A 57,671-nucleotide genomic window follows, 5' to 3' on the forward strand; every position below is an offset into this window, starting at 1 on the left:
CTATAACAAATTATCAATACGTGCAATACCAGGAAAGAGTGAGGGCAAAAGAGAAAAAAATGGATCCTTACCCAATAAATAAAGTTCAGAAAATTAGTTTGAACCCTCAAAACGACTATAATATCATGAATGGGAAAAATAATTCTATAACAATTGAAAAAATAATTACAGGAAAAGGAAGGCATTTCAGCGAATATGTATAACAGCATATTTAGAAAGGAATGTCTTTTTTATGTTAACGAAAATATCAGATTCTTGTTTTTATATAAAAGGTCATGTAAATATTGGATATATTACTAAAAATGAAGAAGGATTATTAATCGATTGTGGATTGGATAAGGGAGCAGCCAAAAAAATCATTAAAATCCTTAAAGAACATAACCTTCCACTGAACTATTGCATTATAACTCATGGCCATGTCGATCATTATGGAGGAGCTGCTCAATTACAAAAGGAATTAGAAATTGAGCTTTATTCTACAAAGCTTGAATCATCATTTGTTACGAATCCAATTCTTGAGCCGATTTATTTATGGAATGGAGCCATGCCAATCAAAGAATTGCGAAACAAATTTTTAGAAGGGGAAGCTGCTTCAATTGCAGGTTTTTTGCATGAGGGAATCCAGAAGATAGGACCATTTTTATTTGAAGTACTGCCATTTCCAGGGCATAGCTATGGACAAATTGGAGTATTGATTGATGAAATATTATTTGCAGCTGATTCTTATTTTGGGATAGATGTGTTAAAGAAACATAAAGTTCCCTTTATTGTAGACGCTAAGGAGACGTTGGAGACGTTAAAAAAAATACTTAATTATAGCTTTCAAGGAGCGTTACCTGGGCATGGCGATTATGAAACAGATATTAGAGAAACAATTTATGCCAATATAGAATGTCATGAAAATATTCTAAAATTCTTGTCTTCAAGTTTTCAGGGCCAAGAGAATGGTATTTCAATGGAGGATTTACAATCACTCTTTTTTAACCAATTTGAATTGTATCCTGCCAATATTGGCTCATGGCTCTTATATAGAACGTCCTTTACCGCGTATATCTCCACTTTAATTGAAAGAGGAAACATTACTATTTCCATTAATGAAAACAAACTATGGCTGCAATGCTCATAAATACAAAAAAGCCTTGGTATGAAGATACCAAGGCTTTTTAGTTACATTTTAATATTTTTCTCCATCGTCTTATGTGGAATTCCAGCATCCATGAATTCATCGGAAACGACACTATAGCCTAATTTCTCATAAAATGGAATTGCGTATGTTTGCGCATTAAGCTTTAGTGTAGCAATTCCAATTTCTTTCGCATAGTTCTCTATTGCAATCATAATGAACTTCCCAGCACCAGTACCGCGGTAGTCCGATAATACACATATGCGCTCTATCTTTCCTTTTCCGTCCAACAATCTAAAACGACCAGCACCAATTGGGGATCCTTCAGAATATAGAATAAAATGATCAGAATGATTTTCAAACTCGTCTATTTCAAGTTCATATGGTACCTTTTGTTCTTCTACAAAAACTGTTTTTCTTATGTTAAATGCTTCTTGAAGCTGAGCTTCTGTATCAACTTTCAAAACTTTCATAATTACTGGTGATCCCTTCCTAAACGAAATGTTTCATATACTGACCAAGAATCATTTTCTAATTGATAGACCAAATGAAAACGGTCTATTATTTCTTCATGCTCGATTCCAAGCATACGTAAAGAGCCGTACACATCTGAATGTTCATCATTCGATAATTTTTGCGCGATAGTTACATGGGGAACAAAAGGATGTGATGGTTCCCCCCCTGGAAGTTGCTTGTAGCAATCGTGATGCAGACTTGTTAATGTATCATTATTTTCTGCCTTAAAGTAAATAGTGTTCGTAATAGGCTGAAAGGAGCTTACTTTATGGATTTTTAAATTAAATGGTTCATAGTTTTGAGAAATCTCTTCAAGTTTATCTGTCAAATTATCGGCATCCAAATCTGTATTAAATGCCTCTTTTAATGTTAAATGCGGAGGGATCAAGGCATAGTGAGGATCATACCGCTTCCGATAGGAGTTTGCCAGATCTTGTAACTTTTTAGATGGAAAAATAACGATGCCGTATTTCATTTTCTTTTCCTCCTTCACTGAGTGTCATGTTTTGCCAATTATAACATTCAATACCACTATATCAAACATTTAAATAACTTAACATAGGAACGATGGAGGTAATTTTTTGAAAAAGATGAATTAACCAAACATTACCTCCAATGCTCTTTTTACATCGGGTTGCCAATATTTCCATGAATGACCTCCATCAAACTCATCATAGAAAGTTTGGAATCCTTTTTCTTTAAAAAGTTGATGAAGCTTCCTATTTGGTGTCAGGAAATCTCGATTATTTGATATTTCTACAACTTTCTCCTCTTTTCCAATAACTTGGTAAACGTCAAGAAGAGAAGGATTTTGATGATTATTAACAGCATCAAGAACTGCGTCATTTACAAATGGAGAATGTAGAATTACTCGGCCAAATATATTTGGGTATTTTAAAGCAGACATTAATGAGACCGTTCCGGCTAGACTATCACCCATTAGTGTCCTACCTTTACCCATTCCTGTAGTTGGATATTCCTGATCAATCCAGGGCACAAGCTCGTGAGCCAGAAAACGAATATACGCTGGATTTTGTTCACCAGAAGGATGGTATTTATTTCTTCTATCCATTACATTTTTGTAATGCGAACCAACTATGATAATGTTTTCTATTTTCTTTTGATCAATTAGTTCATCAGAGTACCGTGCTAAACGCCCCATTTGAAAATAGTCTTTTCCATCTTGAACAATCAATAAAGAATATTTATAAAGTGGAGAAAATGAGGCAGGCAAATATACTAACAGGGACAATGTTTCACTAAGCTCTTTACTCTTAAAATCAATTTCAGTAATAGTTCCTTGCGGGAATGGCATTGTCATTCCTCCTAATAACTTGTTGATGAATATTTTACCACAGAAATCTTCACTCTTAGGAAAATAATGCATGGTTGTTCTTCATATAGGTCCAAAGTCTTGAAAAATCCTTTTATTGTTCATTTAAAAGAAATATATGATAAAATTGTGGACATAATTATCTAAAGGAGGAGAATACGTGAAAAGAAAAAGTCTTTTTTTAGGTGCAGCGCTTATTATCCTGCTGTCCATCTTCTTAACCGCTTGTGGCGGTAGTCAAAAGGAAGGCGAAAATAATTCGGGTAGTAACAAAGGGACTGAAAAAGCTGAAGGTGGAAAAAAGGATTATGGAATTAAATTCCTAAGTATCGCTACTGGAGGTACAGGAGGAACGTATTACCCGCTTGGTGGTAATTTTGCCAGTATCATTCAAGATGCAACTGGAATAGATTCAAATGCGGTTACTTCTAATGCATCTGCGGAAAATATGGCACTAATTAAGAAGGAAGAAGTAGAAGTTGCTTTTACGCAAACAGATATCGCCACGTATGCAAGTGAAGGTACGATGATGTTCAATGGTGAAAAAGTTGAAAATGTAAGAGGTCTTGGCACTTTATATCCAGAAACAATCCAAATCGTTACGACTGCAAAGTCAGGAATTAAATCTGTTGAAGATTTAAAAGGTAAATCCGTTTCTGTTGGAGAAGCTGGATCTGGAACGAGAGCTAACGCTGAACAAATATTAGAGATGTATGGTTTGACTGTTGATGATCTGAAAGCTCGTAATCTATCTTTCGATGATTCGACTACAGGGATTCAAGATGGAACAATAGATGCTGCTTTCATTACAGCTGGAACTCCTACTGGGGCTGTTGAAGGTTTAGCTGCAACGGAAGATGTAGTTATTGTTCCAATTGATTCTGATAAGATAGATTCGTTGATTGAAAAGTATCCGTATTATGCAAAGGAAACTATTGGAGCTGGAACGTATCCATCTATAAAGGATGATGTTGAGACTGTAGCGGTCCAAGCTATGCTTGTTGTACGCAGCGATTTGACAGATGATCTTGTCTACGATATCACTAAAGCTATTTTCGAAAATACTGATAAAATAGGTCATGCAAAAGGAAAGTTAATTAAAACAGAAAATGCTTTAAACGGAATGGGAATAGAAATTCATCCAGGAGCAAAAAAATATTTTGATGAAAAAGGCGTTTCAGCAAAATAATAAGGTGGAATACAGGAATAGACCGTTACAATACCCGGTCTATTCTTTCTACTTTAAAATTTTCGAACAATCACACATGTTAAGTAGAAATGTCGGAGACTAGATTGTGAAATATTTAAAAAACGTTTTAATAGTGTTTTTTTTATTTGGCATTTTTTGTATACCCTTCCAAAAATCTTTTGTAATTGAAAAAGAAAATACTGGAAAAATCCTCGCCTATTTTCCAATACAACAAACAAACAAAACCTTTCACATCCTTTATACTCATTCCATACATAAATCTGACGTGAAAGAGACATATAACATTTTAAATAACGGTACTATTCGCCTTATTGAAATCACTTATGAGGATACATCAATTGGAATGCCTTCTAATGCAGAGGAAGGTGAGATATTTGAAATGATTGATGGAAAATATGTGATTAGTAATATGAAAAGAGATTTTCAGTCAATAAGTATGCGGGTCGCTCAAGTAGTAGGTGACCACACTATAATCGTGAACGGGCACCAGATGCATTTTTCTCAGGTAGTGGCGCCGGGTTCATTAGTAAAGTTAAAAGTAAAACGTTTATCATTGTGGCAGTTATGGAGAGGAGTGAATATTGTTGGTAAATCAACATGAAACATTATCAGCGGAAAAACAGCAGGAAATTTTAGAGAAATATGATCCAGAATCGGCTACTAGAAAGTTGAAAGGGTCTATGAAGGTTGTAGTTTTTATTGGCTTGCTAGCTTTTTCTATTTTTCAACTTTACGCATCTATTTCTCAAACGGTACCAAGACAAATATTATTGTCAATTCACTTAGGTTTCGCTCTATCATTAATTTTTATATTATTTCCAGCTAATAGGAAAACGAGAAAAAAAGATTCAGTGGCTTGGTATGATTATATATTGGCACTGCTTGCAATCGGGGTAGGAGCATATTGGCCAATCATGTTGGACACGATTGTAAATAGGGTAGGCGTTTTGACGCCTTTAGATTTAACCGTTGGAACAATTGGAATTTTATTAACGTTAGAGGCGACAAGAAGAGCTGTCGGTCTCCCAATAACGATTATTGCTACATTATTTATCGCCTATGCTTATTTTGGCCAATCCATGCCTGGATTCTTGGCACATCGTGGATTGAATTTTGAAGGGCTTGTAAACACATTATTTTTTACGTCACAAGGAATTTTAGGGACGCCATTATACGTATCTGCTACGTTTATTTTCCTATTTTTACTATTTGGGGCCTTCCTTGTAAAAACAGGTGTTGGTCAATATTTTAACGATTTAGCATTAGCTATTGCTGGACGAAGAATTGGTGGTCCAGCAAAAGTAGCCATTTTTTCAAGTGCACTGCAAGGAACCATTAGCGGTAGTTCTGTTGCTAACGTAGTAACATCTGGCTCTTTCACGATTCCTATGATGAAAAGACTGGGATATCGTAAGGAATTTGCCGGTGCTGTTGAAGCAGCTGCATCGACTGGTGGACAGATCATGCCGCCAGTTATGGGAGCAGCGGCATTTTTAATGGTAGAATTTATCGGTGGAATTAGTTATTGGGATATAGCAAAAGCAGCGGCTATTCCTGCAGTTCTTTATTTTACAGGTATTTGGATAATGACTCACTTCGAAGCAAAGAGGGTCGGACTTAAAGGTCTAACAAAAGAGCAAATGCCAAATCGTAAAGAGGTTTTATCGAAAATTTATTTGCTTATTCCGATTTTAATGGTTATTGTCCTTCTTATGAGTGGAGTAAGTGTCATGCGTGCAGCTCTATGGTCAATCATAGGTACTATTCTAGTTAGTGCGATTCGTAAAGACACACGAATTGGTTTCAAGAAAATCATTGAAGCGCTAGTCGATGGAGCACGAACAGCATTATCCGTTGCTGCTGCGACTGCGGCGGCTGGAATTATTGTAGGGGTCGTAACGAAAACAGGTCTGGGCTTAAAATTAGCAAACGGACTCGTTGGACTTGCGAACGAACAATTGTTGTTAACATTATTTTTTACAATGATCACTTCCTTAGTTCTGGGAATGGGATCTCCAACAACAGCAAATTATGTTATTACTTCCACGATTGCAGCACCTGCTATTATTCTTTTAGGAGTACCGGCACTTTCAGCACATCTTTTCGTGTTCTATTTTGGTATTGTTGCCGACATCACTCCTCCGGTAGCTTTAGCTGCTTTTGCCGCAGCAGGAGTAGCAGGAGGAGAACCGATAAGAACAGGAGTGAATGCTTCGAAACTCGCCATTGCCGCGTTCGTCATACCGTATATGTTTGTCTTGTCGCCTGAATTATTAATGATTGACACGACTATATGGTACTTAATTTGGGTTATATTTACGGCATTTACAGGTATGATCGGGATTGGTGCAGGGATTATCGGATTCTGGTATAGAAAATTGTATTGGTTTGAAAGAATCCTAGCAGTAATTGCAGGACTAATGCTTATGTACCCGGAAGGAATTTCGGATACAATTGGTCTGATTTTATTCGCAGCCTTACTAGCAAGCCAGATAATGACAAAAAATAAGGGAAAGTATAAATTGGCTTAAATTTGAGTTCTTTTCCTTGTAGGAGATCTGTTCACGGTCACAATGTGCCTAACATTGTGGCCGTGTAGTATTTTTAAAAAACGAGAAATCCGGAAAAAAGCGTTGACTGTTAGCCAAGTTCATTGTATATTATTAATTGTCCAGTTTAATACATATGATCCGATAGTTCAGTGGGAGAATACATCCTTGACAGGGATGGGGTCGGGGGTTCGAATCCCTCTCGGATCATCAATGAAAAAAGCGTCAATCCTTTATATATAAAGGGGTTGGCGCTTTTTTCTTTTTTGAGAAATCCTTGTCATTTTTCCTAGAGTAATTATTTATAGTACTACAAATATACAAACCTGTTTTCGGCTGCTCTCATGTATTATTTTTATATACCATCTTATAAATTCATTAGGTTCAAAATTACTTATCAAATCTGGCAACAGTATTTCTCTTTAGTTGTATTAAGGAATTATAGTCATTTCATATCCCATTAAAGAGGAAATATGAATCCTGTAAATGATGATGAGAAGGTAGTTAATTAAATAAATAAGAAAAAAGAACAGGAATCATTAATATAAGAATTACACCTACAATAGTCACGGATATAACTTTATTTAAATCCTTTTTTACTTCCTTATTCAAAAAGCACCACCCTTAACATGTGTCTTTATTTTCAAAATAAGTAAAATCTATTAGGAAGATATTATTACATTTTTAACAATATTCCCATTTGGAGTGATCGTTGAAAATATTATCGGACAATTTTTGAATAATACTTCTAGTTTGTATTTCCTTATACACTTTGGAAATTTTCAATTTCATTCCCATCATATTTTTAATGTCGACTGCTTAAAATTTGTACGGATTTTCTAGCAACAATGTAAATAACAGAATGAATTTGCATAAATAATTATTTGAACCTTGATTTAAAGAGCTTAGTAGAAGCAAGTTATCCAGAGTGAAATAATTAAAAATTAAGTGTACACAGTACATCTTTCGTAACAGATGCAGGTGAAAATGTTGTGATAGAGTTTTTCTTTGCATATATGAATCAGGTGATACATTTTCTAAGAATGCTGATAAGGTAGAAGAGGTATTATAGTACACTACTGAAAAAATATTAATCCACCCAAATTCCCCTATTATTTATACGGAAGTATAAAAAAAATTCGCTACAATTGTTTATTCATTCGTTATAATAACTCTAAAACAATACACATAATAATGGAGTAGATAATATTGAAGAAAATCTATGTTATTAGGCATTGTGAGGCGCAAGGACAGCCACCGGAAGCACAACTTACAGATAGAGGTCTTGAGCAAGCGTTAGATTTATCTGAGTTTTTTTCCAATATTCAAATCGATCGTATTATTTCAAGTCCATATAAACGTGCCGTTGAATCTATAAGACCACTTTCAAAGAGATTAAATATTGAGGTGGAAATTGATGAAAAATTAACAGATCGTATACTGAGTACCAAAAATCTTTCTGATTGGTATGAAAAATTAAGAACAACCTTTGATGATATTGAACAGAAATTTGAAGGCGGAGAGTCTAGCAAAGATGCAATGAAACGAATAGTTCAAGTTGTAGAAGATGTTTTTAGCAGTAAAAATAAAAATACAATCATTGTTACTCATGGAAATTTAATGTCGTTACTATTAAAACATTTTAACAATGAGTTTGGGTTCGATAACTGGAAAAATTTAAGTAATCCTGACGTGTTTCTCCTAAAAAGTGAAAATAATAATGTAACTTTTGAACGATTATGGAAATAAAAAAGATATATATAGTTAGTTTGTGAAGTCTGTAAAAAACTAAACCCTGTTATTAGAATCTCTCTTTTCGGCTTATAAAAAGGTACTTTCCGTTTTGGGAAGTGCCTTTTTCATTTATTAAATACGATAGCAAAGTTTTTCTTTACAGGAAAAAATCTATATGTAAATATTTATATATAAATATTTACATATTAGAAACAATAAGCTACACTTTTGGTAACAAATTTAAGTTAAGAGGGATTGGTGAAATTGTTACTTAAAGAAAATAGCGCATTTAGAAATTTATTCATTGGAAGGATTTTATGTATCTTTGCTGATTCGGTTTTATTTTTTTCTTTATTGAAATGGTTGGAGGTCCAATCAACATCCGGTAATGACTTTACACTGTTTTATATTGCTTTTTATCTTCCTGTATTTCTTTTTGCCCTGCCTATTGGTGCTTGGATCAATAATAAAACATTACAAAAAGTAATGATGTATTCAAATCTTGTGCAAGTTTTCATGATTAGCCTTTTTTTATTATTTATTCCCTACATGCTATATCAATGGGCTTATCTTTTGTTAATTTTTATAAGTATTTTAGGACTGTTTTTCGTACCCGCTAACCAATCGCTTTTACCACATATTGTTGGAAATGATGATCGTCCAAAGGCCAATAGTTTATTACAATTAGGATATACAGCTGTAAAAATAATTGGACAAGTATTTACTGCAACTATGATTAAAGTGTCTTTTACACCAGCAACATTAATAACCATCTCTATTGTTTTATTAATTGTTTCAATATTTTTTATTAATAACATAAAACCTTTCGTAAAGAGGGATCAAACTATAAAACATAGTCAATGGAAATTAATAATAGAAGGAGTTAGTTATATCACAAAACACCCAAAATTAAAGGCTTTATTTCTATTCTTAGCATTGGCTATGTTATTTGCGACATCGGTTGATTTAATCTTAATTTCTTATTTGAGTGATATACTGCATGTAGGGGTCGAAAATTTAAGTTTTATAGGAACTGCATCGGTTTGTGGGATAGCCATTGGGGCGACAATCGTTCCTAAATACTATAAAAAAATAGAGAAAAAGTGGTTCATGATACCACCATTATTTGCATTGAGCATTAGTATAGGAAGCCTTTTTTTCATCACAAATTGGGTTCTCATTTTACCGTTTTTCCTTATTCAAGGAATTGCGTTAGGTTGCTTTAATGTAACGTTTGTCACCTATTTGCAAGATGTTGTTTCGAGCGAAAATTATACAAGAACGTTTAGCTTGTACAACATGATATTTAGTTCAATGGCTTTGTCAGGAATAATGATGACGGGATTATTTATAAATAAAATAGGTGTACTTAATACTATCCTTGTTATTTCTTTTATTTTATTTGTAATCGGAATAGTAGGAATCTATTTTACTCCTAAATTAGGGCATGGGCAGTTAAAAGAGGACAATCTTAATGAAGCATTGTGAGATTAGAAAGAAATTGAAAGGATGAAGGTAATGTCTTTGCGATTTGGAATACTTGGATTGTTAAGTGAATGGGAGGCCAGTGGATATGATATAAAAAAAGAATTCGATGATCTCATGAGTATATTCTGGCATTCTCATTTATCGCAAATATACCCGGAATTAAATAAACTTGAAAAAGAAAATTTAATTAGAAGTAAATTAATTCCTCAAGAAGGAAAACCAGATAAAATAATATATACAATTACAGAAAGTGGTAAAAAAGAGTTGATAAAATGGTTACTTGCTCCAACTGAAACTCCGAAACTTAAAGATGTTTTCCTGATGCAAACATTCTTTATGGATAATATTTCTGTTGAAGAGGTCCTTTTTAAACTCAATGCGTATAAAAAAGAGCGTACTCAAAGGGTAGTGAAGATGAAGCAAATTATGAGTGAAAGACTGAAAAGTATAAAAGAAAGAGATGTAATGAAAGCAAGGATTTTAATGAGTTCAGTAGTATTAAAACGTGGATATGAACAAGAATTACAATATATTAAATGGTGTGAGGATACTATCCAATTGGTTGAGTCATGTAAGTTTCTTTGGGAAAAGTCAGAAGGGAACAGAGCTCCAATCGTACCTTTTTCAGCGGTTGAAGAATTGTTTATGAATTACTTTTCGGATATTTTAGAGGAAGAAGAAAAGGAGATAAATTAATTTGGCATTACATTGTGATAAAGGTGGGAGTGAGGGTTCGAATTCCTGATACATAATTATTAAAAAGGTGCATTTTATAGAATGTACCTTTTTAATATTGTGAAGGATAATTACCTATATACATGTAATAAAAATGTATTCACATACAACATTAAGAAAGTTAAATATGAAGAAATAGGGGGAGAATATATAGTGTCAAATACATGAATACTTTTGATTGTTATCTAAAAAAAAGTGAGAATACACTTCTTGGTAACACGATTATAAAGATGCTGTGAATCGAATATTGCAAATCAACTAGAAGATGTATTAAAAAGTAATAGTGGCGGAAATTTTTATCAACTATCAATTCTTCTTAGGGGGCATAAAGATGCTAGTAAGTTTGAAACGTGCTAAAGAACTTTACCAAGCTTTTAAATGGAAAAGGATTAACCCTGCACAAACATTAGCTTTAGGATTCTTAGTACTTATCTTAATTGGTACGTTTCTTCTAATGCTCCCATTTGCAACAAAAGATCGTCACCATCTTGAATTTATTGATGCTTTATTTGAGGCCACATCAGCGATTTGTGTGACGGGCTTGATAGTAGTTGATACTGAAACTACTTTTACTTTATTTGGGCAAATCGTATTAATGAGTTTAATTCAAATCGGTGGTCTTGGATTTATGAGTTTTGGGATTCTTATCGCGTTGTTTCTTGGGAAAAATATAGGGTTAAAACGAAGGCTTTTAATTCAAGAATCGTGGAATCTCCTTTCAATCGGAGGAATTATTAAAGTCGTAAAATTTGTTTTTCGTTTCACTATTATTATTGAAGGAATAGGAGCCATTATACTCGCAATTCGCTGGGCGGATGAATATGGATTTCCTAGGTCGATTTACTACGGAGTATTTCATTCAATTTCCGCTTTTAATAATGCTGGGTTTGACCTGATGGGACATTTTCAAAGCGTCACTAAATATGCTGGAGATTTCACTATTATATTGACGCTTAGTTCGTTGTTGATAATTGGAGGAATAGGCTATACGGTTTTTTTGGATGTCGTGAAGAAGAAATCAATTAAAAAACTCTCATTACATTCAAAAATTGTTCTTTTAACAACACTCATTCTTAACGTTCTGGGTACTTTGTTTATATTTGCTTTGGAATATTATAACTCCGGGACAATAGGTGATTTTTCTTTAAAAGATAAAATTCTATCTTCTTATTTTCAAGCAGTAGTTCCAAGGACAGCTGGTTTTAATGCAGTGAACATGTCTGAACTAACATTAAGCTCTCAATTCATTACGATTATCCTTATGTTCATTGGTGGCGGCTCAGGTGGAACAGCAGGCGGTATAAAAGTAACTACATTTGCGCTTATCCTTCTTGCTGTTTGGAACCATATTAGGGGACATTCAGAAGTGAATATTATGGAACGACGTATTCCTAAAGAATTAATATACAGAGCATTTACGATTACAATCTATTCTGTATTAATTGTTCTGTTGATATTGTTTATATTAACCTTAACGGAAAAGGCACCAATGAATGTCTTGCTGTTTGAAGTTGTTTCCGCTTTTGGGACTGTAGGAATTTCGTTAGGATTGACACCAGAATTAAGTGATGTTGGTAAAGTGGTTATATCGATATTAATGTTTATGGGTAGAGTTGGGCCTCTTACAATAGCTTTTGCTCTAGCTAAAGCTAATAATACGCAACCTTATAAATATCCTGAAGAAAGAATTATGCTAGGATAAATGATTGTGAAAAATGGTTTTTAATAAATTCTATAGGGAAACAATGGAGTAATAATGAAAATGAAATATTATCCACTTTTTCTTCTCATTCTTCATTATTAAAGAATAAGGCAGCATGAAAAGTGCTGCCTTGAATTATTACAAAAAAAAGAACTCAAAGAAACCAAAACCAACAAAAGGTACAAAGATTGGAGGCCTGAAAAATGGGCCACCGAAAAATCCAAATCCATATCCACCATAGGAATTTGAATCGAGCTCGGATATTTCTAGGCCGTCATCTCTAACTTTAACAACTTTCCCTATTCTCCAATCTCCGTTTTCAGATCGAAAGCGTATCATTTGACCTTCAAAATGATGGCGCTTTTTATGATGGTTTTCCATTATGGAAACCCTCCTCTCTTAAGAGACCTACTATAGGGTATGAAAGGTATGAATAGCTTGAAAGGGCAAGTAACTAATTCTTGTCCTATTTTAAATGTAATTCAATCGTATTTTTTTAAGTGCTTTATTTTGATAAGGAAAAGATACATCAACTCAATATTGTCACGATAATAATTTTAGGAATTTAATGAAATGCAGATTAGCATCTTTTTATAAAAGATAATTTTTGCTAACCCAGTTCATACATTTTAGTCGAACATCAATAAATGATAAAATGAGTATTGCAATCTTACAACAGTGTTTTAAGCATGAGGAAAGAGGGGAACTAATGCGTAAATTATCTTCATTAACAACAATGTTTGCTTCCTTACAATGGTTATTTTTTATCTTTGCCAATATCGTTGTCGTACCTGTATCTATAGGTTTTGCCTTCGAACTATCGTCGGCGGACATCGCTTCTATTTTAAGAACATCGTTAATTGTGACAGGTATAGCATGTATGTTACAGGGACTATGGGGACATAGATATCCTTTGATGGAAGGGCCATCAGGGGTTATTTGGGGAATGCTTTTGAATCTTAGTTTATCTGCTCCAGTTCTTGGATTAAGTATAACGGAAGTTGGGGGAGGCATTGCTACTGGGATGTTGCTTGCTGGTGCGGTAACCCTTCTTATTGTTGCTTTTAATCTAATTCCATTTATACAAAAGATATTCAGTCCAATGGTGTTGAGTGTTTATTTATTCCTCCTTACCTTTCAACTTGTATTCGTATTTTTCAAAGGTATGTTAAAGGTGAATCATGATGGGACGTTGAATTTGCCAATAACTTTATTTTCATTTTGTATTGCAATTATTGTAGGGGTTATAAAGGTAAAGGGAAATAAGATTATCGGGAATTTTTCCATTTTAATTGGTATGATTGGTGGTTGGATTCTGTACAGTTTATTTTTTCCGACTGAACAACAGTTAAGTTCAGGGTCTGTCGGTCTATTTAACTTATTTCCTCTTGGGAAGCCAAATTTAGAAGTTGGAATTATTGCGATTACATTTTTAGGGTGTCTTATTAATTTGATTAATACTATTACATCAATCCAAGCTGCATCTAAACTAATGAATGAAAAAGCGGAGATGAGTCAATATCGTAATTCGTATATATTAACGGGTATATATACATTTGCAGCTTCTTTGTTTGGACTCGTATCGTACGCACCATTTGCCTCATCAATCGGATTTTTGGAAAGTACACAGATTTATAAGAAAAAACCTTTTATTATTGGTGGTGCACTCATTTCTTTACTTGGAATTATTCCTTATTTTTCATTACTACTTGCCACATTGCCAATTAATGTCGGAAATGCTGTCCTTTTTGTAGCATATCTTCAGTTGTTCGGAACTTCTTTAAAAAGTTTAGGGGGATATTCATTTAATTCTATTACTATTCATCGAATTGCTGCGCCAGTTCTCGTTGGAGTTTGTTTAATGACAGTGGGAACCGAACTATTCAGTAATTTTCCAGCTGTGATTCAGCCCCTTATCAGCAATGGTTTTATAATGGGAGTATTAATATCTATTTTTCTGGAAGCAGTAGTGAATTGGGATACATTAGGATTAGAGAATAAATCGGCGGAATAGATAATAGGAGGTCGTACATATGCATGTATATTTTGTTACAGGTGCTTCTAAAGGTATAGGTTTAGCAATTAGTAAGGAATTGTTGCAGGAAAATAATATCATTGTTTGTGTAGCTAGAACGAAAAATGAGGAATTATTAAAATGTACAGAAGAAAAGAAAGGTAAATTGATATTCCTAGAATATGATTTAGCTGAGAGTAGTGGCTTGCATGCATTAATGAAAGAAATGCTTAGTTTTATGCCGGAAAATCCACAATCCGTTACTTTGATTAATAATGCAGGGGTCATTGACCCGATAGGACGAGCAGAAAATAACGACCATAAGGCAATCATTAAAAGTATAGCCGTGAATCTAACAGCTCCGATGGTACTGACATCGACATTTATCAAGCAACTTGAATCACAAAATGTTCCCAAAAAAGTCATTAATATTTCATCTGGAGCCGGTCGACATCCATATTCAGGCTGGAGCAGTTATTGTGCTGGTAAAGCAGGGCTTGACCATTATACGAGAGTTGTATCCGAGGAACAAAAACATGTCCCAAATGGCGTGAAAGTTATTTCAGTTGCTCCAGGAATTATTGATACAGGTATGCAAGAAAGAATCCGTGAAAGTGATAGGGAAGATTTTGAATTACTCGATCGGTTTGTTGAATATAAAGAGCAAGGTAAGCTTAGTTTACCTGAACAGACAGCAAAAAAGCTTATCCAAATCATTCAAAGTGAGACCTTTGACGACCTTGAGGCTGTTATAGATATAAGAGATTTTCATATATAAAAATTGGATGTAACTATTTATATTTTTGTCTTTTATTAGATATATGCACAATCACGATTATCTAATTACATATTTTGTAGGGTGCATGTGTCGAAAGTGAAAGGAAACTCAAGGTGGAAAAACGAGAAGGTAAAGATGTATTTGACATTAATCGTAGTGGTGTTCATTTAACTTATAATCGAGGGTACTACATTTGTAGGCGGTGCAGGTGGAGGGACCCAGCAGTAATGGGTTCTTTCCATTCTTTCTGTTCTTCTGGTGGAAGTTTTTTGCGTGCATGCATTATGCTAGAATCAAGCTGTAAGGCAATTTCCTTTTGGGGGAGTTGCCTATTTTTAATATTGAATTATAATTTTTAGAACATCATATAATTTTTTGTTGTATTCGTTTGCGAGTTTCTGTCTCATGTGTTTGAATTCTATTGTTCGAAGAGGCATCGCTTAGGCTATAATCCTTGAAATTAGATCAATAAGTGATTATTAAAAAGAGACGAGGGATTGGGGAGAGCGTTTTTACCATGTTCATATAAAAAGGTCTGTCATCATTGATGGTAAGATTTGATGATCCGCCAGCTGGCTTAGATCAACGGATTGGAAAACTTTTATGGCTATTCTTTATGCCAAAGGTTACGATGGCGTGCTTAGCATTGAACCTCACTCCCATAATTGGGAAGGAGAACTTGGAGAAAGAGGAATTGACTACACTGTAGAATTTATGAAAGCTTTGGTCATATAATTTTATAGGGCATTCTATCAATATAACAAATACGATGATAACATGACATTCGGTATTTTATGTAACAGTAAATGGCTTACAGCAGAAGATTTTACAATCACTTCTAGTAAAGTTGTTGAACATGGAAATGGAAGCCGCGAAGAAGTAATGATTTTTATTGGAACGGAATTCAACGTTAATTATCATATAAAATCTTTCAATATTGTAGAAGAACGTTGGTTAGTAATTGAAAATACTTCTAAAAAGAACTTGACTATTGAAAGAATAGATACAATTAACGATAAAGTCTCACTTAGCTCTAAAAACATTAAGTATTTTAAAAGTGGATGGGGAAATGAGTATCAGCCATTTAGCGCCGAATTAACAGAAACACTCATTTTAGAATCAAGAGCTGGTCGTTCTTCCGAAGCTATTCACCCTTATGTCTTGGTAGAAGATGAGAAAGAATTATCTTTATATACGGTAGCGTGGTCTGGGAACTGGATATTGCGATTTGAACCTGAAGAAGATACTGTAACTATTAGCGGAGGTATCTCTAATTGGGAGTTTACAAAGACACTAGGGGTTCAAGAGAAAATGGAGAGTATTCATATAATAATTGCTAAAACTGCTTCAAAAGATATGAATATATTATCAAACGAAATATCTCGTTTTGGAAAAAAGTTCATTTACCCTAAAAATGACTCATTAAAAGAGCCTCTTGTAGAATGGAATCATTGGTGGTCGTATGAGGACGTCGATATTAATGAGGATGTATTTAAAGCCAATGTTGATGTAGGTAAGGACATAGGTGTTGACGTATGTACATTAGATGCTGGGTGGTTCGGTCCAAGTGATCAGGATAGTCATTGGTACGATTGGCGTGGGGATTGGGAATTAGTCAATACGGCAAGATTTCCTTCGGGGATCAAACATCTAGCCGATTATGTTCATAATAATGGAATGAAATTTGGATTTTGGTGTGAAATCGAAGGGTTAGGGAGATTGGCCAAAATTAGAGAGGCACATCCATTGTTTCCTGCAAAACGGGACGACGAGGATTTAGGATATATTTGCTTCGGTAATCCAGATGCGCAGAATTGGGCGTTCACTATGCTCGACGAGATCATCACAAATTATGGTTGTGATTGGATCAAATTGGATTTTAACTTAAATCCTGGCGCTGGGTGTAATCGTTGTGATCATGGATATGATTGTGGTGACGGATTACTAGAACATTATAATGGATATTATCAAGTCCTGAGCAGAATTCGTGAAAAGCATCCAAACATCATTCTTGAAAACTGCCCATCAGGTGGTTTACGGACAGATTTAGGTATAATGAAACAAACTCATTTAAATTTTTTAAGTGATCCAGATTATTCTATGCATAAGTTTCAATTGTTTTGGGGTTCATCGATTTTATTGCCACCGTCTCATATTTTACACTGGATGTGGTCAAAAACTAGGAAAAACAGTGAAGGAACTTACCCATTTCCACCTCTTGACTTGGAATTATGTACGGAAAAACAATTAAATTTTCATTTGCGATTAGGAATGGTTCATCGTTTTGGATTTTCTCATCCTTTATCTACATATAAAATAGAAGTAATCAAAAAGCTAAAGAAGGCAATTAAATTTTACAAGGCAGTCGTTTTTCCATTTATTTCAAATGCTGACTTATTTAGATTAACAGGACAAGCTTTGAATAATGGAGTAGATGGAGATTTATGGAATGCCTACCAATATGTAATGCCAAAAGAAGGAAAAAGCATTGTTTTCATTTTTTGTATGGATGATGAAAATAAAAAGCGAACCTTTAAGCTATTTGGGCTTGATAAAGAAGTTCAATATTGTTTAAAAAACGCTGATGGCAATAGAATAGAGCAATTTTCCGGTGAAGCTTTAATGACTAACGGGATTACGATCGAGGCAGATGAAAAGTGGGAATCTCACGTAATATTGATAGATTCGGTCGAATAATAAAACCAGCAAGTAGGAATAAGTTTATCTTCACTTGCTGGTTTTGCTTTTAAAAATAATTAACGGATATTGAATTTCACAATGGATCGTTTACTGTGTCCTTCAGCGATTAAAAATGAATCGAAATGCAGGTAACAATGAAACTTTCATCATCTAAAAATTTTAAAATCAATAAACATCAATACTTACTATCATAATTAGCCAAAGCCAATAACGGAAAAATATATCGATAGCCATGATAATGAATGTAAAATGCTCCGCCCATCCCTTGGCCGACAGGGTAATCGCTGGTCCAGTCGTCCTTATAAATAGCTTCTATTAAATAAGCAATTCCTGCTTGTATTTCTGGAGTTGGTTTATCATGAGCTGCAATTAAGGCATCAACAGCCCATGCGGTTTGGGTTATATTGCTAGCACCTAAAGGTGTGTACTCACGGTTTTTATCACTTTTGCACGATTCTCCCCAGCCACCATCTTTATTTTGGATGTCCCTCAACCACTTTATAGCTTTTTGAATTTTAGCGTCTGTCGGATCCCCCCCAGAAGCCATAAGTCCTGTAATCGCTGCCCAAGTCCCGTAAATATAACAAATTCCCCAACGACCGTACCAAGAGCCATCTTTTTCTTGATGGTTCATTAACCATTCTTTTCCTTTTTCTATCATATTTGTATTTTTGGACAGGTTTGTATAGAAACCAAGAAATTCAAGGGTTCTGCCTGTTAAATCAGCGCTACTCGGGTCTGTTAGTAAAAATCTTGCTCCTTCAATTGGTAGCAAATTTAAGATTTTCTTATCTACGTTTCTTTCAAATGCTGGCCAGCCACCATCTGAATTTTGCATAGAGGTTACCCAATATACACCTTTATCCCACGATTGTTGATATTGTTTATCTTGTTGAACAAGTGAAGAAATGGCTCTTAATGATGCTGTTGTATCATCAACGTCTGGGTCCATTGTATTCATATCAGAAAAACCCCATCCTCCGGGTGGAATCCCAGGATTCCGAATTGCCCAATCTCCATACTTATTTTGTTGTCTGCTAAGTAAATATTCATTTGCTTTTGTAATCACTGGATCTCTTGCTGAAACCCCGGCCTTTTGAAGTGTAAAGCTTATTAAGGAAGTATTCCATACATTAGCGGTTGTATATTGTATATGCTCATGGCCGTTAATTTTCCACTTCATTGCTTTCAATCCTTTGACTGCCTTCACGATGATAGGATCTTTGCGTGAATGCCCTAGAGACAATAAAGCAAATATCATTAAAAATGTAGCACTGAAATAATTAGATAGAGTCCCATCTGGTTCTATACGATCAAGCATATATTGCTTTGCCCGTTGAATGGCGAGTGAGTGTATATGCTGTGGCAAGCCGATAATGCTCTTAATCCCTTGCTCAATGGATGATATTATACTTCTGGATTCACGAGTTTCCGTCCAATTGAAAAAATCATCAGATCTTGAGGTATATAAATCAGATAAATCAGGGCTTCTTTTTGTTTTTTTACTAAACTTATTAGCCCCCAAAATCATTAACGGTGCTAAATTCGCCCTTCCAAACGAAGTGATATCAAAAAAATTAATTGGAAAGGAGGTTGGTAAAAGAATGAATTCAACTGGTATCGGGAGGTTGGTTTGCGGAGTTTGTCCGGTTAATGCAAGCATAAATTTTGTAAACATATGCACTTTTTCAATGCCGCCATGAGCAAGAATATATTCTCTAGCTTTACGAAGCTGCTCATCTTTTTTTGTATAATAGCCTGAATAAAGAAGAGCATAATAGGATTCCACTGTTGGAGTCACATTCCCTACATCTTCATCGTAAAATAACTTCCATGACCCGTTTTTTTCTTGCTTGCTTAAAATCCTCTCCGTTAATTCAATTATTAACTCTTCATCATTTATTCCTAATGTTCTTAATAATATAATCATGTAAGCGTCAGTCGATATGCCAGTATCAAATGGGTAACCCCAAGAACCATCATCTAATTGGTTATTTTGTAGTGTATGGATCAAACTTTTTATATGTTCTTTTACATGATGCTTTTCCAAGATAACAACTCTCCCTTATAGGTGTATATCCATATACATATTCCGCAATAAAATAAAGGATTCTCTATGGGGGTGATCTATCATCTTTTTTAATAAAAAATTAATGGAAAAGAAAAAACTCCAAGAAAAATTAGTATATATTAAGTCGGAATTACTAAAAAAGCAAGAGAAGATTCCTGTAAACGAAATGTTTTTGACGTTGGAAGAAAAGCGAATCCTTCAAAATATTCGATCACAGACTGCACGGTGGAATTTAAATAATGTGACGAGGACAAAAGCATATCTTGATTTTTTTTGCGGACATCCTGATATTCATTGGGCATTCCTAGGACATATGGTTTCAAGAAATGGTGGTTGGAATATGACTGATTTAAAGGGGGATATTGTTTCCAAACTAATGAATGACGAAACAAAAAATATATTTTTTTCTTTTTTAGAGCGTGGAAACTGGCTGATTTTCCAAGACGCTTTTCCACAATTTTTGTTGTATTCAGAGAGCGAACGAAGAAATAAAAATTTATTTTATCTGCTTCCATATTTGAATGTGTCAGTATTTATGCAAGTCATATGGGAGTATTATTGGCAGTTCCGAGATCGCTATGTTCTGGCCATTGCTCAAGTTATTAATGAACAAAGCTATTTAGAACACCGGATCATCCATAATCCAAAATATAAAGATAAAGTATTGAATTCTTTTCAATTTGTTTTACAGGATTTTTTATCGGTTAATCATATTTTATTTCCTTTTTTTAATGAGAATAAAATAACGCTTTTAGGGCAAACACTCCATCAATTTGATTCATTGCATGAACGAATCATGCTTGGAAAAAGATTGTATCGAATCCTTTTTCATGATAATGAACAATACGATAAATTTTTTCATTGGGCTATCTCTAATCCTCATACAGGTTCGCGCAAAGATTATTGGAAAAACATTTTTAATGATATTAATGAAGGTGTGCCGGGAAAATATTCTCGTCGTCTAAAAGAGTGTAGTGTAAAAAATGGCCAGCCGAAACTTTATAGCCCAATTCTTAGAAATGCTTGGAAAAATGTAAAGCACCCTGAGGCTGAGCTTGTAGATTGGTATACGCATTGGGAAGTAATACGATATTTACAAGATGATGACCAGGAAATTAACAGTGATATTGAAGGTGACTACTGTGAAGCATTGGAGAAACTCGAACTCGCCACTATGGCAAAAAACATTATTTTTAAATAGACATTTTGCGTATATCGTAATAATAGTTTTTGCGGCACTATTTGGAAGTGGTTTAGATTTATTTTTTGTGAAATATGGCTTTTACGAATTTCCTTTTCGTCCATTTCCTCACCTCTTCTCAATTAATATCGCTTTTACATTATGTGTTCTCCCATTTATAACATTTTTATATTTAGTCCTTATGAAGAAAATGAATAGACTAGAAAGATGGATTGTTATATTAATTATAAGCTTTCTAGCTCCTCTGGGTGAAATTATTTCGGAGGCATGGGGGCTATTTATCCATAGTGAAAAATGGAGCCACTATTATTCAGTTATAGGATACTTCCTCTATCTCGTATTCGTTTCGAAAATATTCTTCTGGCTAAGTGAAAAAACTCTTCGGAATTAATTGCTAATACGAAATGAAATAATATTATTTTTATATTAATAGTAAATAGTTTTTTCTTGAAGTGAGTATAAATGAAGGCAGTAGATTTTATCGGCAGCTTGTAATATGAATTGTATTTTAAAACATGCTTTATCGAAGTTATTAGTGAGATTGTTAATTTATTTAATACTTGTAATGTTTCTAAACGAGTGAATTCAACTTAAGAAAAATAAAGAATAAAATGTATGCTTCATTTTAAAAAACAATCGTCCGATTTGCTAATCCATACATAGCTGAAGAAGTAATTCGAGTGGGATGCTCTCCGATAAGTAAGAATAAGCACAGTCAACCCCGCAATATATGGAATTGGTTGGAAAGTATTTAAAGGATTAGCAGCTGCCCATCGTTTTGAAAATGCAGAATGATTCAGAAGCCATAATATGATTCGAATCGAAAGATACTCACAAATAAAAAGGTGAATAGCATATCTAAGCGAAATAATAATCTCCTACTTAATAGTAAAATTATATAATAGTAAAATATAACTATGAATAAATATACAAGAAATATAAATAAAAATATAAAAAGAGGTTGTAAAATGATTCAATACAAGCTATTATACTTATATTGAATACATTACAAGGGGTTGGCAGAATGAAAGTCTCATTCAAAAAATCATTATTTGCTCTTGTTGCCAGTTCTGCATTATTATTAGCTGCCTGTGGCACAGCGCAAAAAGATAATAATAAAAATGGTAGTAACGGAAATGAGAAAAAAGTATTACATGTAGGAACAGAAGCAACATTCCCTCCTTTTGAATTCGTTGATAAAGGTGAACTTACAGGATTTGATGTCGAGTTATTGAATGCTCTTGGTGAAGAAGCAGGTTATAAAATCGATATGAAAAATACAGGTTGGGACTCAATGCTTGCAGGTCTAGATAGCAAGGATTTAGACATCGGCATGTCTGGCATCACGATTAAAAAAGATCGCTTAAAATCATATGATTTTTCGGATCCGTACTATGAATCCGAAGGCTTTTTAATTTTATTTAAAGATAATGTAGAAATTAAAAATGCTGAAGATTTAAAAAATCTTAAAGTTGGTGTTCAGAACGGAACAACTGGTGCTGAAGCAGCTGAATCTGTAGTAGGTCAAAACTCCAAAAACATTTCCAAATACGAATCATCTGGTTTAATGTTCCAAGCGTTGCTTAGTGGAAGTGTTGACGCTGCGGTAACAGATAAGCCTGTTGCTGAAGAGTATATTAAACAAAATCCAGATAGCAACATCAAATCGGTGGAAGATAAAGAACGCTTCAAACCGGAATATTACGGAATTGCTTTCCAAAAAGGAAGTCCTTATAAAGAAGATTTCGATAAAGCATTAAGCACATTGATTGAAAATGGAAAGTACACGGAAATTTACAAGAAGTGGTTTGATGAAGAACCGAAACTTGATTCTTTAAAAGATGCAAAAACATATATCGATTCTTTAAGAGAAGAAAAATAATAGTAGCAATTGATTAAACAGATAATAAATTTTATTATGTAATTAGTGGCTGTCCAGGCTCTTTGCCAAGTTGACAGCCCCTTTTAATGAGAAGATATGAAGCTAATAAAATATGTTAATTGGAAATATTAGCAGAAGGGAGGAACAACAGTTATGGGTAATATTCGGTTTGATATCATTATTGATTATTTGCCATTATTTATAAAAGGTACATTACTTACTCTTGGATTTACAATTGCCGGAATTTCATTAGGACTTATTTTAGGGTTGGGTATCGGTTTAGGGAAAATGTCCAACAAATCATTTATTCGTATCCCTTTCGTATGGTATATAAACTTTTTTAGAGGGACACCATTCCTCGTTCAAATACTTTTAATGCATTTTGCCATTGTGCCGCTATTTATGTCCCCGGCTAACCCAATTGTTTCAGCCATTATCGCTTTGGCATTAAATTCAGCAGCGTATATTTCTGAAATATTTCGCGCTGGTATTCAGTCAATTGACAGAGGGCAAACGGAAGCGGCTCGTTCTCTTGGGATGACTCATACTCAAGCAATGAGGCACGTCATTTTACCGCAGGCAATTAAACGAATGATTCCACCGCTTGGCAATGAATTTATTACATTATTAAAAGAAACTTCACTTGCAGCAATTATTGCGGCACCTGAATTAATGTATTGGGGACGAGTGGCTGGCTCACAATATATGAGGGTGTGGGAGCCTTATATTTTTGTTTCACTTATTTACTTAGTCCTCACATTATCACTTACTTATCTAATGGATAAAATTGAAAGGAGACTGAAGACCGAATGATCTCCGTTAAACATTTAAAGAAATCTTTTGGAAATAATGAAGTTTTGAAAGATATTTCGCTTGAAGTTAAACCGCAAGAAGTACTCGTTGTTATTGGTCCTTCAGGATCTGGGAAATCTACCCTTATCCGTTGCTTAAATTTGCTCGAGTCTGTTTCTGGTGGACAAGTTGTTGTAACAGGAAAAGACTTAACCGATAAAAAGACAGATATCAATGAAATTAGAAAGAATGTTGGTATGGTATTCCAACATTTTAACTTATTTCCTCATAAAACAATCCTTCAAAACATTACTCTTGCTCCAATTAATGTAAAAGGGGTATCAAAAGAAGAAGCGGAAAAAAAAGCAAAAGAACTTTTAGCGAAAGTAGGCTTATCCGATAAAGCGGATGCCTATCCCGATTCACTTTCTGGTGGACAGAAACAACGTGTGGCGATCGCTAGAGCCCTAGCAATGGAGCCTAAAATTATGTTGTTTGATGAACCAACTTCTGCACTGGATCCTGAGATGGTAGGGGAAGTATTAGAAGTTATGAAGCAGCTAGCAAGAGAGGGAATGACTATGGTTGTCGTTACTCATGAAATGGGCTTTGCTCGTGAAGTAGGAGATCGTGTCATATTCATGGATAATGGATATATTGTGGAAGAAAATGTTCCAAATGAGCTATTCTCCAATCCACAACACGAACGGACAAAATCTTTTTTAAGTAAAGTTCTGTGACAATTTGAAGGCGCCTTTATTATAGGCGTCTTTTTGTCATAAACTTTTAGCAGGATTATTGTTTAAAATGTCGAAATGGACATAGAATACATTTTAATTTGAAAGAAGAAACGCATAATTTCTATATTACATCAGGAAAGAAAGAAGTGATAAATGTGAAAAAGCCTCTGAAAGAAATACTTGCGGGAATGACTACTTCCGAAAAAGTAAAATATATTTGGGAGTATTATAAATTTTTTATTATCGGTGGGATCATACTCGTTGTTTTAATTTTCTCCATGGTCAATAGCATTGTGAATAAAAAAGAAGTGGTGTTAAATGTAGTCGTAATGACTGGATTGTATGATCCCGAGTATATTGATCAATTAAAGAATAAGTTGTATGAAGAATTCTTGACTGAAGAGGAACGTGACAAATCAAATATTGTAATCCAAACAATCAATTCTTCAAGTGATCAATTAGATATGAAGATGGGGGCAGACATGCAAAAAATGGCTGCAGAACTTTCCGCAGGTTATATAGATTTCTTTATTGTTGACAAAGAATTTTTTGATAATATGAATGATCAAAATCAATTGATGTCTTTTCAAAAAACAAGTGGAATAAATGATTGGCCGATTCCGAGTGATCATCTACATTTTTCTAAGGAAAATAGTGAAGATATTACGGGAATTGATATTTCTACACTAAACTTATTTAAAGGCATGGTTAAGGACGAAGACAAAATAATTTGTGTACCAGCTAACGCAAAGAATACTAAATATATTACTCGTTTTCTTCAATATTTACATAAAAATATCTAGAGAGGGCGGATACTTAAGATGAAGATTTTAGTGACTGGGGCAAACAGGGGGCTTGGATATGCACTTTCCAAGGCAGCTGTTCTAAGAGGGCATACTGTTTTGGCATGTGCACGGAATGAGGATCAACTAAAGGATCTTATAGAGCAATATCCTAATCAAGTACATCCTCTGGAACTTGACGTTACTGATGAAAAATCAGTAGCAGTGGCTGCTGCGAAAGCAAGTGAAAAATGGGAATCCATTGATGTTATTATTAATAATGCAGGTGCTTTGTACGAACGTGATGCGAAGATTGAAGACTTGGATTTTTCTTTGTTAGAACGGACCATGAATGTAAATCTATATGGCCCGATGCGTGTTGTCAAACATTTTTTACCTTTGCTTTTTAAGGGCACAGACCAAACAATCATCAACATTTCATCCGACGCAGGAAGTATTACGACAGCGTATGGGGGAGACTATCCGTATGCTATTTCCAAAACAGCTCTTAACATGTTTACAAAACAGATTAAGCATTATGTATCCAACAAAAATATAAATGTTTATGCAATCCATCCAGGCTGGATCAAAACGGATATGGGTGGAGAGAGAGCACCAGGTTCTCCAGATGATACAGCAAATAATCTAATCGATATTGTAGAGAAGAAAAAAATAATAGACGAAGATTTGTTTTTTATTAAGCATGATGGAGAGTCTATGAAAATATAAGATAAATGAAAAAATCTATCCTACTATTCATGAAGTAGGATAGATTTTTTCTAATGATCTCTTAAGAAAATGTTCGACTGAAAAAGCTGCCACTCCTAAAGCTGTTGCTGGAAAAGAAGGATCAGAAAATTGGACTTTAACTTCATTTTGATGTGAGGTCATTGCTCTATTTTTTACATATTTTTGGACTATTTGTTCCATCCATGGTTTAGCTCCTGCTAAACGATTGCCTACAATGATTTTTTGTGGATTAAGAGCATGAACAATATTTACAATTCCCATACCAAGGTGTATGGCAGTTTCTTTTAAAAGTTCAATCGCTGTATCATTTTCATGTTCTGCAAGTTCTATGATTTGATCAATATTAGCATTTTCGTCTGAAACCAATTGAAGCTTTAACGCTTTTTGAATAACGTATTGTTCAGAAGCGTATAGCTCCCAGCAACCCTTATTACCACAGCGGCATGTTTCTCCGTTCATATTAATCGTCATATGGCCAAATTCACCAGAAAAACCGGATGATCCTCTATACAGCTTCTCATTCATGATAATTCCTGTACCAATACCTATCCCAGTACTTATATAGACGAGATTATCTATGCTTTTACCAAGTCCAAACATTTTTTCACCGTAAGCACCTGCATTTGCTTCATTTTCTATGATGACAGGTATTTGAAATGCTTCTTCGATTCCTTCCTTTAGGAACGAGTTTTTCCATCCTAAATTGGGTGCTAGAACTACAGAACTGTTATTGTCGACAATACCAGGAGCGCCTACCCCAATACCTACTATTCCATACGGTGTTTTTGGAGCTTTAGATATTAATTCTTGAACATCCTCATGTATTTGCTTCATTGTGTGCTCAAATGAAGTTGGGTTGAAAGAATGCCTCTTTTTTTCGATAATATTACCTTGAAGGTCAGTTAAAATCCCTAAAATATAATTCACTCCAAGGTCAATGCCTATGGTACTTCCTGCGTTTTCGTTAAACACTAGCATAACGGGTCTTCTTCCTCCGCTAGAGACCCCAGGCCCTGTTTCAATGATTAATTGTTCTTCTATCAACTCTGCTACAAGAGTTGATACAGTGCCTTTATTTAAGCCAGACTTAAGGGCAATGTCAGCACGGGAAATGGGAGCATTTTGCATAATTAACTGAAGCACTATTGTTTTATTTTCTTTTTTTATTAATTGTTGATTCCAAGTCGGATTCATAAAAGTTCTCCTTAAGTAACATTAAAACTAAAATATATATTATCATAAAAACTTTGTTTAATGAATAGACAAAGGGAAAAAGAAGATGTATACTATTGGCAAGAAGTGGTGGAAAAAAATACATAAATGTAATTGTAAACGCCATCATTGATATTTTATTTGGAGGGAAGAAATATGGCTTACTTTGACGAAATCAACAAAATTCAGTATGAAGGCTCAACATCTAAGAATCCTTTCGCTTTTAAGTATTATAATCCTGAAGAAACAGTTAATGGAAAGACGATGGAAGAAATTCTCCGCTTTTCGGTAGCTTATTGGCATACATTCACAGCTGATGGAACGGATCCATTTGGAGTTGGGACAGCGATTCGTCCTTGGGATCAGTATAAAGGATTAGATCTTGCCAAAGCACGTGTTGAGGCTGCTTTTGAACTATTTGATAAACTGAATGTACCTTTCTTCTGTTTTCATGATTCTGATATTGCACCCGAGGCAGACACATTAAAAGAAACATATGAACATCTGGATGTCATTACTGCAATGATCAAAGATTATATGAAAGATAGTAAAGTAAAATTACTTTGGAATACTGCGAACATGTTCACACATCCAAGATATGTACATGGTGCAGCAACTTCCAGCAATGCAGATGTTTTTGCTTTTGCTGCGGCGAAAGTAAAGAAGGGCTTAGAAGTTGGGAAAGAGCTTGGTGCAGAAAACTATGTATTCTGGGGGGGTCGTGAAGGCTACGAGACACTTTTAAATACAGATATGAAGCTAGAGCTTGATAACTTAGCTCGTTTCTTCCATATGGCAGTTGATTATGCTAAAGAAATAGGTTTTGATGGACAATTCTTAATTGAGCCAAAGCCAAAAGAGCCTACAAAACATCAATATGATTTTGATGTAGCCACTGGGCATGCTTTCTTGCAAAACTATGGTTTGGAGAAATACTTTAAATTTAATATCGAAGCAAACCATGCTACGTTAGCTGGACATACATTCGAACACGAATTGCGAGTTGCACGTATTAATGGCATGCTAGGTTCAGTTGACGCTAACCAAGGTGATACATTAATCGGATGGGATACAGACGAATTCCCAACAGACTTGTATTCTACAACTCTAGCAATGTATGAAATTTTACTAAATGGCGGATTAGGAAAAGGTGGACTTAACTTCGATGCAAAAGTACGCAGAGGTTCATTTGAGCCAGAAGACCTATTCCACGCACATATTGCTGGTATGGATAGCTTTGCAATTGGATTAAAAGTTGCAGCAAAACTTTTAGAAGATCGTGTGTTGGAAGATTTCGTTGCTGATCGATATAGCAGCTATACAGAAGGAATTGGTTTAGATATTGTAGAAGGAAGAGCAGACTTCCACAAACTTGAAGAGTACGCACTTCAATTAGGCAATATTCAAAACCGTTCTGGAAGACAAGAAAGATTGAAAGCTATTGTGAATCAATACTTGCTTGAAACACTTGCTGGAAAATAAGTGATTACACGTGCTGGAGTTGAAAAATTCCAGCACTTTCTCTACAAGGGGTGAGATTTGTGAAGTATGTGATTGGTGTAGACTTAGGAACAAGTGCGGTAAAAATTTTGCTTATGAATCAAGATGGGGAAGTATGCCAAGAAGTGTCAAAGTCTTATCCACTGATTCAAGAAAAATCAGGCTATAGCGAGCAAGACCCTGAACAATGGGTGGAAAAAACAATAGATGGTTTAAATGAATTAGTTAAGAATTTTAATGGAAACGTTCAAGATATTGAAGGGTTAAGCTTTTCAGGGCAAATGCACGGACTTGTGTTATTGGATCAAGAACACAATGTTCTAAGAAACGCAATTCTATGGAATGACACAAGAACAACAGAACAATGTAGAAAGATTGAGGATTTAGTAGGTAAAGAAAGACTACTTGCCATAACAAAAAATCCCGCACTTGAGGGTTTTACGTTGCCAAAAATTTTATGGGTGAAAGATCACGAAGCGGCAATTTTTGAAAAGGCTGCTGTTTTCCTACTTCCGAAAGATTATTTGCGCTTTCGACTAACTGGTCTTTTACATAGTGAATATTCGGATGCAGCTGGAACATTACTGTTGGATGTCGCAGAGAAAAAGTGGAGTGAAGAAATTTGTGAGCGTTTAGGGATAAATACTTCTTTATGTCCTCCACTAGTAGCATCACATGAACAAACTGGTACAATTATAAGTGAAGTAGCCGAAAAAACAGGCTTATCCACTAACGTCAAAGTATTTGCTGGAGGAGCAGATAATGCATGTGGAGCTATCGGATCTGGTATTTTATCAGATGGAAAAACGCTTTGCAGCATCGGGACTTCTGGAGTTGTTCTATCGTATGAACAAAAAAGTGATCTCGATTTTGGCGGAAAAGTTCATTATTTTAATCATGGAGAAGAAAATGCCTATTACACAATGGGAGTAACACTTGCCGCAGGATATAGCTTAAGCTGGTTTAAAGATGTTTTCGCTAGCGAAGTTGATTTTGAAGAACTCTTATCCTGTATAGACGAGGTTCCAATTGGCGCAAATGGATTATTGTTTACACCATATATAGCCGGAGAAAGAACACCGCATGCAGATTCAGTGATCAGAGGAAGCTTCATCGGAATGGATGCATCCCATGAAAGAAGGGATTTTGTCAGAGCAGTCCTTGAAGGAATTACTTTTTCTCTAAATGAATCAATTGAAATTTTTAGAGAGAATGGTAAACAGATTGATACTGTGATTTCAATTGGTGGGGGAGCTAAAAATAAAACTTGGCTACAAATGCAGGCTGATATTTTTAATGTAAATATTATGAAACTAGTGAGTGAACAAGGTCCAGGGATGGGAGCTGCTATGCTTGCTGCTTTTGGATGTGCCTGGTTTTCATCCCTTAAAGAGTGTGCCGATAAATTTGTGCAAGTAAGCGAATCATTTACACCTAAAGTAGAAAATGTGGAAGCGTATAAGAAATTGTTTAACCTTTATAAAGATGTTTACAAGAGTACAAAAGCATTAAATGAAGGATTAATTGAATTTAGAAAATAATCAAAATGACCGTCAAAAATTGGCGGTCATTTAATATCAGCTTCAAGTTTAATTTCCACGTTTCCTTTTAATGCTCTTGAAATCATACAGCTTTTTTCCGCTTTTTCTGCAAGTTTTTGAGCTAATTCTACATGCACCTTTTCTTCTAAAATTACAGTAGGACGGTGGATGATCGTCTTATATGTAATGACTCCTTTTTCTATTTCAACAATTCCTTCAGAATCCATTGAAAGCTTAGAAACCGAAATGGTAGCACGCTCAAGCATTGCAGCTAAAGTAATAATATAGCACGTAGCTGCAGCCCCTAAAAGCATTTCATCTGGGTTAGTACCAACTCCTGGTCCATCCATCTCTGGTGGAATGGATATTTCTGTTTTAAGATTACCAGCATCAATCGTACCGATACTATTGCGTCCACCCGGCCAATCCGCTTTTAATAAGAATGAATGTAGAGCCACAATAAATTCCTCCATTTCATGAAACTCGTGTTATGATTATACCATCTTACTACATAAAGGAGCATGTAATATGAGTGAATTTCCTCAAGTGAAAGATACTATCCAATTGATAAAGGAATTAGTTTCAATTCCTAGCCCATCAGGTAATACACGAAGAGTAATCGATTTTTGTGAACAATATTTTTCAGGGTTGAATCTTGAAATGAAAAGAAATCGAAAAGGCGGCTTACTTATTACAATTCCAGGTGAAAATGCGGACAAACACCGGATGTTGACAGCACATGTTGATACCCTTGGAGCGATGGTAAAAGAAATTAAATCAAACGGAAGATTAAAACTTACGATGATTGGTGGATTTCGCTGGAATTCTGTCGAAGGTGAATATTGCAAAATTGAAACAGATTCAGGTAGAACGTATACAGGAACGATATTAATGAAGCAAACCTCTGTCCATGTATACAAAGACGCAGGGGAAGCCAAAAGAAATGAACAAAATATTGAAGTGAGAATTGATGAAATAACTAATAGTGAAGAGGAAACGAGAAAACTTGGAATTAATGTTGGTGATTTCGTTTCATTTGATCCGCGAGTAGAAATTACAACGAGCGGATTTATTAAATCACGACATCTAGATGATAAGGCAAGTACAGCTATTTTATTACAATTAATCAAACATATTCATTCCAAAAAGATTAAGCTGCCATACACCACACATTTCTTAATTTCAAACAACGAAGAAATTGGTTACGGTGGAAATGCTAATGTTTCACCAGAGACAGTCGAATATTTAGCAGTTGATATGGGAGCACTTGGAGAAGGACAAGCTTCCGATGAATACACTGTTTCCATTTGTGCTAAGGATTCCAGTGGACCATACCATTACGGTTTAAGGAAACATCTTGTTCAATTGGCAAAGGACAATAATATTGATTATAAAGTTGATATTTATCCATATTACGGATCGGATGCATCTGCTGCAATAAAAGCTGGTCATGATATTGTTCATGGTTTAGTCGGCCCTGGGATCGAATCGTCTCATGCATTTGAAAGAACCCATGAATCTTCACTTATTAATACACAAAAGCTTTTATTAGCTTATGTGCTGTCGCCGATAACTGAAATATGATTGTATTCTTGTAAACGTCCGGACACTTGAAATATACAAAAACGTCCTGGCGTTTACGCATTAAAGGAGTCGAATCCCATTAAAACCAATTTCTCAGAAGATGAATTGAAGGAACTTTTTTCAAATTATACTTTAGGTAACTATATATCCTCCAAGCCCTTTACTAATGGAACCGTTCAAACAAATATTAAAGTTCAAACTACAGAAGGTCATTTTGTTTTTAGATACTATGAAAATCGTTCAATTCAGTCCGTTTTATTTGAAACGAACTTCCTTAACTACTTAAAGAATCATAATTTTCCCTGTCCAAAACCATTTTTAGATAGGGATGGAAGCTTCGTTGGAAAATATAAACAGAAGCCTTATGTTGTTTTCGAATATATGGAAGGCGAACATCTTAAAGCTCCTAATGAACATCAACAAGCTCAACTCATTAAATTAGCAGCAGAATTACATAATATTAGTAAAAGTTATCAGCCTTTATATAGAGAAGCTAGATTAAATTATAACATTGAAACATGTCGTAATCTTGGGCATCAACAATCAGAACGATTAAATACAAAAAATGCAGAACAAAAGTGTTTATGGCTAGAAAATGAGTTGAAACAACTAATTTTTCCGGAAGAATTACCTAAAGGAATCTGCCATTCAGACTTTCATTTTACAAATATCCTTTATAAAGATGATAAGTGCAGTGCACTATTAGACTTTGATGATGCAAATTATACATACTTATTATTTGATCTAGTTGTATTAGTTGAATATTGGGCATGGCGGCACGATGTTGAACAATACCTTAATTTTATTGAAGCAAAAAAAATAATTTCTGAGTATACGAAGTATAGACCTTTAGACACTATTGAAAAAAGACATTTTTTTGATGTATATAAATTGAGTATTTTAATGGATTGTATTTGGTATTTCGATAGAGGTAATGTTAAGGATTTTTATGAAAAAAGAAAAATTGACTATCTGAATCAAATAGGAAGAAAGAATTTTTATGAAAAACTTTTCGAGTGAGTGTTTAGCTTTTTTAAAGTTACCGTTGAAATTCATTCTTGCAAGGAATAAGATAGAAAAAGACTGAACAACGGAAGGAATTATGTGTATGGCAAAAACATTAAAAGCAGAAGTGGAATCACGTAGAACTTTTGCAATCATTTCTCACCCTGATGCTGGAAAAACAACGATGACTGAGAAGCTTCTCTACTTTGGTGGAGCGATTCGCGATGCTGGAACGGTCAAAGGTAAAAAAACCGGAAAATATGCAACGTCCGACTGGATGGAGATCGAGAAACAAAGAGGAATCTCTGTAACCTCATCTGTTATGCAGTTTGATTATCATGGTTTTCGTATAAATATTTTAGATACTCCTGGACACCAAGACTTCAGTGAAGATACGTATAGAACACTGATGGCAGTAGATAGTGCGGTCATGATTATTGACTCTGCAAAAGGGATAGAGGAACAAACATTAAAATTATTTAAAGTATGTAGAATGCGGGGAATCCCAATTTTTACTTTTATTAATAAGTTAGACCGACAAGGAAGAACACCTCTTGAGTTGCTTGCTGAGTTGGAGGAAGTTCTAGGAATCGAATCCTACCCAATGAATTGGCCAATTGGTATGGGAAAAGAATTTTACGGTATTTATGATCGATTTAATAAAAGAATCGAACAATTCCGAGTTGATGATGATCAAAGATTTTTGGAATTGGATGAAGAAGGCGAAATTCTAGGGGATTATCCTTTAAAGGAATCGGATTTATACACTCAAGCTTTAGAGGAAATTATGTTATTAGACGAAGCAGGAAATGAATTTTCAGTAGAAAAAATAAATAATGGTACATTATCTCCTGTATTTTTCGGTAGTGCATTAACTAATTTTGGCGTCCAAACATTTCTAGAAACATATTTGAAATTTGCCCCGTCTCCTCAACCAAGGATGACAAATGAGGGAGAAATTGATCCAGCTTCTGAAGGTTTTTCGGGTTTTATTTTTAAAATCCAAGCGAACATGAATCCTGCGCATCGTGACAGAATAGCTTTTGTAAGGATTTGCTCTGGCCAATTTGAGCGTGGCATGAATGTAACTCTCTCACGAACTGGCAAACAAATTAAACTTTCCCAATCGACACAGTTTCTTGCAGATGACAGAAGCACGGTAAACGCAGCTGTAAGCGGTGATATTATTGGATTATATGATACCGGAACATATCAAATCGGTGATACTATTTATGATGGTAAGCAAAAGATTCAATACGAAAAATTACCTCAATTTACACCAGAATTATTTGTTAGAGTTCATGCTAAAAATGTAATGAAACAAAAAAGCTTTCATAAAGGTGTGGAGCAGCTCGTTCAAGAAGGAGCAATTCAGCTTTATAAAACATACAGAATGGAAGATTATATTCTCGGGGCTGTTGGTCAACTTCAATTCGAGGTTTTTGAACACAGGATGAAAAATGAATATAACTCCGACGTCATCATGGAATCCATTGGTTCAAAAATTGCAAGATGGATTGAAAATGACAAAATTGATGAATCTCTTTCAAGTACAAGAAGTCTCCTTGTAAAAGATCGATTTGATAAGCCACTATTCCTTTTTGAAAATGATTTTGCTCTACGTTGGTTTCAGGATAAAAATCCCGATATTAAATTATACAATCCTATGGATGAGCATGATTAAGGTGATCACTAGCCCTTATCTAAGCTGCGATTGGTGTTCTATTTCTACGATATTTTATTGGTGAAGGTCACCAATCACTCCAAGTTCCATGTATTTTACAATAAAAGCCCTCAACCCAGTAATTTACTAGTTGATGTGGCTTTTTCAATTTTCCGGACATACTATCCTTAAGGGAGGTATGTTTAATGGCGAGAAGAAATAGGACTCTCGTTCCTGGGGCTAGACCTGCTTTAGATGACTTTAAAGCGAAAGTAATGTCTGAAAAAGGATATCGAGTTAATCCAAGCAACCCAAATGAAGTAAAATATGAAATTGCGAAAGAACAAGGAATTCCATTGAAAAAAGGATATAATGGTCATCTGTCATCTGAAGAAGCGGGAAAGGTTGGAGGGCCAATCGGAGGCAATATGGTCAAAGAGATGGTTCGTCTAGCACAAGAACAATTAAGTAAAAATCCAAAAGGGTAATGCCGATTCGTCGGCATTTTTTTCCTGCGTTAAAAAAGAATAACTATCATTTCAATATAATTCCATTCGGGAAATTGCTATAATATAAAGCGTTAAGGGAGTGCGAAAGGGGTATCCATAGTGAATTTGAGTAAATTTTCAATAAAAAGGCCCGTTTTTACAATAGTAACAATGTTTCTAGTCATTATTCTAGGTATTGTATCTCTTTTAAAAATACCTCTGAAATTAATACCAGACATTAATCCTCCTGTAGCGGTGGTCGTTACAACTTACCAAGGAGCAAGTCCTGTTGAAGTTGTAGAGAAAATAACGAAACCATTAGAAGCAAGTCTTGCAACGCTACCAGGGATTAAAAATATTCAATCCATTTCAAGAGAAGGTTCAAATTTAATCCTATTAGAATTCTCGTGGTCCACTTCAATTGACGATATCCAAAATGACGTTCTTCAACGTATTGATCAGACCCCAATCCCTTCAGATGCTGGGAAACCAAGATTTTTGAAATTTGATCCATCTCAATTCCCTGTTATCCAGCTATCTCTTAAAACTGATAAAGATGAAAAAAATCTTAAAAATTTAACTGATAAGTTAACGACAGAACTAACCAAAGTAAAGGGAGTTGCAAGTATAAATGTTACGGGAAAATTAATGGAAGAAATTAACGTAACAGTCCACCAAGATAAGCTGAAAAAATTTTCTTTAGCACAATCAGATATTGTAAATGTTATTCAATCAAATAATATTTCAACTCCAGGGGATACCGTTCTTACTCAAGGAAAAGAACTCACAACTCGTATTATGAGTATGGTTCATTCAGCAGATGATATTGCAAATCTTGTTATTACGATAAATCCATTAAATGGTGAAAAAATTAGAATCAAAGATATAGCAACTGTTAAACAGCAAGAGCAAGCTTCGGATAGTATTACTAGAACAAATGAAAAGCCATCTGTATTACTAAGTGTGCTACAAGAGTCAGATGCCAATACAGCCGAAGTTTCTAAGGATTTTCAAAAAGAAATAAAAAAAGTTTTAAAAAAAGATCAATATAAAGGAATTGAATCAGATATTCTTTTTGACCAAGGTGATTATGTAAAAATTGCAATTGGGAATATTGCCAATTCCTTAATTATTGGTGGAGCATTAGCAATGCTCGTATTATTTTTCTTTTTAAGAAACATCAAGAGTCCTCTCATTATTGGCATCGCTATTCCTTATTCCGTCATCGTGACATTTGTATTAATGTTTTTTGCTGATTTCGCTTTAAATATTATGACACTAGGGGGACTTGCACTAGGTATAGGGATGCTTGTCGATAATGCCATTGTTGTTATCGAAAATATTTATCGACATCTATCTATGGGGAAAGAGCCGAAACAAGCGGCATTGGAAGGGGCAAAAGAAGTAGCTGGAGCTATCACTGCTTCGACTCTCACTACCGTTGCCGTATTCTTGCCTGTTGTTTTCATTAGTGGTCTTCTAGGTCAATTATTCAAGGAATTTGCATTTACCATTTCTTTTAGCTTATTTGCTTCATTATTTGTTGCTTTGACAGTTATTCCAATGCTCGCAAGCAGGTTTTTAAAAAAACCACATGGTGATTACGAAGCAATTAGACGTAGATCCAAACCTATCAATTTGCTTGATCGATCCATCCGCTGGTCATTACGTCATAGATTTCTCGTACTCTTTATAGCGATCGTATTATTCGTAGGTGGGTTATTCGGAATAACAACAGTTGGCATGCAATTTCTTCCGCCAACAGATGAAGGATTTTTCAGTATAAATGTTAAGCTCCAAAATGGTGCAGCACTTTCAGAAACTGAAAAAGTAATAAGCGTAATGGAAAACGAGTTAAAGAAAGAAAAAGATGTTGATGTGTATGTTAGCTTAATCGGAACAACGCAAGAGTCTACTTTCCAAGGTGGAGGTAGAGCAAATACTGCAGAAGTATATGTTAAATTAAAACCTCTGACAAATAGGGACAAATCATTATTTGAAATAGTTGATTATTTAAAGCCTAAAATAGAAAAAGAAGTAGTAAATGTTAATACCGAAGCTAAAATCCGTTTCAATGTACAGGCGGCTTCAGGAATGGCTCCACAAACAATGACATTTAATATAACAGACACGAGCAAAAAGAGATTGGAAGATAGTACATATAAAATTGTTAATTCATTAAAAGATTTAGAGGATGTAACAGATTTATCAACAACAACTGCTAATAAAGTTGAAGAAGTGCATATAACGATAGACCGTGATAAGGCCTTCGAAGCAGGGTTAGCTCCTGCACAAATAGCGATGATCTTTAATGACGTTACTCGGGGAGTACAGGCTTCGCAAATCATTACGGGTGATAATGACGTTTATGGTGTATATGTGAAGTATGACGAAGGTATTACGAGAGACATTGATAAAATAAAATCCTTATTAATAAAAAAACCTGATGGATCTTTCACACAGTTAGGTGACTTGGCTAATATTGAAATAGGCACAGGACCAGTTGAAATTCAACGTATTAATCAGTTAGATTCAGTTGAATTTACGCTAAAATATAGTACAGAAACCAACTTAGGAACAATGTCAAAAGCAGTTGAGTCAAAGATTGCCTCATTACATCTTCCTAGTGAGACTGAAATTAAGTTTAGCGGTGAAAAGGAATTACTGGAAGATTCAATCGATGATATGGTTATGGCATTTATTTTAGCCATTATCCTTATTTATATTGTTATGGCAGCACAGTTTGAATCATTCAAATATCCTTTTGTCATTATGTTTACAGTGCCACTCATGGTGATTGGTGTTGCAATTGCCCTTGTTGCGAGCCAAATGCCTATAAGTGTACCTGCTTTTATCGGAATTATTATATTAGCTGGAATTGTCGTGAATAATGCCATTGTTATTGTTGATTATATTAATCAGCGAAAACAGGCGGGATTATCTAGCTATGACGCACTCGTGGAATCTGTAAAAGACCGTGCACGTCCAATTTTTATGACCGCTTTAACAACAATTCTTGGTTTAGTTCCACTTGCATTAGGTATTGGAGAAGGAACCGAAATGAATCAGCCAATGGGCGTGACGGTTATTGGCGGATTAATAAGCAGCACCTTTTTGACCTTATTTGTCATCCCGGTCGTTTATAGTTTTTTTGATCCTGAAACTAGGAGAATGAATAGGAAAAGGAAAAGATGGAAGATGGAAAACTAGGATAGATAACAAAATAATATATATGAATATTGCCTTACTAGATTCCATACATTATAATAATAGTAAATAAATACATTTGACGTTAAGTCAAAGGGGAGTAGCGTTAGGTGAACGAATGTGATTCACCTAAAACAAAGTCGTCATTTCGTGAAGCAATTCACCGGCTTTGTTGGCATAAAATGTCCAGCAAGACCTTTGCCCATATGGCAGAGGTCTTTTTGTTTTCATTGAAATCAAAATTTCCTGCCTGAGGGGATGTAAAAAATAAGGGAGGAAATTTGATGGAACTATCAATGATTTTAGAGTATGGATGGGTATTTTTAGTACTAGTAGGATTGGAAGGAATTCTTGCAGCAGATAATGCAGTTGTTATGGCTGTAATGGTTAAACATTTACCTGAAAAACTGCAGAAAAAAGCTTTGTTCTATGGATTACTAGGAGCGTTTATTTTCCGTTTTGCAGCTTTGTTTGCAATAACATTTCTTGTAAATGTATGGCAAATTCAAGCTATTGGAGCTGCATATTTAATATACCTATCAATTCATCATATAATTAAAAATAAAAATAAAGAAAAGGCAAAAAAGACCGTGAAAAATGGTAATGGTCAATCGTTTTGGATGACTGTTCTAAAAGTAGAAATTGCAGATATCGCATTTGCAATTGATTCAATGTTAGCAGCTGTTGCTTTAGCTGTAACATTAAGACCGACTGGATGGTTTCAAGTCGGGGGAATAGACGGGGGACAATTTACAATTATGCTTTTAGGAGGCCTCGTCGGTGTTGTCATTATGCGTTTTGCAGCTACGACATTTGTAAAACTATTAGCAAAATATCCTACGCTTGAAACAGCTGCATTCTTAATCGTTGGCTGGGTTGGTGTGAAATTATCGATTTTCACTTTATCTCACCCAAATGTATCTATACTAGACGAACATTTTCCAGAGTCTACTGCTTGGAAATTGATATTTTGGATCGTATTAATTGGGATTGCTCTAGGGGGATATTTGATATCTAAGAAAAAAGCTGTTCACAATAGTCAATCTGCAAATTTATTCAATTAATCGAGAGAGGAAGCTGAATTCCATTATCAGCTTCCTCTTTATGTTTTAATGCTGTTTGCCACTCAATTGTGCTTGAGCTTGCTGCACTAATCTTTTTGTTATTTCTCCACCGACTGATCCATTAGCTCTTGAAACTGTATCTGAACCAAGTGTTACTCCGAATTCTTGGGCGATTTCATATTTAACTTGATCTAAATATTGTTCTATTCCAGGAACAAGCAATTTATTACTGCTTTGATTAGCCATTTGAATTCTCTCCTTTTAAATTAATTTACATCGTGCTTATAGTATGAACTTAATTATAAAAAGCATAACTGGTAAATCCATCTCTAAAAACTGAAAAATGGTATGATGGTAAAGCATGATAGGATGGATAAAATGTATGTTTTTCTTTTCAATATAGTATTTTTTCTTTAATATAGAAGAATGATGTTACGTTGGGGGATAATAAAAGGCATGAAGCACTTAAAGAAACATTCGCTGACTAGGCTAACGCCATTCCGGATCCTGGTTACATATTACATTTTAACGGTTGCTTTTTCGGCAATTCTTTTAAGCCTTCCGTTTGCACGAAAACCTGGTGCAGAATGGTCATTTATGGATGCTGTATTTACTGCGGCAAGCTCTATTAGTGTAACGGGGTTATCAACTGTAAACATCTCTGAGACTTTTACAACCCCTGGTATTTTTCTTTTGATGTTTGTCTTGCAAATTGGTGGAATTGGCATTATGACCATCAGTACATTTTTTTGGCTATTATTAGGGAAAAAAGTTGGACTGATGCATAGGCAATTAATTAGAACTGATCAAAATCAGATTAATCTTTCAGGTCTCGTTGCGCTATTAAAACAAATTATTTATATCATTTTAATTATTGAACTTTTTGGTGCATTAGTGCTTGGGACGTACTATATGAAATATTTTTCTACATGGCAGGAAGCACTATTACAAGGACTATTTGCTTCCATCAGTGCTACAACAAATGCCGGATTTGATATTACAGGGCAATCACTTATCCCATTTGCCCGAGATTATTTCGTTCAATTTGTGACAATGATATTAATTGTATTAGGAGCAATTGGTTTTCCAGTATGGATTGAAGTGAAAAGATTTTTACTTCATAAGGATGAAAAGATTCGATTTCGTTTTAGCCTTTTTACTAAAATTACGACTACCACATATTTTTTACTTTTAATCATTGGAACAGTCGTTATTGTTGCAATTGAATTTAATCATTTTTTTGTTGGAAAGTCGTGGCATGAATCATTTTTCTACGCTTTATTCCAATCTACGACGATGAGAAGTGCGGGATTGCTTACGCTAGATGTAAATCAATTAAGTGTTTCAACAATTCTCTTTTTATCATTTCTAATGTTTATTGGAGCATCTCCAAGTTCTGTAGGTGGCGGAATTCGAACAACAACATTTGCTCTGAATATTCTGTTCCTCTTTCACTTTGCAAGAGGGCGTTCATCAATTAAAGTGTTTCAACGAGAGATTCACCAAAATGATGTTATCAAATCTTTAGTTGTTTTAATGCTTGCAGTGATATTAACCGGGTTGTCCATTTTATTATTATCCATAACTGAAGATGCTAGCCTTATCTCCATTATATTTGAAGTTGCATCTGCATTCGGTACTTGTGGAGCTTCGATGGGCATCACTCCTTACTTAACTGATTTTGGTAAAACAATATTAATATTGCTTATGTTTATTGGAAGAATTGGCATTTTATCCTTTTTATTCATCATGTCAAGTAATGAGAAAGAGCCGGGCTTCCATTATCCAACAGAAAGAGTCATTATTGGGTAAGTTATACTATGATTTTTCTTTAAATAGATTTATCATGTTTTTATAAAGACAACAGGAGGGTTTATTATGGGAAACAAAATTAGAATTGGGATTACTGGTTATGGAAACTTAGGCAGAGGAGTAGAAGCATCAATAAAGCAAAATCCTGATATGGAACTTGTAGCTGTGTTTTCCAGGCGTGACCCAGCAAGTGTAACTGTTGCAGATCAAAATGTTAAAGTACTTCCAATCACTTCGGCAGAGGATTATAAAAACGATATCGATGTAATGATATTGTGTGGTGGATCTGCTACAGATCTACCTGAACAAGGTCCGGAATTTGCAGCACACTTTAATACAATTGATAGTTTTGACACACACGCCAAAATTCCTGAGTACTTTGATTCAATGGACAAAGTTGCGAAATCTTCTGGAAAAGTTAGTATTATTTCAGTCGGGTGGGACCCAGGGATGTTTTCAATTAATCGTCTTCTCGGAGAAGCAATTTTACCAGAAGGAGAAACATATACCTTTTGGGGAAAAGGCCTAAGTCAAGGACATTCAGATGCTGTAAGAAGGGTAAATGGGGTAAAAGCCGCAGTTCAGTATACTATCCCAATTGAAGAAGCTGTGAATCGAGTAAGAAGTGGCGAAAACCCTGTCTTGTCAACTAAAGAAAAACACTTAAGAGAGTGCTTTGTTGTTGCTGAAGAAGGCGCGGATCTATCTGAAATCGAAAAAACAATTAAGGAAATGCCACATTATTTTTCTGATTATAATACAATTGTAAACTTTATTAATGAAGAAGAATTTCGTGTAAATCATTCAAAAATGATGCACGGTGGATTTGTTATAAGAAGTGGGGAAACGGGTGAGGGCAATAAAGAAATCATGGAATTTTCTTTAAAGCTTGATAGCAATCCAGAATATACTGCAAGTGTTCTAACGGCTTATGCTAGAGCTGCATATAAGCTTAGTACAGAGGGACAGGCGGGAGCTAAAACGGTATTTGACGTTCCACCTGCAATGCTTTCTCCAAAATCACCTGAACAATTAAGGAAAGAGCTTTTGTAATTTGGAATTGAAATTCTTTTGTTTTTACAGATATTATTAAAACAAGCGCAATATCCAAAAACGGATATTGCGCTTGTTTTGTTAAAAATCATGGATGATTTTCTTCTTTAACTGACAGTTTTTTTCTGAACGATAATTGTATCCAATGGATAAATGGTTGGACTTCCATCTGCTGGTTCGAAATAAATTATTCCGAAAGAGGTTTGAGGAATAATGTTTCCAGTTTGCTGATACGTTTTTATGCAGAAAGGAAAAACCTCAATCTGAGTATGCTTATAAAGCTCTCGTTCATTTAAATTCAAATCGTTCATGAATTTTCCTTCTTTAATAAGCTCTTCGTAAAGTTCAGCACGAGTTTTGCGCTCAACTATATCATCCCACCATGCTTTTCTAGGTTTATATCGTCTATTTATTAAATAGTCATATTTCATTAGTCCCTCTGCCAAGTCAGAATCCTTTATGTTCTTTTCAGAAAGAAATTGTTTTAGTCGAGTGAACAAATCTTCTAATTGGTGTCCTATTCGCGACCAATTTTGTTTTTCCCAATACGTTCCAAATTCTTGGAAGAAATCAAACGGAGTATCAAAGCTCTGGGAAGTAAGAAATTTAACTGTTCGATCCATCCTATGATCGTTCCAATATTTTTCTAATACATCTTCAACTTGCTTGATTCTAATAATATCATCAAAATCAATAACATTATTACCTAAAATTTCATAAGGTGCGTGATCCATATACGTGTAGCCAAAGTGTTTTGCAGAAATTCTTAATCCAGTTCCACGAAGCATTTTCAAAAATCCAAGCTGTAATTCCTCTGGCTCTAGCTCAAACACATCATTGAATGTTTTCCGGAAGGAATCATAATTTTCTTCAGGAAGGCCAGCAATTAAATCCAGATGCTGTATGATTTTTCCGCCTTCTTTGACCATCCGTACAGTCCTCGTTAATTTTTCAAAGTTTTGTCTTCTTTTAACTAATTCATTTGTCAAATCATTGGTCGATTGTACACCAATTTCGAAGCGGAAAAGTCCTGCAGGTGCTTCCTTATTTAAAAAGTCGATGACTTCCGGTCTCATTATATCTCCTGTAATTTCAAATTGGAAAACAGCCCCAGGTCTTCGCTCATCAATTAAAAATTGAAACATTTCCATCGCATAGCTTCTACTGATATTGAAAGTTCTGTCGACAAATTTAATTGTTTTCGCACCGTTATCCAATAAGTACCTAATATCTTCCTTAATTTTTTCGCGATTAAAATATCTTACTCCAACTTCTATAGAAGAAAGACAAAATTGGCAGCTGAAAGGGCAACCCCGACTTGTTTCAATGTAAATAACTCGTTTCGACAAATGAGGAATGTCTTCTTCAAATCTGAAGGGAGATGGCATTTCACGTAAATCAACTTTGTTACGAACTGGATTAATTACCGGTTTTCCATCCTTCAAGTATCCAATTCCAAGTACTTTATCCAATTCCATATTTCCGTTTAACTCATCCAGCAGTTGTTTAAACGTTTCTTCGCCTTCACCTATAACGATATAGTTAATTTCAGGCAATCTGTTGAGCCAGTGAATGACGTCATAAGAAACTTCGGGTCCACCAAGGACAATTTTTACATCTGGCATGATTTTACGTATGATTTCAATGACTTTGATCGTCTCTTCAATATTCCATATATAACAGCTAAAGCCAATCAAATCAGGTTTTTTATTGTATAAATCTGTCACAATATTTAATGTTGGGTCTTTAATCGTATATTCCGCAAGCTCCACGTCATAATCTGGTGCTGCGTATGCTTTTAAATAGCGAATAGCTAAATTCGTGTGAATATATTTCGCATTTAAAGTACTTGCGATGATTTTCATTTATTTTGTTGCTCCTTTTATCAGTATCAATCTTTCTTATTTTACAAGACTTATTATAAAACCTCAATGACCGGAGATAGAACAAAAGCGCTATCCCCTGTTTAGCGACCTACAAACCTAAAGGATGTAGCGGTTTAGTAAACGTTTATTTTTAGGGTTCTGACGAAATAAAAAAAACATGGTGACCCATGAAAAGAGAAAGGCACTTGAAAGATGAAGAAAAGCTAAAAACGCAACGTCCTGATGCGGGTTAATACTTCCTGCTCCTAGACGCTAGGCGAGCCGATATTGACTTGGTGAAGGAAGAAACCAAAAGTTATGGAAGTCGCTAGGTGCCCCGGATCTAAAAGCATAGTTATTTCTTATGAAATGAAAAAGCGGGCAGATTTATTCGCTCTGCCCGCGAGGTTCACCAATATTTTCTTTAAACTTGCCAAATGTCCTTTTCCAACGAGACCATTTTAATTCGATGATTGGTTGTGTTGCTGTTGTGACAATTTTACTAGATAAGAGAAACGTTAGTAATAAGGAAACGATTAATAAAATAATGATTGTTTTCGAATCGTATAAATATGACTCAATTGTGCTTCCTCTAAAAGCGCGGACTATAAATCCATGAAGTAAATAAACATAAAGTGTATTTCTTCCCAATTTTGTAAAAAAGAATTTTCTTCTTGGAACAAAGGCGAAGAAACTAGCAACCATGAGGAAATTAATTGTATAAATACCAATTCGTTTGATGAATCCAATAGTTGAAAAAGTTTCTAAATAACTATACGGTTTTGAACCTAATAGCCATTTCTCATCTAGTTCCGGAAAAATGATAATTACCAAAGTAACTATTAAAATAGCCCCTGCCATTAAAACTTTTGTTTTAGATTCCGATAATAAATGGAAATGCTCCTTTTTGATAAAGTAGCCTACGATGAAAAAGGGGAAAAATACAAATGTTCTTGAAAGGCTAAGGTAATTCGAAATCCAATCTACATATCCGACTATCAGTCCGATAAACAATGCTAAACTGACAGCATATACAGGTTTCATTTTATTAAATCCAATCAGCATTATATTCCAGCAAAATAAACTTATTAAGAACCAAAGGGACCAGTGTGGATTTAAAAAATCAATGGTCAACATTGATTTGCTATATATTACATAATAAAAAACAGAGTAAATTACTTGGAAAATGAGATATGGAATGATTAACTTTTTTGTGATTTTCATAATATAGCCTTTTTCATAAATTCCTTTTGCAAAGTATCCTGATATAAGAATAAAGGCTGGCATATGGAAGGTATAAAGTAATTTATAGAGAGTAGAGAAGAAAGTATTGGAATCTATATACGATTGGATAAGATGACCGAAAACAACCAAAAAAATCAATAAAAACTTCGCATTATCAAAATAGTAATCTCTTTTCGCCATAACTATCACCAGTTTCATAGTTGTTGGCGTTATTTTACCCTGAAAATACGAAAAGTAACATTACGTTTTATTATCGATTGTATGACAATGACAAATTTTTTAGTCAATTGTTAAGAAATGGTGACATCTTTCAAAAAGAATGTCTAATTTTGCGAATCCATTTACAATTGAGAATAATGTTGAGATAATGACATAGTTGAGTTTTAAGGTCAATATATGGGGGAGAACAGGAAATGTATGGGAGAAATAAAGAAAAAGCACTATTTTTAATAAGAATTCAAGAAAAACGTGAAAAAATGTGTCTATTCGGTAAAGTTTATGGATTAAATTCAGCTAAGACAATTCAATGCAGTCAAGAGCTAGATTCTCTGCTAAACGAATATTATCGACTTTTTCAATCTAACAACAAGAGAAAATCGGTTACTGCACCGCGAATGACTGTTGCTAATACTTATGTCAGACACCATTCACTTCCATATGCAAAATAAAAAGGATTAATGCACGCGTAAGTCGAATAGTATTATGAAAGAAAAATAAAGTAGGAGAGGAATGAATTTATGGGTAAAGCAGCATTACAATTATACTCCGTAAGAGAAGCCGCTCAGAAAGATTTTCTTGGTACAGTACAAAAAGTTGCTGATATGGGGTACGATGCAATTCAATTTGCCGGATATTTTGATACCCCTGCTCAAGAATTAAAGCGTGTTCTTGATGACAAAGGGATCACTGTTGCAGGAAGCCATATTATGTTTGATGCTTTTAAAAGCGGGCAAATTATTGAAACGTTTAAATATAACCGAGAAATTGGCAATGATTTATTAATTGTCCCAGCTATTGGACCTGATTATCGTGATAGTGAAGATGCATGGAAAAGAACAGCTGAAGAATTTAATAAAATTGGACAAGCCTGTAAAGAAGAGGGCTTTACTTTTGCCTATCACAACCATAATTTTGAATTTGAAAAATTTGGTGATACTACTGGATTTGATCTTCTATTCGGAAATACTGATCCTGACTTAGTAAAAATAGAGCTTGATTGCTATTGGGCAACCTTTGCAGACTTAGACCCACTTGACCTTATTAACCAGTACGGCAATCGAATTGTATCACTTCATCTTAAAGATATGACTGTAGAGAACGGTAAGAAGAGAAGTATTGAAATCGGTTCAGGAAGCTTGGATATTGAAAGTTTAATTAATATCGGTACAAGAAATGACGTAAGATGGTTCATCATTGAACAAGAGCAGTTTGATGGTGATCCTATGGAAAGTTCAAAAATAAATATTGAGAACTTAAAAAAATTAATGAACAAATAAGCATATCACTTGAACTCCGATTATTTTTTAGTCGGAGCTTTTTCATAATAATACATTTTATAAAGTCACTAAATTTGATTCGGGGTTTCATTTATAGTTCTTGGGATCATCGGCGCTAGGTTAAAAAATCTGAGTCGCTAAAATTCTAATAATAAGCTTTTGGAGCCTCGGATCATTTGATTGAAGAAGTTAGCGGTAGTCTGCACTTTTCTTACGTAATAATATATTATGGAGGTTATTGAATAATGAGCTATGAAGTTGAGTTAATCCTTGATGTCAAAGCTGAACTTGGAGAAGGACCTTCTTGGGAAGCTGATTCTAACGTTTTATACTGGGTAGATATTCTAGGAAAATGCATTTATACATATGAACCTGCAACAGGCAAAACTGGAAAAATTCAATTAGAAGAGCATGTTGGAGCAGTTGTGCCTAAAAAGGGTGGAGGTCTTGCAGTTGTTCTACAAAGTGGATTTTATGAAATCGATTTACCTTCAGAGAAATTGACAGCGATTGCAGATCCAGAGGAGCATTTACCAAATAATCGATTTAATGATGGAAAATGTGATCCTAAAGGAAGGTTCTGGGCTGGAACAATGCCTTATGATGGCGAGAAAGGGAGAGGGAATTTTTATGTTCTTGAACCAAATGGTCAAGTTAAGAAGGTATTGGATAATATAACTTGCTCCAATGGAATAGCTTGGAATCCCGACTTTACAAGTATGTATTATATTGATACCCCAACTATGCAAGTGGCTGCATTTGATTATGATCTTGAAACAGGGGAGATATCAAATAGAAGAGTGGCAGTGCAAATCCCAGGAGGAATGGGTGCTCCAGATGGAATGACATCTGACGTCGAAGGAAATCTTTGGGTAGCACATTGGGGAGGTTACCGGGTTACAATATGGAATCCAAATACAGGAGAAATGTTGGACTCTATTCCAGTACCTGCACCACAAGTAACTTCTTGTGTGTTTGGTGGTGAAAATATGGATGAGTTATATATAACAACAGCCAGAACGGGTTTGAGTAGAGAGATACTGGAGAAATATCCTCATGCAGGAAGCCTATTTAGAGTAAAAACGAATACTAAGGGATCTTCCACATATAAGTTTGGAAATTAAGAGACTAGAATGGTCATAAATGGGTAAACTGTCCAAAGAAAATCGAAGGAGGTTTACCATATGGAAGATCATATTATGTCCTTAAAGAATAAAGTAGCCATTGTAACAGGAGCTGCGTCAGGTATTGGTGCTGCATCAGCAATCAGACTTGCAAAATCAGGTGCATCCGTAGGACTGCTAGACCTTAAAGAAAAGAAAGCGGAAAAGGTAAAACTAGAAATAGAGCAGTTTGGTGGTAAAGCAATTATTATGGATGTTGATTTATCCGATCCAGAGCGGGTAGAAAACTCAGTTAATCAGGTAGTATCAGAATTTGGACGTCTTGATATTGTATTTGCAAACGCTGGAATAAACGGGGTTGTTACTCCTATTGAAGACTTTGCCCCAGACGATTGGGATCAAACCATCTCTACTAATTTAAAAAGTACATTTTTAACTGTAAAATATTCTATCCCTCATTTAAAGAAAGATGGAGGGAGTATTATTATTACAAGTTCAATCAATGGAAATCGAAAATTTTCTGGAATAGGAATGTCTGCATATAGTAGTTCAAAGGCTGGTCAAATGGCATTTGGAAAGATGGCCGCACTTGAACTAGCAAAATATAAAATCCGAGTGAATATTATTTGCCCTGGAGCAATTGAAACAAATATCGGAGAAAATACCCATCCAAATGAAGAAAAGCTAAAAAAAGTGCAAATCCCTGTAGAATATCCTGAAGGAAGTCACCCTCTAGAGGATCGACCTGGTCAACCCGAACAAGTTGCCAATCTAATTCACTTTTTAGCATCAGATGCATCCAATCATATATCAGGTTCAGAAATTTACATTGATGGAGCGGAAACGTTGTTATAAACAAAAAAACTGTCCAAAACCATTTAAACTGCCCCGTAAAAGTTAGACACTGATCTAATTTTTACGGGGGGTTTTTTATGGCAAAATTATCAGTTGAACAAAAAATCCAAGTGGTTAAAAGGTATGTAAATGGACCTGAACCCATGAATGAAATTGCTTCACATATAGGTGTTTCAAAAAGGTCATCAGTGAAGGGGTCGTATTTATCAAGAAAATGGCATAGAGGCATTCTTATATAATGCAGTCATAGAAAATTTCTTTTGCTTATTAAAGTCTAAGCCACTTTATCTATAAGAATTTGAGAGCATGGAGCATTTCGAGAAGGAACTGGAAGAATATATTTACTATTATAATAACAAACATATGTAGGCAAAATAAAAAAGACCTAAGCCCGGTGGAATACCGAACTCAGGTCCTTCAAGCAGCCTACATACATATGTCTAACTTTCTTGGGTCAGATCATTACGGTTGGACAGTTTTTTCAATTATTCAGCGGTAACTAATGATATTTCATTCTCAGTTAATACAGCTTTCAAATTCTTTTCCTCAGGATGATCGAGAATATAGTCGGCAATTTTATCTTCCAATTGTTCCTGAATAATTCTACGAAGGGCCCGAGCACCAAAGTTTGGATGATAGCCAAGTTCTACTAATTTTTCTTTTACCTCATCTGTAACATCAAGTCTCATTTCTTGTTCAGTTAAATTATGTTCAAGTTCATTTAGTAGAAGTTGAATAATCGACAATAAATGGCTTTTTTCAAGCTTATTAAATTCAATAATGTTGTCGAAGCGGTTCAAAAATTCTGGTTTGAAAAAGGAACCAAGTGAGTCAAGAATATTTGATTCTTTCACAATATCGCTTTTACCAAAACCAACTTGTATTTGTTTTCCACTGCTTGTACCAGCATTGCTTGTCATGATGATGACTGTATCCTTGAAGCTTACTGTTCTTCCTTGACTATCAGTAAGGCGTCCGTCCTCAAGAATTTGCAGGAACATATGCTGTACATCTGGATGAGCTTTTTCGATTTCATCCAAAAGAATAATGCTATATGGATTCCTGCGAACTCTTTCAGTTAATTGTCCAGCTTCTTCATGGCCTACATAGCCAGGAGGGGAGCCAATTAATTTTGAGACACTATGTTTTTCCATATATTCACTCATATCGAGACGGATTAAAGCATCCTTTGTTCCAAATAGTTCTTCGGCCAAACTCTTTGTTAATTCTGTTTTACCAACACCAGTAGGACCAACAAAAAGGAAGGAGCCAATTGGACGATTTTTTGCTTTTAATCCTGCTCGGCTACGACGAATTGCTTTAGAAACTTTATTTACAGCCTCATCTTGACCAATTACTTTTTTTGCAAGGTTTTCTTCAAGATGTTTCATTTTTAACTGCTCATCGCTTTGAAGTTTTCCGACGGGAATCCCTGTTTTGAATTCAATAATTTCTTGAATATGATTTACTTCAACGATAGGCATTTCATTAATGGTTTGATCATTTAATGATTTTTCCAGACGTAACTCTTCGTCTCGAAGCTTTGCAGCAAGTTCATAGTTTTCTTCAGATAGCGCTGCTTGTTTTTCTTGATCAATTTCTGCAATACGTTGCTGAACATCTTCATATTTAGGCGATTTCATTGTTAAGTTTAATTTGGATCCAGCTTCATCCATTAAATCAATCGCTTTATCTGGCAAATAACGATCTTGAATGTATCTGCTTGAAAGTTCCACACTAGCCTTAATGGCAGCATCACTGTACTTAACTTGGTGATAGTTTTCGTATTTTTCTTTTAAGCCTTGTAGAATTTCTATCGACTTTTCAATTGAAGGTTCACCAACTTGCACAGGTTGGAAACGTCTTTCAAGAGCCGCATCTTTTTCGATCTGTCTATATTCCTTTAAAGTAGTAGCACCGATTACTTGAAGTTCACCTCTAGCAAGAGCTGGTTTTAGAATATTGCCCGCATCCATTGATCCTTCAGCAGATCCAGCACCAACAATGAGATGGATTTCATCAATAAATAATAAGATGTTCTTTCGTTCCTGCAGCTCTGTAATAAGCTGCTTCATTCTTTCTTCGAATTGACCGCGAATACCAGTGTTCGCTACAAGGGAAGCAACATCAAGCAAGTATATTTCTTTATTTTTTAGCTTAGCAGGAACGTCTTTTTCAATTATTTTTAAAGCAAGACCTTCCGCAATAGCAGTTTTACCAACACCAGGCTCACCAATCAATACCGGATTGTTTTTATTTCGGCGGTTAATTATTTCGATGACTCTTTCGATTTCCTTTTCACGGCCAATAACGGGATCAATTAATCCTGATTTTGCTGCATCATTAAGATTGCGGCCAAATTGATCAAGAAATCCATTATTTTTATTATTAGTTTTTGTTTTTACTTTGTTATTTATATGATTTTCGTGATTAGAGAAACCTTTGAAAAAATCTTCAAATCCACTTGGACCTTGCATTTGTGCATTTATTTTTTCTTTTTCCATTGCATAGCATTCAGAACATAAAGGTAATGTCTGTTTATGACCATTAATATTTAAGTGGAGTTGAATGTTTGCATGATTGGTTTGACATTTACTGCATAACATGAATATCAATCCTCCAATTTGATTTTGACTAACTTTGACCAATGAATTAAAAATAAGAGGTTTAAATAGGATAATTGATTGACCTATTTTGACCTTATATTGCTATTATACACTGACCTTTATTGACTTTCAACTATTTTATTTATATTTTTTGGATTTTTTTTAGTTTGATTACATATGGTGTAAAAGGGTTAAAAAAGCGGAAGAGGGGCCAATGTATTGAAAAAATGGACAGGCGCATTGCAAGTGGCTGCAGTATATGTGGGTACTGTTATTGGTGCCGGATTTGCGACAGGAAGGGAAATTGTTGAGTTTTTTACTCAATATCGTTTTTGGGGTTTTATCTCTATCTTAATTGCTGGCTATTTATTTATTTTATTAGGGACAAAAATAATGTTAAAGGCCATTGATATCCAAGCTACTTCGTTTGAACAGTTCAATGAATATTTATTTGGAAATATACTATCAAAAATCATGAACGCATTTACTATGATTATGTTATTAGGTGTTTGCGCAGTTATGCTGTCTGGAGCTGAAGCTCTTTTTACAGAACAGCTGGGATTTTCTAATACAGTAGGCTCGATTGTCACCATTTTTCTAGCTTTATTTGTCATGGCAGTTGGTGTAAAAGGACTATTTGCAGTTAATACATTTGTTGTTCCAATGTTAATTTTATTTAATTTCATTCTTTTGTTTAAGTCGATTGAAAGTTACGAATTAGTAACTTCATTATTTAATATACCAGAAGGGAATATTAGTATAAAAGCAATCATAGCCGCGTTTTCTTATGCTGCGTTTAACCTTGCACTTGCTCAAGCTGTCCTTGTACCAATTGCTGTGGAAATTAATATGAAAGCAATTGTGAAGCTTGGTGGATGGATAGGTGGAGCGATCCTCACCATCATTTTAATTTCGAGTCATATAATTTTGACATCACTTCCTAATCCAAGTCTTTTTGATATTCCGATGGCAGTTATAGTAAAAGGTGCTGCAAGTAGCATTTATTTTATCTATTTACTAATTATTTTTGGAGAAATCTTCACATCATTGATAGGAAATATGTACGGTTTGGAACGTCAAATAAATCGCTATGTTTCTTTGGGGAGTCTTTGGATACACGCGGGCATTATTGTTTTAGTTTTTATTATAAGTAGAGTAAATTACGGCGAATTACTTGGAATCTTATATCCCTTTTTTGGATATGTGAGTTTGATTTTTTTGTTTATTCTATGGATGAAGCCTATTTCAGGCAATGAAAAAAGCGGCTAATTAGATAGCCGCTACAGACTCGATGAATCTATAAAAATTCAAACTTCTATTTCTTTTCAATTGTTTCTGCCATTTTTAAGAAGGGATCTAAATAATTTTGCTCTTTTGTAGTAAAGACCGTTAACTTTAGGATAAGGTTATCCTTTTCCAATAAATAAGCAGTAACGAGTTCAACATCCTTCTCTGCTTGATATATATGTGCATTTTCCAACCAAGGAGAGTTCTTTACTTCTAATTGCGTTACTTCGGAATTAACAGCTGTTAACTGTTCTTTGATTGTCGAAACAGCATCATCCATATTTGTTTCGGATGGAAGAATTTCAATTCTCATAAAATGACGGTCATTTTCTTTTAAATAGAGTACATCTTTATTAGGTTCCTCAGCAGTCAATTCAAATTCCGGCAAAATATATAGTGAATAGTCCTGTTGATCGCTAGAGCGTAAAAAAGCAGTATCTTCCTTTTTTTCCTTATTCACTTCATACGTTAAATTCATTTCAAATAATCTTATTTTATCTGATGTATCCTCTTGCTCATCTTCTTTCACTTCTTCGTTAATCACTTCAGTGTTATCTTTATCTGTCTCCTCAACTATTTTTTCCTCTTTGGCAGGGGAACTTTTTTCTTCCTGATTTCCTCCTGCGCCACTACCATTTGTTAGATTAGCCTCCCTACCGGTAGTTCCGCATGCAGCTAGTAATAGTATTGCTAAAAAACAAGTAGCTACGATTTTTATTGATTTCAACATCTTAACTTCCTCCTTAAGTAATATTCCTTTGTCTTGTTAGACGATAGTGTAAAAAAAAACGTTACACCGTATTAAAGTACATATACATTATTATTGTAACGAAAATTAAATTTTCTTTGTTATGAAGTTAACTAAGAGAGAGGGAAGAAAACTAGAAGGAGTATATCAAAAACCAAATGAGAAACAATTAATAAAGGCATACTTCGTTTCCACGCGTACAAAATCCCCCAAACTAATCCACTTACAAATGCTGCGACAATGAGTATGAAATATCCAGTAAGACAAAAAGCAATAGCATTGAGAAAAGCAGAAGCCAGTATAGCTTTAAGGATACTCATTTTTTTCATTAATCGTTTTAAGATGAATCCTCTCCAAAATATCTCTTCACCAGGAATGATGATTAAAAACAGCACAAAATAATGCCATATCCATTCGAGAGAGAATCTGGTGTATAACTTTGCCACTTGCGAATTAAAGGATTTAGGTAAAAAGGAAATTAACCAATTGCCTGCAGCAAATAATAGATATAAGGCCACTCCTGAAAGAATTCCTATGGATAAATATTGTATAGTTGAAACTTCATCGTCCAGTTTTTCATTAATGATTGCAAAGCTTATTAAAAACAGCATTGTTGCTGTATATAAATACCAAAATACTTGTTTGCTTTCAAAAGATAAGTAAATTAAAAATAATGCCATCAAAAATCCAATTACTAGTTTCCAATCTATAATGTTCTTTTTCATCATGTCTTCCTTTCCTGTGAAGTGTCCAAACTTTAAGAAAAGCGCAAGGCGCCAGTATATCGGCGATAAGCAAATGTTCTGATTGCAAAAGTTGTTCTATGACTTTTAGCGAATCAGTTTATTTGACACCGAGCCGATGGCGCCTGAAGCTGGACAACTATAGCCTAAGTTTCAAAAAATAGATATTATAAAATTATATACTATATTTTCTCATAAAAAAATAAAATGCAAGCGTATCGCTTGCATTTAAACGTTTACAGATTCTTGAATGATTTTATAATTTTTATGATTTACAACCGTTTTTTCTTCTAAATCAAAGTCCCGATAATTTTCCATATACGTTAAATCTACAATGACAGAGTTTTCATTTATTTTTTCTACAATTCCTTGAAGACCATCCCTAAATTCAATGATGTTCCCAACCTCAGCAATTTTCATATGTTTCTCCCCCTTGCTATTCATCTATGACTAGTATTATTTCAAAGGTGTGAAATGCTTTTTTAATAATTCTTAAAACGTTACATATATGTATGTTTTAATATTTGTGTTTGTAAAGTATCAGCGCTACTTACTACTAACTTCCTAACATTTTATTTATATATTTGTAAGGCGCTTACACTTTTCTTATATAATGCACTATTTTATTTTAAAGTGCAAGATGAAATACACAATAGATGAAAAAAGAGGTAAAATATAGAAATACGTAAAAAGTAGACAAATATTGTAAAATTGTGATATTGAGGAGGAAAAAACTTGCTTACAAAACTAAAACAATTAAAGGATGAAGTTTCCAAAATACTTATTGGGAGAGAAACGGAAATTGATCTACTAATTATTTCTTTGTTACAAGGTGGACATGTATTATTAGAGAGCGTTCCGGGGACTGGAAAAACATTATTAGGAAAAACGTTTGCGAAAAGTATCAATGGAGTGTTTAAGAGAATTCAATTTACGCCCGATGTCCTACCAAGTGATGTAAGTGGAATACAATACTTTAATCCTAAAACGAAGGATTTTGAACTTAGACCCGGTCCGGTAATGACGAATATATTGTTAGCTGATGAAATTAACCGTGCTACTCCGCGTACTCAATCGAGTTTATTAGAAGTAATGGAGGAAAAACAAGTAACGATTGATGGGGAAACAATAAAAATTCCTTATCCTTTTATGGTAATTGCAACTCAAAATCCTGTTGAAACTCAGCAAGGTACATTCCATTTACCTGCAGCCCAATTAGATCGTTTTTTCATGAAGTTAAATGTACAATATCCTAGTTACGAAGAAGAATTAGAAATGATTCGCAGGTTTCGTGAAACAGACCCTTATAATGAGGTTGAGGCAGTTTTAACACCTGAGGATATTTTAAGTATGAGTAATGCAGTTAGAAAAATTATAGTAAATGAAGATATTGAAAAATATATATTAGCTATTGTACGTCATACAAGGGATCATGCAGACATTGAACTTGGAGCGAGTCCGAGAGCTGCATTGGCACTAATTCGAGCAAGTCAAGGTGCAGCTTTTTTAAAGGGAAGAGATTATGTAATTCCTGATGATGTAATGAATATAGCTCAAGCTGTTTTGGCACATAGACTACATATTACGATAGAGGCTTCACTTACACAAACAGCAGATGTCATTTTTAGTGAGATTTTACAAAGTGTTGAAGTACCTGTAGAGGCAAATGCAACATGAAACAATGGTTTCGAAATCCCAGTCCATCTAATAGGGTTTTAAATTATTTGCCCCATATTTTATTACTTTTAATCATTATCTCTTTTTTTGCTAATCAAATAATGATGATGTTTATTTTTCTTACTAGTCTAATGATTTTAAATATCCAATCATACTATATTAAAATTGTGGGTAATCGATTAGATTTAATAGTTGTAAAAGAAAAAAACTTTCTCGTTGTTGATGACGAAGGAAATTGGAAAATAACGTTAGTGAATACAGGTTTTCCTATTCTAAAAGCTAATTTTACAATTACTTTCGATGAGTCGGTGACTCCGCTAAATGCACCCTACAATAAAACTAATGGACTTATAGAAGTTATAATACCTTTTTTTATTTGGAAAAACGAAGAAAAGGAGATTGTCATTCCCGTTATTGCAAACAAAAGAGGGAAATCCCAAATCCGAGAAGTAACTGTAAGAATACCACATTTATTTGGAAGCGGGTATGTAGATCTTGAATACCAAAATCATATTCCTTCACAGATTCTTGTTTATCCGCGAAGAAATTTAGTACACATAAGAGATTTTGTTTTTATTAATAAACAAGGATTGCAAGACGTGAAAACCTCGTTATTTATAGATACGATGCAGCCAATAGGGGTAAGAGATTATACAGCAGGAGACCCATTTCAACATATACACTGGAAAGCAAGTGCCAAACTGCAAGTTTTACAATCAAAAGTTTTTTCCTCAATCGCGTCGCGTGGATGGCTGATTATAATGAATATTTCTGAATATTATTCCATTAATGCGAAATTAGAAGAAATGATAGGTCAGACTGCTTTTCTAATTGATTATGCCTTAAAAGAAGAAATACCATTTTCATTAGCTGTAAATGTAAGATCTTTTGGAAATACACCTTTTTATTATTTACAGGAGGGCTTTGGGTCAAAACATCGGCAAGCAGCTTTCGAATTGCTTACAGTATTATCATTTTCTTCGCTATTGTTTCCTCCAAATCAGATGCTAAGTCAATTAAAAAAGGAAAATCTGCCTTCAGTAGTCATATTTATAGGTTCTGAAACGGTTGACATACAAAAAGCATTGTTAGATCTTTCTTCAACAGGACGATCCATCTATGAAGTGGAAAATGTACATAATAAGGGAGTTTTAAGGCAATGGAGACAAAAGAATTTAGCAGTATGATGAATCTTGGCCATTCCCAATGGGGAATTATTAGAAGCTTCTTGTTAAAGGCGGTTTTTGTCAGTTTAATTGTGTCTCCTGTGCATTTGAAAGAGTCAATATTTATAACGGTTGCCTGGCCATTTTTACTATTGGTCATTATTGGTTGTGCAATTGTAATGAGCTTTCAATTTATAAATGCAAAAGGGTTTATGTTTAATTTTCTCTTGTTTACTGTACCTACTATTCTTTTGTTAAGTATATTTTTCCGTTTGCCTTTTTGGCTCTTTCTTTTCTCAGTTTTTTTTCTTTTCTTCGTATTAAAGAAGGAAATGGAGAACTATTCTTATGATTTTATTGATGGTGGGGAGAGTCTATTAGTCCTAACTGTCGTAATATCAATTGTCATTTGGTTTATCGCTGCTATTTTTTCATTACCATTTTTATATCCTGTACTTTTACTTGTACTGCTTCAGTTTATAGTTTTTTCGTTCGGAACCTTTATAAAGAGATATCGAGAAAGCGGAGCCGGAAATAATAAAAAGTCACTCTTTTTCAAATTTTCTTCCGGAGTGATCGGAATTCTAGCTATAGGATTTTCTACAGCTTATCTTTTGGCAACCTACTTGA

53 protein-coding genes, 1 tRNA gene, 1 pseudogene and 1 riboswitch (2 of these 56 running past the window's edge) are annotated in these 57,671 nt (G+C 34.6%); of the genes and pseudogenes, 41 read left to right on the forward strand and 14 right to left on the reverse strand.

What is annotated here, in order from left to right; translation table 11 throughout:
* Positions 1–203 carry the 3' portion of a hypothetical protein gene (locus MT489_RS00985; RefSeq protein ID WP_244679642.1) on the forward strand. 16 nt of this gene lie to the left of the window's left edge, so 203 of the gene's 219 nt are visible here — the last part of the coding sequence; its start codon lies off the left edge, out of view; the stop codon is at positions 201–203.
* A gap of 29 nt (positions 204–232) precedes the next feature.
* Entirely contained in the window at positions 233–1,126 is an 894-nt protein-coding gene (locus MT489_RS00990) for an MBL fold metallo-hydrolase (protein ID WP_244679643.1), read from the forward strand.
* 41 nt (positions 1,127–1,167) lie between these two features.
* On the opposite strand, the gene MT489_RS00995 is transcribed toward MT489_RS00990, so the two are convergent.
* The 3 genes from MT489_RS00995 to MT489_RS01005 all read right to left on the reverse strand — a co-directional run bounded on the left by MT489_RS00995 (position 1,168) and on the right by MT489_RS01005 (position 2,954).
* Positions 1,168–1,596 carry a GNAT family N-acetyltransferase gene (locus MT489_RS00995; RefSeq protein WP_244679644.1) on the reverse strand — a complete coding sequence of 143 codons (429 nt, stop codon included), beginning with the start codon at positions 1,594–1,596 and terminating at the stop codon, positions 1,168–1,170.
* Positions 1,597–1,598: 2 nt separating this feature from the next.
* The gene (locus MT489_RS01000; protein ID WP_244679645.1) at positions 1,599–2,114 is read right to left on the reverse strand and encodes a YjcG family protein; all 516 of its coding nucleotides are present in this window, start codon (positions 2,112–2,114) and stop codon (positions 1,599–1,601) included.
* A 120-nt stretch (positions 2,115–2,234) separates the two neighbouring features.
* Positions 2,235–2,954 (reverse strand): alpha/beta hydrolase, encoded by a 720-nt coding sequence (locus MT489_RS01005; RefSeq protein ID WP_244679646.1) that lies wholly within the window; start codon positions 2,952–2,954, stop codon positions 2,235–2,237.
* Between the two features lie 178 nt (positions 2,955–3,132).
* On the opposite strand from MT489_RS01005, the gene MT489_RS01010 reads away from it, so the two are divergent.
* The 8 genes from MT489_RS01010 (at position 3,133) to MT489_RS01045 (ending at position 12,390) form a co-directional block, all read left to right on the forward strand.
* A complete protein-coding gene (locus MT489_RS01010) occupies positions 3,133–4,161 on the forward strand; it encodes a TAXI family TRAP transporter solute-binding subunit (RefSeq protein ID WP_244679647.1) in 1,029 nt (342 codons plus the stop codon).
* Between the two features lie 106 nt (positions 4,162–4,267).
* Complete coding sequence (locus tag MT489_RS01015) at positions 4,268–4,783, forward strand: DUF1850 domain-containing protein (protein ID WP_244679648.1); 516 nt, start codon at positions 4,268–4,270, stop codon at positions 4,781–4,783.
* A complete protein-coding gene (locus MT489_RS01020) occupies positions 4,767–6,713 on the forward strand; it encodes a TRAP transporter permease (RefSeq protein ID WP_244679649.1) in 1,947 nt (648 codons plus the stop codon). Before MT489_RS01015 ends, MT489_RS01020 begins: the two co-directional genes overlap by 17 nt.
* A 156-nt stretch (positions 6,714–6,869) precedes the next feature.
* Positions 6,870–6,941: transfer RNA gene (locus MT489_RS01025), tRNA-Val, on the forward strand.
* A gap of 999 nt (positions 6,942–7,940) precedes the next feature.
* Positions 7,941–8,480, forward strand: coding sequence for a histidine phosphatase family protein (locus tag MT489_RS01030; protein WP_244679650.1), 540 nt, complete (start codon positions 7,941–7,943; stop codon positions 8,478–8,480).
* A gap of 243 nt (positions 8,481–8,723) precedes the next feature.
* The gene (locus tag MT489_RS01035; RefSeq protein WP_244679651.1) at positions 8,724–9,953 is read left to right on the forward strand and encodes an MFS transporter; all 1,230 of its coding nucleotides are present in this window, start codon (positions 8,724–8,726) and stop codon (positions 9,951–9,953) included.
* A 30-nt stretch (positions 9,954–9,983) separates the two neighbouring features.
* Complete coding sequence (locus MT489_RS01040) at positions 9,984–10,649, forward strand: PadR family transcriptional regulator (protein WP_244679652.1); 666 nt, start codon at positions 9,984–9,986, stop codon at positions 10,647–10,649.
* Between the two features lie 370 nt (positions 10,650–11,019).
* Positions 11,020–12,390 carry a TrkH family potassium uptake protein gene (locus tag MT489_RS01045; RefSeq protein WP_244679653.1) on the forward strand — a complete coding sequence of 457 codons (1,371 nt, stop codon included), beginning with the start codon at positions 11,020–11,022 and terminating at the stop codon, positions 12,388–12,390.
* A gap of 138 nt (positions 12,391–12,528) precedes the next feature.
* On the opposite strand, the gene MT489_RS01050 is transcribed toward MT489_RS01045, so the two are convergent.
* A complete protein-coding gene (locus MT489_RS01050; protein ID WP_244679654.1) occupies positions 12,529–12,771 on the reverse strand; it encodes a hypothetical protein in 243 nt (80 codons plus the stop codon).
* A 328-nt stretch (positions 12,772–13,099) separates the two neighbouring features.
* Here MT489_RS01050 and MT489_RS01055 point away from each other — a divergent pair, with 328 nt between their 5' ends.
* From MT489_RS01055 to MT489_RS01065, 4 genes are all read left to right on the forward strand, one after another.
* Positions 13,100–14,404 carry a uracil/xanthine transporter gene (locus tag MT489_RS01055; RefSeq protein ID WP_244679655.1) on the forward strand — a complete coding sequence of 435 codons (1,305 nt, stop codon included), beginning with the start codon at positions 13,100–13,102 and terminating at the stop codon, positions 14,402–14,404.
* Between the two features lie 19 nt (positions 14,405–14,423).
* Complete coding sequence (locus MT489_RS01060) at positions 14,424–15,182, forward strand: (S)-benzoin forming benzil reductase (RefSeq protein WP_244679656.1); 759 nt, start codon at positions 14,424–14,426, stop codon at positions 15,180–15,182.
* Between the two features lie 603 nt (positions 15,183–15,785).
* Positions 15,786–15,917, forward strand: a complete 132-nt coding sequence (locus MT489_RS22070; protein ID WP_280518458.1) for a hypothetical protein — start codon at positions 15,786–15,788, stop codon at positions 15,915–15,917.
* A 42-nt stretch (positions 15,918–15,959) separates the two neighbouring features.
* Positions 15,960–17,879: an alpha-galactosidase gene (locus tag MT489_RS01065; protein ID WP_244679657.1), complete on the forward strand. Its 1,920-nt coding sequence runs from the start codon at positions 15,960–15,962 to the stop codon at positions 17,877–17,879.
* Positions 17,880–18,057: 178 nt separating this feature from the next.
* On the opposite strand, the gene shc is transcribed toward MT489_RS01065, so the two are convergent.
* Entirely contained in the window at positions 18,058–19,932 is a 1,875-nt protein-coding gene (gene shc / locus MT489_RS01070; RefSeq protein WP_244679658.1) for a squalene--hopene cyclase, read from the reverse strand.
* 103 nt (positions 19,933–20,035) lie between these two features.
* Between shc and MT489_RS01075 the strand changes: the two genes are divergently transcribed.
* From MT489_RS01075 to MT489_RS01100, 7 genes are all read left to right on the forward strand, one after another.
* Positions 20,036–21,154: a DUF2515 family protein gene (locus tag MT489_RS01075; protein WP_244679659.1), complete on the forward strand. Its 1,119-nt coding sequence runs from the start codon at positions 20,036–20,038 to the stop codon at positions 21,152–21,154.
* Positions 21,057–21,545, forward strand: a complete 489-nt coding sequence (locus MT489_RS22390) for a CBO0543 family protein (RefSeq protein WP_370876365.1) — start codon at positions 21,057–21,059, stop codon at positions 21,543–21,545. The genes MT489_RS01075 and MT489_RS22390 overlap by 98 nt, the downstream gene beginning before the upstream one ends.
* Positions 21,546–22,178: 633 nt before the next feature.
* Positions 22,179–23,036, forward strand: a complete 858-nt coding sequence (locus tag MT489_RS01080; RefSeq protein ID WP_244679660.1) for a basic amino acid ABC transporter substrate-binding protein — start codon at positions 22,179–22,181, stop codon at positions 23,034–23,036.
* A gap of 153 nt (positions 23,037–23,189) precedes the next feature.
* Positions 23,190–23,849, forward strand: coding sequence for an amino acid ABC transporter permease (locus MT489_RS01085; protein WP_244679661.1), 660 nt, complete (start codon positions 23,190–23,192; stop codon positions 23,847–23,849).
* Entirely contained in the window at positions 23,846–24,568 is a 723-nt protein-coding gene (locus tag MT489_RS01090) for an amino acid ABC transporter ATP-binding protein (RefSeq protein WP_244679662.1), read from the forward strand. Before MT489_RS01085 ends, MT489_RS01090 begins: the two co-directional genes overlap by 4 nt.
* A gap of 155 nt (positions 24,569–24,723) precedes the next feature.
* Positions 24,724–25,371 (forward strand): hypothetical protein, encoded by a 648-nt coding sequence (locus tag MT489_RS01095; protein ID WP_244679663.1) that lies wholly within the window; start codon positions 24,724–24,726, stop codon positions 25,369–25,371.
* Between the two features lie 18 nt (positions 25,372–25,389).
* Positions 25,390–26,079, forward strand: a complete 690-nt coding sequence (locus MT489_RS01100) for an SDR family oxidoreductase (protein WP_244679664.1) — start codon at positions 25,390–25,392, stop codon at positions 26,077–26,079.
* Between the two features lie 27 nt (positions 26,080–26,106).
* On the opposite strand, the gene MT489_RS01105 is transcribed toward MT489_RS01100, so the two are convergent.
* Positions 26,107–27,294, reverse strand: a complete 1,188-nt coding sequence (locus MT489_RS01105; RefSeq protein ID WP_244679665.1) for an ROK family transcriptional regulator — start codon at positions 27,292–27,294, stop codon at positions 26,107–26,109.
* Between the two features lie 174 nt (positions 27,295–27,468).
* Here MT489_RS01105 and xylA point away from each other — a divergent pair, with 174 nt between their 5' ends.
* Both xylA and xylB read left to right on the forward strand, forming a co-directional pair.
* Positions 27,469–28,794: a xylose isomerase gene (gene xylA, locus MT489_RS01110; RefSeq protein WP_244679666.1), complete on the forward strand. Its 1,326-nt coding sequence runs from the start codon at positions 27,469–27,471 to the stop codon at positions 28,792–28,794.
* Between the two features lie 59 nt (positions 28,795–28,853).
* Positions 28,854–30,353, forward strand: a complete 1,500-nt coding sequence (gene xylB / locus MT489_RS01115) for a xylulokinase (RefSeq protein WP_244679667.1) — start codon at positions 28,854–28,856, stop codon at positions 30,351–30,353.
* Positions 30,354–30,379: 26 nt separating this feature from the next.
* Here xylB and MT489_RS01120 read toward each other — a convergent pair whose 3' ends face one another.
* Positions 30,380–30,811, reverse strand: a complete 432-nt coding sequence (locus tag MT489_RS01120; RefSeq protein WP_244679668.1) for an OsmC family protein — start codon at positions 30,809–30,811, stop codon at positions 30,380–30,382.
* A 70-nt stretch (positions 30,812–30,881) separates the two neighbouring features.
* On the opposite strand from MT489_RS01120, the gene MT489_RS01125 reads away from it, so the two are divergent.
* From MT489_RS01125 to MT489_RS01150, 6 genes are all read left to right on the forward strand, one after another.
* A complete protein-coding gene (locus MT489_RS01125) occupies positions 30,882–31,937 on the forward strand; it encodes a M42 family metallopeptidase (protein WP_244679669.1) in 1,056 nt (351 codons plus the stop codon).
* A gap of 105 nt (positions 31,938–32,042) precedes the next feature.
* Positions 32,043–32,957 (forward strand): homoserine kinase, encoded by a 915-nt coding sequence (locus MT489_RS01130; protein ID WP_244679670.1) that lies wholly within the window; start codon positions 32,043–32,045, stop codon positions 32,955–32,957.
* 88 nt (positions 32,958–33,045) lie between these two features.
* Positions 33,046–34,626 carry a peptide chain release factor 3 gene (locus MT489_RS01135; RefSeq protein ID WP_244679671.1) on the forward strand — a complete coding sequence of 527 codons (1,581 nt, stop codon included), beginning with the start codon at positions 33,046–33,048 and terminating at the stop codon, positions 34,624–34,626.
* A gap of 185 nt (positions 34,627–34,811) precedes the next feature.
* On the forward strand, positions 34,812–35,093 hold the full coding sequence (locus MT489_RS01140; protein WP_244679672.1) for an alpha/beta-type small acid-soluble spore protein: 282 nt from the start codon (positions 34,812–34,814) through the stop codon (positions 35,091–35,093).
* Between the two features lie 120 nt (positions 35,094–35,213).
* A complete protein-coding gene (locus MT489_RS01145) occupies positions 35,214–38,303 on the forward strand; it encodes an efflux RND transporter permease subunit (protein ID WP_244679673.1) in 3,090 nt (1,029 codons plus the stop codon).
* 80 nt (positions 38,304–38,383) lie between these two features.
* Positions 38,384–38,552, forward strand: a riboswitch (yybP-ykoY riboswitch).
* 32 nt (positions 38,553–38,584) lie between these two features.
* Positions 38,585–39,364 (forward strand): TerC family protein, encoded by a 780-nt coding sequence (locus MT489_RS01150; RefSeq protein WP_244679674.1) that lies wholly within the window; start codon positions 38,585–38,587, stop codon positions 39,362–39,364.
* Positions 39,365–39,409: 45 nt separating this feature from the next.
* Here the strand turns inward: MT489_RS01150 and MT489_RS01155 are convergent, their stop codons facing one another.
* The gene (locus MT489_RS01155; RefSeq protein WP_244679675.1) at positions 39,410–39,610 is read right to left on the reverse strand and encodes an alpha/beta-type small acid-soluble spore protein; all 201 of its coding nucleotides are present in this window, start codon (positions 39,608–39,610) and stop codon (positions 39,410–39,412) included.
* 210 nt (positions 39,611–39,820) lie between these two features.
* Here MT489_RS01155 and MT489_RS01160 point away from each other — a divergent pair, with 210 nt between their 5' ends.
* Both MT489_RS01160 and MT489_RS01165 read left to right on the forward strand, forming a co-directional pair.
* Positions 39,821–41,176 carry a TrkH family potassium uptake protein gene (locus MT489_RS01160; protein WP_244679676.1) on the forward strand — a complete coding sequence of 452 codons (1,356 nt, stop codon included), beginning with the start codon at positions 39,821–39,823 and terminating at the stop codon, positions 41,174–41,176.
* Positions 41,177–41,242: 66 nt separating this feature from the next.
* Positions 41,243–42,229 (forward strand): diaminopimelate dehydrogenase, encoded by a 987-nt coding sequence (locus MT489_RS01165; RefSeq protein WP_244679677.1) that lies wholly within the window; start codon positions 41,243–41,245, stop codon positions 42,227–42,229.
* A gap of 107 nt (positions 42,230–42,336) precedes the next feature.
* On the opposite strand, the gene MT489_RS01170 is transcribed toward MT489_RS01165, so the two are convergent.
* Both MT489_RS01170 and MT489_RS01175 read right to left on the reverse strand, forming a co-directional pair.
* Positions 42,337–44,094, reverse strand: a complete 1,758-nt coding sequence (locus tag MT489_RS01170; protein ID WP_244679678.1) for a B12-binding domain-containing radical SAM protein — start codon at positions 44,092–44,094, stop codon at positions 42,337–42,339.
* A 387-nt stretch (positions 44,095–44,481) separates the two neighbouring features.
* On the reverse strand, positions 44,482–45,519 hold the full coding sequence (locus tag MT489_RS01175) for an acyltransferase family protein (RefSeq protein ID WP_244679679.1): 1,038 nt from the start codon (positions 45,517–45,519) through the stop codon (positions 44,482–44,484).
* 233 nt (positions 45,520–45,752) lie between these two features.
* On the opposite strand from MT489_RS01175, the gene MT489_RS01180 reads away from it, so the two are divergent.
* The 6 genes and pseudogenes from MT489_RS01180 to MT489_RS01205 all read left to right on the forward strand — a co-directional run.
* Complete coding sequence (locus MT489_RS01180) at positions 45,753–46,007, forward strand: aspartyl-phosphate phosphatase Spo0E family protein (RefSeq protein WP_244679680.1); 255 nt, start codon at positions 45,753–45,755, stop codon at positions 46,005–46,007.
* Positions 46,008–46,076: 69 nt separating this feature from the next.
* Positions 46,077–46,835: a sugar phosphate isomerase/epimerase family protein gene (locus MT489_RS01185; protein WP_244679681.1), complete on the forward strand. Its 759-nt coding sequence runs from the start codon at positions 46,077–46,079 to the stop codon at positions 46,833–46,835.
* Positions 46,836–47,080: 245 nt separating this feature from the next.
* Positions 47,081–47,959: an SMP-30/gluconolactonase/LRE family protein gene (locus MT489_RS01190; RefSeq protein ID WP_244679682.1), complete on the forward strand. Its 879-nt coding sequence runs from the start codon at positions 47,081–47,083 to the stop codon at positions 47,957–47,959.
* 75 nt (positions 47,960–48,034) lie between these two features.
* Positions 48,035–48,814 carry an SDR family oxidoreductase gene (locus MT489_RS01195; RefSeq protein WP_244680598.1) on the forward strand — a complete coding sequence of 260 codons (780 nt, stop codon included), beginning with the start codon at positions 48,035–48,037 and terminating at the stop codon, positions 48,812–48,814.
* A gap of 77 nt (positions 48,815–48,891) precedes the next feature.
* The gene (locus tag MT489_RS01200) at positions 48,892–49,053 is read left to right on the forward strand and encodes a hypothetical protein (protein ID WP_244679683.1); all 162 of its coding nucleotides are present in this window, start codon (positions 48,892–48,894) and stop codon (positions 49,051–49,053) included.
* Positions 49,046–49,241: pseudogene (locus tag MT489_RS01205) on the forward strand (IS3 family transposase); the annotation flags it as partial. The gene MT489_RS01200 and the pseudogene MT489_RS01205, both read left to right, overlap by 8 nt.
* Positions 49,242–49,299: 58 nt before the next feature.
* On the opposite strand, the gene MT489_RS01210 reads toward MT489_RS01205, so the two are convergent.
* Positions 49,300–51,420 carry an ATP-dependent Clp protease ATP-binding subunit gene (locus MT489_RS01210; RefSeq protein ID WP_244679684.1) on the reverse strand — a complete coding sequence of 707 codons (2,121 nt, stop codon included), beginning with the start codon at positions 51,418–51,420 and terminating at the stop codon, positions 49,300–49,302.
* 219 nt (positions 51,421–51,639) lie between these two features.
* On the opposite strand from MT489_RS01210, the gene MT489_RS01215 reads away from it, so the two are divergent.
* Positions 51,640–52,689, forward strand: coding sequence for a YkvI family membrane protein (locus MT489_RS01215; RefSeq protein ID WP_244679685.1), 1,050 nt, complete (start codon positions 51,640–51,642; stop codon positions 52,687–52,689).
* A gap of 46 nt (positions 52,690–52,735) precedes the next feature.
* Here MT489_RS01215 and MT489_RS01220 read toward each other — a convergent pair whose 3' ends face one another.
* The 3 genes from MT489_RS01220 to MT489_RS01230 form a co-directional block, all read right to left on the reverse strand.
* On the reverse strand, positions 52,736–53,437 hold the full coding sequence (locus MT489_RS01220) for a hypothetical protein (RefSeq protein ID WP_244679686.1): 702 nt from the start codon (positions 53,435–53,437) through the stop codon (positions 52,736–52,738).
* A gap of 131 nt (positions 53,438–53,568) precedes the next feature.
* Complete coding sequence (locus MT489_RS01225) at positions 53,569–54,180, reverse strand: CPBP family intramembrane glutamic endopeptidase (protein WP_244679687.1); 612 nt, start codon at positions 54,178–54,180, stop codon at positions 53,569–53,571.
* 246 nt (positions 54,181–54,426) lie between these two features.
* Positions 54,427–54,618, reverse strand: coding sequence for a YkvS family protein (locus tag MT489_RS01230; protein WP_244679688.1), 192 nt, complete (start codon positions 54,616–54,618; stop codon positions 54,427–54,429).
* A 315-nt stretch (positions 54,619–54,933) separates the two neighbouring features.
* Here MT489_RS01230 and MT489_RS01235 point away from each other — a divergent pair, with 315 nt between their 5' ends.
* The 3 genes in view from MT489_RS01235 to MT489_RS01245 are tightly spaced (each overlapping or abutting the next) and all read left to right on the forward strand, a layout consistent with a single transcriptional unit that may run on beyond the window.
* On the forward strand, positions 54,934–55,875 hold the full coding sequence (locus MT489_RS01235) for an AAA family ATPase (protein ID WP_244679689.1): 942 nt from the start codon (positions 54,934–54,936) through the stop codon (positions 55,873–55,875).
* Positions 55,872–57,062 carry a DUF58 domain-containing protein gene (locus MT489_RS01240; protein WP_244679690.1) on the forward strand — a complete coding sequence of 397 codons (1,191 nt, stop codon included), beginning with the start codon at positions 55,872–55,874 and terminating at the stop codon, positions 57,060–57,062. The genes MT489_RS01235 and MT489_RS01240 overlap by 4 nt, the downstream gene beginning before the upstream one ends.
* A protein-coding gene (locus MT489_RS01245) for a hypothetical protein (RefSeq protein WP_244679691.1) crosses the window boundary here: on the forward strand, positions 57,035–57,671 show its 5' portion. It continues 623 nt past the right edge of the window; only the first 637 of its 1,260 coding nucleotides appear in the window; its start codon is at positions 57,035–57,037; its stop codon lies beyond the right edge, outside the window. The genes MT489_RS01240 and MT489_RS01245 overlap by 28 nt, the downstream gene beginning before the upstream one ends.

The sequence above is a fragment of the Lederbergia wuyishanensis genome, from assembly GCF_022900255.1.
Classification (GTDB): domain Bacteria; phylum Bacillota; class Bacilli; order Bacillales; family Bacillaceae_C; genus Lederbergia; species Lederbergia wuyishanensis.

Bases quoted from the DNA above. Each gene is read 5' to 3' on its own strand.
- MT489_RS00990 (WP_244679643.1), top strand. From the start codon at position 233: ATGTTAACGAAAATATCAGATTCTTGTTTTTATATAAAAGGTCATGTA.
- MT489_RS00995 (WP_244679644.1), bottom strand. From the start codon at position 1,596: ATGAAAGTTTTGAAAGTTGATACAGAAGCTCAGCTTCAAGAAGCATTT.
- MT489_RS01000 (WP_244679645.1), bottom strand. From the start codon at position 2,114: ATGAAATACGGCATCGTTATTTTTCCATCTAAAAAGTTACAAGATCTG.
- MT489_RS01005 (WP_244679646.1), bottom strand. From the start codon at position 2,954: ATGCCATTCCCGCAAGGAACTATTACTGAAATTGATTTTAAGAGTAAA.
- MT489_RS01040 (WP_244679652.1), top strand. From the start codon at position 9,984: ATGTCTTTGCGATTTGGAATACTTGGATTGTTAAGTGAATGGGAGGCC.
- MT489_RS01045 (WP_244679653.1), top strand. From the start codon at position 11,020: ATGCTAGTAAGTTTGAAACGTGCTAAAGAACTTTACCAAGCTTTTAAA.
- MT489_RS01050 (WP_244679654.1), bottom strand. From the start codon at position 12,771: ATGGAAAACCATCATAAAAAGCGCCATCATTTTGAAGGTCAAATGATA.
- MT489_RS01055 (WP_244679655.1), top strand. From the start codon at position 13,100: ATGCGTAAATTATCTTCATTAACAACAATGTTTGCTTCCTTACAATGG.
- MT489_RS01060 (WP_244679656.1), top strand. From the start codon at position 14,424: ATGCATGTATATTTTGTTACAGGTGCTTCTAAAGGTATAGGTTTAGCA.
- MT489_RS22070 (WP_280518458.1), top strand. From the start codon at position 15,786: ATGGCTATTCTTTATGCCAAAGGTTACGATGGCGTGCTTAGCATTGAA.
- MT489_RS01065 (WP_244679657.1), top strand. From the start codon at position 15,960: ATGACATTCGGTATTTTATGTAACAGTAAATGGCTTACAGCAGAAGAT.
- MT489_RS01075 (WP_244679659.1), top strand. From the start codon at position 20,036: ATGGAAAAGAAAAAACTCCAAGAAAAATTAGTATATATTAAGTCGGAA.
- MT489_RS22390 (WP_370876365.1), top strand. From the start codon at position 21,057: ATGACCAGGAAATTAACAGTGATATTGAAGGTGACTACTGTGAAGCAT.
- MT489_RS01080 (WP_244679660.1), top strand. From the start codon at position 22,179: ATGAAAGTCTCATTCAAAAAATCATTATTTGCTCTTGTTGCCAGTTCT.
- MT489_RS01085 (WP_244679661.1), top strand. From the start codon at position 23,190: ATGGGTAATATTCGGTTTGATATCATTATTGATTATTTGCCATTATTT.
- MT489_RS01090 (WP_244679662.1), top strand. From the start codon at position 23,846: ATGATCTCCGTTAAACATTTAAAGAAATCTTTTGGAAATAATGAAGTT.
- MT489_RS01100 (WP_244679664.1), top strand. From the start codon at position 25,390: ATGAAGATTTTAGTGACTGGGGCAAACAGGGGGCTTGGATATGCACTT.
- MT489_RS01105 (WP_244679665.1), bottom strand. From the start codon at position 27,294: ATGAATCCGACTTGGAATCAACAATTAATAAAAAAAGAAAATAAAACA.
- xylA (WP_244679666.1), top strand. From the start codon at position 27,469: ATGGCTTACTTTGACGAAATCAACAAAATTCAGTATGAAGGCTCAACA.
- MT489_RS01125 (WP_244679669.1), top strand. From the start codon at position 30,882: ATGAGTGAATTTCCTCAAGTGAAAGATACTATCCAATTGATAAAGGAA.
- MT489_RS01135 (WP_244679671.1), top strand. From the start codon at position 33,046: ATGGCAAAAACATTAAAAGCAGAAGTGGAATCACGTAGAACTTTTGCA.
- MT489_RS01140 (WP_244679672.1), top strand. From the start codon at position 34,812: ATGGCGAGAAGAAATAGGACTCTCGTTCCTGGGGCTAGACCTGCTTTA.
- MT489_RS01150 (WP_244679674.1), top strand. From the start codon at position 38,585: ATGGAACTATCAATGATTTTAGAGTATGGATGGGTATTTTTAGTACTA.
- MT489_RS01155 (WP_244679675.1), bottom strand. From the start codon at position 39,610: ATGGCTAATCAAAGCAGTAATAAATTGCTTGTTCCTGGAATAGAACAA.
- MT489_RS01160 (WP_244679676.1), top strand. From the start codon at position 39,821: ATGAAGCACTTAAAGAAACATTCGCTGACTAGGCTAACGCCATTCCGG.
- MT489_RS01165 (WP_244679677.1), top strand. From the start codon at position 41,243: ATGGGAAACAAAATTAGAATTGGGATTACTGGTTATGGAAACTTAGGC.
- MT489_RS01170 (WP_244679678.1), bottom strand. From the start codon at position 44,094: ATGAAAATCATCGCAAGTACTTTAAATGCGAAATATATTCACACGAAT.
- MT489_RS01175 (WP_244679679.1), bottom strand. From the start codon at position 45,519: ATGGCGAAAAGAGATTACTATTTTGATAATGCGAAGTTTTTATTGATT.
- MT489_RS01180 (WP_244679680.1), top strand. From the start codon at position 45,753: ATGTATGGGAGAAATAAAGAAAAAGCACTATTTTTAATAAGAATTCAA.
- MT489_RS01185 (WP_244679681.1), top strand. From the start codon at position 46,077: ATGGGTAAAGCAGCATTACAATTATACTCCGTAAGAGAAGCCGCTCAG.
- MT489_RS01190 (WP_244679682.1), top strand. From the start codon at position 47,081: ATGAGCTATGAAGTTGAGTTAATCCTTGATGTCAAAGCTGAACTTGGA.
- MT489_RS01195 (WP_244680598.1), top strand. From the start codon at position 48,035: ATGTCCTTAAAGAATAAAGTAGCCATTGTAACAGGAGCTGCGTCAGGT.
- MT489_RS01200 (WP_244679683.1), top strand. From the start codon at position 48,892: ATGGCAAAATTATCAGTTGAACAAAAAATCCAAGTGGTTAAAAGGTAT.
- MT489_RS01210 (WP_244679684.1), bottom strand. From the start codon at position 51,420: ATGTTATGCAGTAAATGTCAAACCAATCATGCAAACATTCAACTCCAC.
- MT489_RS01220 (WP_244679686.1), bottom strand. From the start codon at position 53,437: ATGTTGAAATCAATAAAAATCGTAGCTACTTGTTTTTTAGCAATACTA.
- MT489_RS01225 (WP_244679687.1), bottom strand. From the start codon at position 54,180: ATGAAAAAGAACATTATAGATTGGAAACTAGTAATTGGATTTTTGATG.
- MT489_RS01230 (WP_244679688.1), bottom strand. From the start codon at position 54,618: ATGAAAATTGCTGAGGTTGGGAACATCATTGAATTTAGGGATGGTCTT.
- MT489_RS01240 (WP_244679690.1), top strand. From the start codon at position 55,872: ATGAAACAATGGTTTCGAAATCCCAGTCCATCTAATAGGGTTTTAAAT.